This window comes from Ramlibacter sp. PS3R-8, assembly GCF_037572435.1.
In the GTDB taxonomy this organism is placed as follows: Bacteria; Pseudomonadota; Gammaproteobacteria; order Burkholderiales; family Burkholderiaceae_C; genus Ramlibacter.
Genome location: NZ_JBBHGT010000006.1, coordinates 220,936 through 274,691 on the forward strand (window position 1 = coordinate 220,936; position 53,756 = coordinate 274,691).

The 53,756-nt window shown below is 66.3% G+C and carries 61 protein-coding genes (2 of these 61 only partly in view); 41 read left to right on the top strand and 20 right to left on the bottom strand.

The features are described 5' to 3' along the window. The 4 genes from WG902_RS19425 to WG902_RS19440 form a co-directional block, all read right to left on the bottom strand. Positions 1–531 carry the 5' portion of an ABC transporter ATP-binding protein gene (locus tag WG902_RS19425; protein WP_340061851.1) on the bottom strand. 252 nt of this gene lie to the left of the window's left edge, so only the first 531 of its 783 coding nucleotides appear in the window; its start codon is at positions 529–531; its stop codon lies off the left edge, out of view. Further along, entirely contained in the window at positions 521–1,540 is a 1,020-nt protein-coding gene (locus WG902_RS19430; RefSeq protein ID WP_340061852.1) for a branched-chain amino acid ABC transporter permease, read from the bottom strand. Before WG902_RS19430 ends, WG902_RS19425 begins: the two co-directional genes overlap by 11 nt. Beyond that, positions 1,537–2,427, bottom strand: coding sequence for a branched-chain amino acid ABC transporter permease (locus WG902_RS19435; RefSeq protein ID WP_340061853.1), 891 nt, complete (start codon positions 2,425–2,427; stop codon positions 1,537–1,539). Before WG902_RS19435 ends, WG902_RS19430 begins: the two co-directional genes overlap by 4 nt. Positions 2,428–2,526: 99 nt before the next feature. Continuing rightward, on the bottom strand, positions 2,527–3,732 hold the full coding sequence (locus WG902_RS19440; protein ID WP_340061854.1) for an amino acid ABC transporter substrate-binding protein: 1,206 nt from the start codon (positions 3,730–3,732) through the stop codon (positions 2,527–2,529). Between the two features lie 171 nt (positions 3,733–3,903). On the opposite strand from WG902_RS19440, the gene WG902_RS19445 reads away from it, so the two are divergent. Continuing rightward, positions 3,904–4,845, top strand: a complete 942-nt coding sequence (locus WG902_RS19445) for a helix-turn-helix domain-containing protein (protein WP_340061855.1) — start codon at positions 3,904–3,906, stop codon at positions 4,843–4,845. A gap of 153 nt (positions 4,846–4,998) precedes the next feature. Here the strand turns inward: WG902_RS19445 and WG902_RS19450 are convergent, their stop codons facing one another. After that, the gene (locus WG902_RS19450; RefSeq protein WP_340061856.1) at positions 4,999–5,664 is read right to left on the bottom strand and encodes a Crp/Fnr family transcriptional regulator; all 666 of its coding nucleotides are present in this window, start codon (positions 5,662–5,664) and stop codon (positions 4,999–5,001) included. Between the two features lie 135 nt (positions 5,665–5,799). Here WG902_RS19450 and WG902_RS19455 point away from each other — a divergent pair, with 135 nt between their 5' ends. Together WG902_RS19455 and WG902_RS19460 are read left to right on the top strand one after the other, a co-directional pair. After that, positions 5,800–6,378: an HD domain-containing protein gene (locus WG902_RS19455; protein ID WP_340061857.1), complete on the top strand. Its 579-nt coding sequence runs from the start codon at positions 5,800–5,802 to the stop codon at positions 6,376–6,378. Then, positions 6,375–7,139 carry a class II aldolase/adducin family protein gene (locus WG902_RS19460; RefSeq protein ID WP_340061858.1) on the top strand — a complete coding sequence of 255 codons (765 nt, stop codon included), beginning with the start codon at positions 6,375–6,377 and terminating at the stop codon, positions 7,137–7,139. The genes WG902_RS19455 and WG902_RS19460 overlap by 4 nt, the downstream gene beginning before the upstream one ends. Before the next feature lie 167 nt (positions 7,140–7,306). Here WG902_RS19460 and WG902_RS19465 read toward each other — a convergent pair whose 3' ends face one another. Together WG902_RS19465 and WG902_RS19470 are read right to left on the bottom strand one after the other, a co-directional pair. Beyond that, positions 7,307–8,158, bottom strand: coding sequence for a transglutaminase-like domain-containing protein (locus WG902_RS19465; RefSeq protein WP_340061859.1), 852 nt, complete (start codon positions 8,156–8,158; stop codon positions 7,307–7,309). Positions 8,159–8,266: 108 nt separating this feature from the next. After that, a complete protein-coding gene (locus WG902_RS19470; protein ID WP_340061860.1) occupies positions 8,267–9,559 on the bottom strand; it encodes a hypothetical protein in 1,293 nt (430 codons plus the stop codon). 114 nt (positions 9,560–9,673) lie between these two features. On the opposite strand from WG902_RS19470, the gene gstA reads away from it, so the two are divergent. Then, on the top strand, positions 9,674–10,279 hold the full coding sequence (gene gstA / locus WG902_RS19475; protein WP_340061861.1) for a glutathione transferase GstA: 606 nt from the start codon (positions 9,674–9,676) through the stop codon (positions 10,277–10,279). Positions 10,280–10,310: 31 nt separating this feature from the next. Here gstA and WG902_RS19480 read toward each other — a convergent pair whose 3' ends face one another. Together WG902_RS19480 and WG902_RS19485 are read right to left on the bottom strand one after the other, a co-directional pair. Then, on the bottom strand, positions 10,311–10,889 hold the full coding sequence (locus tag WG902_RS19480) for a hemerythrin domain-containing protein (protein WP_340061862.1): 579 nt from the start codon (positions 10,887–10,889) through the stop codon (positions 10,311–10,313). A 96-nt stretch (positions 10,890–10,985) separates the two neighbouring features. Then, the gene (locus WG902_RS19485; protein ID WP_340061863.1) at positions 10,986–13,178 is read right to left on the bottom strand and encodes a heavy metal translocating P-type ATPase; all 2,193 of its coding nucleotides are present in this window, start codon (positions 13,176–13,178) and stop codon (positions 10,986–10,988) included. 145 nt (positions 13,179–13,323) lie between these two features. Between WG902_RS19485 and WG902_RS19490 the strand changes: the two genes are divergently transcribed. Both WG902_RS19490 and cueR read left to right on the top strand, forming a co-directional pair. After that, positions 13,324–13,518, top strand: coding sequence for a heavy-metal-associated domain-containing protein (locus WG902_RS19490; protein WP_340061864.1), 195 nt, complete (start codon positions 13,324–13,326; stop codon positions 13,516–13,518). Beyond that, a complete protein-coding gene (gene cueR, locus WG902_RS19495) occupies positions 13,515–13,922 on the top strand; it encodes a Cu(I)-responsive transcriptional regulator (RefSeq protein WP_340061865.1) in 408 nt (135 codons plus the stop codon). Before WG902_RS19490 ends, cueR begins: the two co-directional genes overlap by 4 nt. A 97-nt stretch (positions 13,923–14,019) precedes the next feature. Here cueR and WG902_RS19500 read toward each other — a convergent pair whose 3' ends face one another. After that, the gene (locus WG902_RS19500) at positions 14,020–14,298 is read right to left on the bottom strand and encodes a hypothetical protein (RefSeq protein WP_340061866.1); all 279 of its coding nucleotides are present in this window, start codon (positions 14,296–14,298) and stop codon (positions 14,020–14,022) included. A 276-nt stretch (positions 14,299–14,574) separates the two neighbouring features. On the opposite strand from WG902_RS19500, the gene WG902_RS19505 reads away from it, so the two are divergent. Continuing rightward, positions 14,575–15,072 (top strand): Spy/CpxP family protein refolding chaperone, encoded by a 498-nt coding sequence (locus WG902_RS19505; RefSeq protein WP_340061867.1) that lies wholly within the window; start codon positions 14,575–14,577, stop codon positions 15,070–15,072. 64 nt (positions 15,073–15,136) lie between these two features. On the opposite strand, the gene WG902_RS19510 is transcribed toward WG902_RS19505, so the two are convergent. Continuing rightward, complete coding sequence (locus WG902_RS19510; RefSeq protein WP_340061868.1) at positions 15,137–15,487, bottom strand: hypothetical protein; 351 nt, start codon at positions 15,485–15,487, stop codon at positions 15,137–15,139. A gap of 225 nt (positions 15,488–15,712) precedes the next feature. On the opposite strand from WG902_RS19510, the gene WG902_RS19515 reads away from it, so the two are divergent. From WG902_RS19515 to WG902_RS19530, 4 genes are read left to right on the top strand one after another with little or no spacing between them, the layout of a single operon-like run. Continuing rightward, positions 15,713–16,510: an endonuclease/exonuclease/phosphatase family protein gene (locus WG902_RS19515; protein WP_340061869.1), complete on the top strand. Its 798-nt coding sequence runs from the start codon at positions 15,713–15,715 to the stop codon at positions 16,508–16,510. A gap of 7 nt (positions 16,511–16,517) precedes the next feature. Then, complete coding sequence (clsB, locus tag WG902_RS19520; protein ID WP_340061870.1) at positions 16,518–17,777, top strand: cardiolipin synthase ClsB; 1,260 nt, start codon at positions 16,518–16,520, stop codon at positions 17,775–17,777. After that, positions 17,777–18,715 carry a lysylphosphatidylglycerol synthase domain-containing protein gene (locus WG902_RS19525; protein WP_340061871.1) on the top strand — a complete coding sequence of 313 codons (939 nt, stop codon included), beginning with the start codon at positions 17,777–17,779 and terminating at the stop codon, positions 18,713–18,715. Before clsB ends, WG902_RS19525 begins: the two co-directional genes overlap by 1 nt. 54 nt (positions 18,716–18,769) lie before the next feature. Next, positions 18,770–19,447: a DUF4130 domain-containing protein gene (locus WG902_RS19530; RefSeq protein ID WP_340061872.1), complete on the top strand. Its 678-nt coding sequence runs from the start codon at positions 18,770–18,772 to the stop codon at positions 19,445–19,447. Between the two features lie 36 nt (positions 19,448–19,483). On the opposite strand, the gene WG902_RS19535 is transcribed toward WG902_RS19530, so the two are convergent. Then, positions 19,484–19,882, bottom strand: coding sequence for a hypothetical protein (locus WG902_RS19535; RefSeq protein ID WP_340061873.1), 399 nt, complete (start codon positions 19,880–19,882; stop codon positions 19,484–19,486). A 146-nt stretch (positions 19,883–20,028) separates the two neighbouring features. Here WG902_RS19535 and minC point away from each other — a divergent pair, with 146 nt between their 5' ends. The 5 genes from minC (at position 20,029) to WG902_RS19560 (ending at position 22,805) form a co-directional block, all read left to right on the top strand. After that, positions 20,029–20,781: a septum site-determining protein MinC gene (minC, locus tag WG902_RS19540; protein WP_340061874.1), complete on the top strand. Its 753-nt coding sequence runs from the start codon at positions 20,029–20,031 to the stop codon at positions 20,779–20,781. A 14-nt stretch (positions 20,782–20,795) separates the two neighbouring features. Further along, complete coding sequence (gene minD / locus WG902_RS19545; protein WP_340061875.1) at positions 20,796–21,611, top strand: septum site-determining protein MinD; 816 nt, start codon at positions 20,796–20,798, stop codon at positions 21,609–21,611. 1 nt (position 21,612) lies between these two features. Beyond that, positions 21,613–21,879, top strand: a complete 267-nt coding sequence (gene minE / locus WG902_RS19550; RefSeq protein WP_340061876.1) for a cell division topological specificity factor MinE — start codon at positions 21,613–21,615, stop codon at positions 21,877–21,879. Positions 21,880–22,055: 176 nt separating this feature from the next. Beyond that, entirely contained in the window at positions 22,056–22,547 is a 492-nt protein-coding gene (locus WG902_RS19555; protein WP_340061877.1) for an SRPBCC family protein, read from the top strand. 45 nt (positions 22,548–22,592) lie between these two features. Next, a complete protein-coding gene (locus tag WG902_RS19560; protein WP_340061878.1) occupies positions 22,593–22,805 on the top strand; it encodes a hypothetical protein in 213 nt (70 codons plus the stop codon). Here WG902_RS19560 and WG902_RS19565 read toward each other — a convergent pair whose 3' ends face one another. After that, the gene (locus tag WG902_RS19565; RefSeq protein ID WP_340061879.1) at positions 22,806–23,054 is read right to left on the bottom strand and encodes a hypothetical protein; all 249 of its coding nucleotides are present in this window, start codon (positions 23,052–23,054) and stop codon (positions 22,806–22,808) included. A 236-nt stretch (positions 23,055–23,290) separates the two neighbouring features. Here WG902_RS19565 and WG902_RS19570 point away from each other — a divergent pair, with 236 nt between their 5' ends. Continuing rightward, a complete protein-coding gene (locus WG902_RS19570) occupies positions 23,291–23,836 on the top strand; it encodes a DUF3455 domain-containing protein (RefSeq protein ID WP_340061880.1) in 546 nt (181 codons plus the stop codon). A 155-nt stretch (positions 23,837–23,991) separates the two neighbouring features. Here the strand turns inward: WG902_RS19570 and WG902_RS19575 are convergent, their stop codons facing one another. Together WG902_RS19575 and WG902_RS19580 are read right to left on the bottom strand one after the other, a co-directional pair. Then, positions 23,992–24,582, bottom strand: a complete 591-nt coding sequence (locus tag WG902_RS19575; protein WP_340061881.1) for an NnrU family protein — start codon at positions 24,580–24,582, stop codon at positions 23,992–23,994. Between the two features lie 394 nt (positions 24,583–24,976). After that, complete coding sequence (locus WG902_RS19580) at positions 24,977–26,176, bottom strand: arabinose transporter (protein ID WP_340061882.1); 1,200 nt, start codon at positions 26,174–26,176, stop codon at positions 24,977–24,979. 23 nt (positions 26,177–26,199) lie between these two features. Between WG902_RS19580 and WG902_RS19585 the strand changes: the two genes are divergently transcribed. Together WG902_RS19585 and WG902_RS19590 are read left to right on the top strand one after the other, a co-directional pair. Further along, complete coding sequence (locus WG902_RS19585) at positions 26,200–27,084, top strand: LysR family transcriptional regulator (RefSeq protein ID WP_340061883.1); 885 nt, start codon at positions 26,200–26,202, stop codon at positions 27,082–27,084. Between the two features lie 28 nt (positions 27,085–27,112). Continuing rightward, complete coding sequence (locus WG902_RS19590; protein ID WP_340061884.1) at positions 27,113–27,709, top strand: carboxymuconolactone decarboxylase family protein; 597 nt, start codon at positions 27,113–27,115, stop codon at positions 27,707–27,709. Positions 27,710–27,811: 102 nt separating this feature from the next. Here the strand turns inward: WG902_RS19590 and WG902_RS19595 are convergent, their stop codons facing one another. Continuing rightward, positions 27,812–28,786, bottom strand: coding sequence for a Tim44 domain-containing protein (locus WG902_RS19595; protein ID WP_340061885.1), 975 nt, complete (start codon positions 28,784–28,786; stop codon positions 27,812–27,814). A gap of 223 nt (positions 28,787–29,009) precedes the next feature. Between WG902_RS19595 and WG902_RS19600 the strand changes: the two genes are divergently transcribed. The 6 genes from WG902_RS19600 to WG902_RS19625 all read left to right on the top strand — a co-directional run bounded on the left by WG902_RS19600 (position 29,010) and on the right by WG902_RS19625 (position 31,827). Further along, a complete protein-coding gene (locus WG902_RS19600; protein WP_340061886.1) occupies positions 29,010–29,363 on the top strand; it encodes a DUF1428 domain-containing protein in 354 nt (117 codons plus the stop codon). A gap of 29 nt (positions 29,364–29,392) precedes the next feature. Beyond that, positions 29,393–29,752: a VOC family protein gene (locus tag WG902_RS19605; protein ID WP_340061887.1), complete on the top strand. Its 360-nt coding sequence runs from the start codon at positions 29,393–29,395 to the stop codon at positions 29,750–29,752. A gap of 99 nt (positions 29,753–29,851) precedes the next feature. After that, positions 29,852–30,142, top strand: a complete 291-nt coding sequence (locus WG902_RS19610; protein WP_340061888.1) for a FitA-like ribbon-helix-helix domain-containing protein — start codon at positions 29,852–29,854, stop codon at positions 30,140–30,142. Positions 30,143–30,216: 74 nt separating this feature from the next. Continuing rightward, on the top strand, positions 30,217–30,588 hold the full coding sequence (locus WG902_RS19615; RefSeq protein WP_340061937.1) for a type II toxin-antitoxin system VapC family toxin: 372 nt from the start codon (positions 30,217–30,219) through the stop codon (positions 30,586–30,588). Positions 30,589–30,777: 189 nt separating this feature from the next. After that, positions 30,778–31,173 carry a hypothetical protein gene (locus WG902_RS19620; protein WP_340061889.1) on the top strand — a complete coding sequence of 132 codons (396 nt, stop codon included), beginning with the start codon at positions 30,778–30,780 and terminating at the stop codon, positions 31,171–31,173. Positions 31,174–31,317: 144 nt separating this feature from the next. Beyond that, entirely contained in the window at positions 31,318–31,827 is a 510-nt protein-coding gene (locus WG902_RS19625) for a hypothetical protein (protein ID WP_340061890.1), read from the top strand. Positions 31,828–31,851: 24 nt separating this feature from the next. Here WG902_RS19625 and WG902_RS19630 read toward each other — a convergent pair whose 3' ends face one another. Continuing rightward, positions 31,852–32,847, bottom strand: coding sequence for a Bug family tripartite tricarboxylate transporter substrate binding protein (locus WG902_RS19630; RefSeq protein WP_340061891.1), 996 nt, complete (start codon positions 32,845–32,847; stop codon positions 31,852–31,854). A 67-nt stretch (positions 32,848–32,914) separates the two neighbouring features. Between WG902_RS19630 and WG902_RS19635 the strand changes: the two genes are divergently transcribed. After that, positions 32,915–33,817, top strand: coding sequence for a LysR family transcriptional regulator (locus WG902_RS19635; protein WP_340061892.1), 903 nt, complete (start codon positions 32,915–32,917; stop codon positions 33,815–33,817). A gap of 220 nt (positions 33,818–34,037) precedes the next feature. Here WG902_RS19635 and WG902_RS19640 read toward each other — a convergent pair whose 3' ends face one another. Beyond that, entirely contained in the window at positions 34,038–34,253 is a 216-nt protein-coding gene (locus tag WG902_RS19640) for a hypothetical protein (RefSeq protein ID WP_340061893.1), read from the bottom strand. A 157-nt stretch (positions 34,254–34,410) separates the two neighbouring features. Between WG902_RS19640 and WG902_RS19645 the strand changes: the two genes are divergently transcribed. From WG902_RS19645 to WG902_RS19685, 9 genes are all read left to right on the top strand, one after another. Further along, on the top strand, positions 34,411–35,565 hold the full coding sequence (locus WG902_RS19645; RefSeq protein ID WP_340061894.1) for a mandelate racemase/muconate lactonizing enzyme family protein: 1,155 nt from the start codon (positions 34,411–34,413) through the stop codon (positions 35,563–35,565). 101 nt (positions 35,566–35,666) lie between these two features. After that, positions 35,667–36,644 carry a Bug family tripartite tricarboxylate transporter substrate binding protein gene (locus tag WG902_RS19650; RefSeq protein WP_340061895.1) on the top strand — a complete coding sequence of 326 codons (978 nt, stop codon included), beginning with the start codon at positions 35,667–35,669 and terminating at the stop codon, positions 36,642–36,644. Continuing rightward, the gene (locus WG902_RS19655) at positions 36,641–37,360 is read left to right on the top strand and encodes an arylmalonate decarboxylase (RefSeq protein WP_340061896.1); all 720 of its coding nucleotides are present in this window, start codon (positions 36,641–36,643) and stop codon (positions 37,358–37,360) included. The genes WG902_RS19650 and WG902_RS19655 overlap by 4 nt, the downstream gene beginning before the upstream one ends. 285 nt (positions 37,361–37,645) lie before the next feature. Continuing rightward, positions 37,646–39,109: a DNA sulfur modification protein DndB gene (locus WG902_RS19660; RefSeq protein ID WP_340061897.1), complete on the top strand. Its 1,464-nt coding sequence runs from the start codon at positions 37,646–37,648 to the stop codon at positions 39,107–39,109. Between the two features lie 585 nt (positions 39,110–39,694). After that, positions 39,695–41,191 carry a DNA cytosine methyltransferase gene (locus WG902_RS19665; RefSeq protein ID WP_340061898.1) on the top strand — a complete coding sequence of 499 codons (1,497 nt, stop codon included), beginning with the start codon at positions 39,695–39,697 and terminating at the stop codon, positions 41,189–41,191. 40 nt (positions 41,192–41,231) lie between these two features. Continuing rightward, on the top strand, positions 41,232–43,238 hold the full coding sequence (locus WG902_RS19670) for an ATP-binding protein (RefSeq protein WP_340061899.1): 2,007 nt from the start codon (positions 41,232–41,234) through the stop codon (positions 43,236–43,238). Further along, positions 43,235–45,592 carry a Z1 domain-containing protein gene (locus WG902_RS19675; protein WP_340061900.1) on the top strand — a complete coding sequence of 786 codons (2,358 nt, stop codon included), beginning with the start codon at positions 43,235–43,237 and terminating at the stop codon, positions 45,590–45,592. The genes WG902_RS19670 and WG902_RS19675 overlap by 4 nt, the downstream gene beginning before the upstream one ends. Positions 45,593–45,602: 10 nt before the next feature. Next, positions 45,603–46,583 (top strand): PD-(D/E)XK motif protein, encoded by a 981-nt coding sequence (locus tag WG902_RS19680; RefSeq protein WP_340061901.1) that lies wholly within the window; start codon positions 45,603–45,605, stop codon positions 46,581–46,583. 11 nt (positions 46,584–46,594) lie between these two features. Beyond that, positions 46,595–47,005, top strand: a complete 411-nt coding sequence (locus tag WG902_RS19685; protein ID WP_340061902.1) for a very short patch repair endonuclease — start codon at positions 46,595–46,597, stop codon at positions 47,003–47,005. A gap of 430 nt (positions 47,006–47,435) precedes the next feature. Here WG902_RS19685 and WG902_RS19690 read toward each other — a convergent pair whose 3' ends face one another. Then, entirely contained in the window at positions 47,436–48,191 is a 756-nt protein-coding gene (locus WG902_RS19690; protein WP_340061903.1) for an SDR family NAD(P)-dependent oxidoreductase, read from the bottom strand. Positions 48,192–48,248: 57 nt separating this feature from the next. Between WG902_RS19690 and WG902_RS19695 the strand changes: the two genes are divergently transcribed. The 6 genes from WG902_RS19695 to WG902_RS19720 all read left to right on the top strand — a co-directional run bounded on the left by WG902_RS19695 (position 48,249) and on the right by WG902_RS19720 (position 53,567). Further along, the gene (locus tag WG902_RS19695; protein ID WP_340061904.1) at positions 48,249–48,902 is read left to right on the top strand and encodes a GntR family transcriptional regulator; all 654 of its coding nucleotides are present in this window, start codon (positions 48,249–48,251) and stop codon (positions 48,900–48,902) included. Between the two features lie 43 nt (positions 48,903–48,945). Next, positions 48,946–49,938, top strand: coding sequence for a Bug family tripartite tricarboxylate transporter substrate binding protein (locus WG902_RS19700; RefSeq protein ID WP_340061905.1), 993 nt, complete (start codon positions 48,946–48,948; stop codon positions 49,936–49,938). 44 nt (positions 49,939–49,982) lie between these two features. After that, positions 49,983–50,894, top strand: coding sequence for a dihydrodipicolinate synthase family protein (locus tag WG902_RS19705; protein WP_340061906.1), 912 nt, complete (start codon positions 49,983–49,985; stop codon positions 50,892–50,894). Further along, positions 50,891–51,619, top strand: coding sequence for a sulfite exporter TauE/SafE family protein (locus WG902_RS19710; RefSeq protein ID WP_340061907.1), 729 nt, complete (start codon positions 50,891–50,893; stop codon positions 51,617–51,619). The genes WG902_RS19705 and WG902_RS19710 overlap by 4 nt, the downstream gene beginning before the upstream one ends. Beyond that, complete coding sequence (locus WG902_RS19715; RefSeq protein WP_340061908.1) at positions 51,616–52,818, top strand: enolase C-terminal domain-like protein; 1,203 nt, start codon at positions 51,616–51,618, stop codon at positions 52,816–52,818. Before WG902_RS19710 ends, WG902_RS19715 begins: the two co-directional genes overlap by 4 nt. 158 nt (positions 52,819–52,976) lie before the next feature. Further along, the gene (locus WG902_RS19720) at positions 52,977–53,567 is read left to right on the top strand and encodes a hypothetical protein (RefSeq protein WP_340061909.1); all 591 of its coding nucleotides are present in this window, start codon (positions 52,977–52,979) and stop codon (positions 53,565–53,567) included. Between the two features lie 46 nt (positions 53,568–53,613). On the opposite strand, the gene WG902_RS19725 is transcribed toward WG902_RS19720, so the two are convergent. Next, a protein-coding gene (locus WG902_RS19725; RefSeq protein WP_340061910.1) for a DUF3597 domain-containing protein crosses the window boundary here: on the bottom strand, positions 53,614–53,756 show its end. The gene runs 277 nt beyond the window's last position; only the last 143 of its 420 coding nucleotides appear in the window; its start codon lies off the right edge, out of view — the gene reads right to left on this strand; its stop codon occupies positions 53,614–53,616.

Sequence of the window (53,756 nt, forward strand, 5' to 3'; positions counted from 1 at the left end):
CTCGTCCAGCAGCAGCATGCGCGGCCGCGTCGCCAGGGCCATGCCGATCTCCAGCAGCCGCTGTTGCGACGGGGTGATCGCACCGGCCGGCAACGCCGCCTGCTGCGACAGGCCGATCAGTTGCAGGATGCGCCCGGCATCGCGCAGCGTCCACGGCACGCTTGCCTCGTCGCCCCAGAGCCAGTACTTGCGTGGCCGGCGTCCGGCGAACTTCAAGCCGAACTCCACGTTCTGCAGCACCGGCAGGTCGGCAAAGACGCGCGGCGTCTGGAACGTGCGCGCCAGCCCGTGCGCGGCGAAGCGGTGCGGCGCCTTGCCCGTCAGGTCTTGCCCCGCCACCAGCAGCTGGCCCGAGGTCGGCGCCTGCACGCCCGAGATGGCGTTGAAGAAGGTGGTCTTGCCGGCGCCGTTGGGGCCGATGATGCCGACCAGTTCGGCACGCTGCAGCACGACGCTGACGTTGTCGACGGCCACCAGGCCGCCGAATCGCACGGTGATGTCGCGCGCCTGGAGCAACGGGCTAGAAGACATGGCGTTGCCTCCGGGCCCGCGCCTTGTCGCGCGCCTTGTCACCGCTCCATTCGTAGCGGCGCTCCTTCCCCCAGCCGCGGGTCGCGTCCCACCAGGCGCGGAAGGTGTCCCAGCGCAGCGAGGCCAGTCCGCCCGGCAGGTACAGCACGCACAGGATCAGCACCAGGCCCAGCGTCATCATGTACACCTGCGGCGCCTGCAGCCGCAGCGTCTCGGCCAGCAGGCTGAACACGATGGCGGCGAGCAGCGGTCCCCACAGCGTGAGCGCACCGCCGATCAGCGCGATCAGCACGGTCTGGAAGCCGATGAAGGGGTTGAAGACCGTGTGCGGGTCGATGTACGTCCAGCGCACCGACATCGCCGCGCCGATCGCGCCGGCGAAGGCGGCGGTCATCGCGAAGCCGGCCAGCTTGACGAGTTTCGTGTTCACGCCCAGCGTCTGCGCCCGCTGTTCGTCCGCGCCGATGCCCGCCAGCGCCAGCCCAAAGCGGGTGCGCCGCACGACGATGGAAACGGCGACCGACAGCAATGCCAGGGCCAGGACGGTGAGGTAGATCGTGTCGCGGTCCGGCACCACGGTGAGCACGCGGCCGACCGTGCCGGTCACCGATTTCTCGAAGTAGGTGACGGCATGCCGGATCAACTCGGTCATGCCGAAGGTCAGCACCGCGAAGTAGGTGCCGCGCAGGTGCAGCACGGCGGCGCCCATCACCAGCGCCACCGCCGCGGCGATGCCGGCGCCCAGCAGGATGGCCTGGATCCAGGGCAGCTTGTCCAGCGAGAGGGCGCAGGCATAGGCGCCGATCCCGAAGAACGCGGAGGTCGCCAGCGAGAGGTAGCGCGTGAAGCCGCAGAACAGCGACCAGCTGGACGACAGCGCCACGTACATCAGGCAGGTGAGCGCCAGCGACACGATGAATTCGCTGCCCCAGTAAGGCAGGGCGAGCGCCCAGCCGGCAAAGGCGATCAGCACGAGCACGTCGCGCACCAGGAGTTGCTTGGAGTTCATGCCTTGCGCGACCTGCGCGTGAACAGGCCTTCGGGCCGCAGCAGCAGCACGGCGATGAACACGCCGTACGACATCAGCGCCTTGAGCGAGGGGTTGGTGTAGTGCATGCCGATCGCTTCCACCACGCCGAGCAGCAGGCCACCGGCGAGCGCGCCGCCCATGCTGCCGAAGCCGCCGAGCGTGATGACGATCAGCGCCGTCACCGTGTAGGGCTCGCCCATCGAGGGCGAGATCGTGTAGGCCATGGAGAGCAGCGCGCCCGCCACGCCCGACAGGCCCAGGCCGATGCCGAACATCAGCGGGTGCAGCACGCGGGTGTTGATGCCGACCAATTGCGCGCCGACGGGTGACTGCATCAGCGCCCGCACGCCCTTGCCGAGCAAGGTGGCGCGCAGCAGGACGATCATGGCGGCGGCAAAGGCCAGCGCCAGCGCGAACACCAGCAGCTTGTTGCCGGCGAACTGGGCGCCGCCGAATTTCACCGGCTCGGTGAAGTAGTCGTAGCCGCGCAGGTCGCCGCCCCACAGCCAGGACGCCAGGTTCTGCACCAGGAACATCAGGCCGAAGGCGACCATCAGGCCGCGCGCCTCGAAGATGTCGAGGTTGGGAGACGTGGCGGTGAGGCGGCGGAAACAGAGCCAGTGGATGGCCAGGCCCGCGGCCATCAGCACCGCGAACGAGACCGGGACCATCAGAAGCGGCGAGACGCCCAGCGAGGTCTGCGCCATCCAGGTCAGGTACGCCCCCACCATCAGGAACTCGCCATGCGCGATGTTCAGGATGCGCATCAACCCGTACTGCAGGTTCAGCCCGAGCGCCACGAGCGCGTAGATGCCCCCGGTGATGAGACCGGAGGTGAGGAGTTCGAGCCAGGCGCCGAGGGACATGGTTTGATTCGTAGGCCGGGTTCGGCAACGCCGACCCCGGCGTTTGCACCGTGATGCCGGGGTTCGCGTGCGCGAAACCCGGCCTACGGGCGGACGGTCCTACTTCCAGGCCGCCTTCGCCGGATTCAGCTTCGCCGTCGCCAGCTTCTGCGGCCACACCACCTCGAACTCGCCGTTCTGCCACTGGCTCACGGTGCCCGGCGTCGCGGTGTTCTCGCTGCCGGTGAACTTGACGTCGCCGATGATCGTCTTGTGCGTCGTGTTGGCGACGTAGTCACGCATCGCCTTGCGGTCCAGGCCCACCTGCTTGGCCGCATGGGTCATGATCTCCAGCCCCGCCCAGCAATGGCCGCTGGCCCAGCGGTCCGGCTCCTTGCCGCCGAACTTCTTGGTGTGCGCGTCGAAGTAGGCCTTGGCCGCGGGGCTGGTCTTGGCGTTCCACGACCCCATGCCCAGCACGCCCTCGGCGCCGGCCGGCGTCATCACGTTCTTGTACAACTGGAACGCCGTGCCGACCGAGGCGTAGAAGAACTTAGGATTGAAGCCGACTTCCTTGGCCTGCTTGCTGGCCAGGATGGTGTCGGGCGGATAGGTGAAGCCGATGAAGGCGTCCGGGTTCTTGTCCTTGATGGAACGCAGCACCGGCGACAGGTCCTTCACGCCGCCCGGATAGCTGGTCTCCTGCACCAGCTGCATGCCGCTGCCGGCCAGCGCCACCTTCAGCGCCGCGTAGTTCTCCAGGCCGAACAGGTCGTCCACATACACCACCGCCACCGTCTTGGCGCCATTGGCCTTGAGCATGTCGACCAGCGCGTCGCACATCGGCTTGGGCTGCTGCAGCAGCAGGAAGAAGTACGGCAGCTTCATCTCGGCGAGGCGACGCGACAGCGCGGTCGGCGCCAGGAACGGATAGCCGAATCGATTGGCCAGCGGCGCGACGGCGAAGTTGGCGTTGCTGCCCCAGGGCGGCAGCACCAGGTCCACCTTGTCGCTGCCCATCAGCTTTTCGTAGGTGCGCACGCAGGTCTCGACGTCGCTGCGGTCGTCGGAGCTGATCAGCTCGATCTGGCGGCGGGCGCCCTTCACGTCCAGGCCGCCGGCGGCGTTCTGCTGCTCCGCCCACAGCAGGTAGTTGGGCTCCTGGCTCACCTGCGCGCCGCCGGTCCACGGGCCGGTGCGGGCCATGGCATAGCCCACGCGCACGGGGGCGGCCTGGGCGATCAGGTGCGGGGCGACGGCCATCGCACCGACGGCAGCGGCGGCGCCGCGCACGAAGTCACGACGGTTCTTGTTCCGAATGGGCATGAAGGTCTCCTTCCGCACTGGATGGCGGTGAGCCGATGGTAGGAAGGCAGGACCCCCTGCGCTTTGCTGGGGGTGCACAAACGCTTGCGTGCGCGTGCACGAGGCTGCGGGTTTTCCCTCAATTCCCACCGGGAGACGCCGCGGCGGGGCCCCATCCATAATGGCCCGTCCATGACCGCGTCCACCACGATGAGCACCGACGAGGTCGCCGAGCGCGACCGGGCGCCGCAGTGGTGCGAGTGGATCTACCGGCACTTCGGCGGCCTGCAGTCGGACCTGTATGGCGACACCACGTTCGACGGCCACATCGCCGCATCGCATGCGGGCGACGTGATCCTGACCCGGCTGGAAGCCAATCGGCATCGCGTGCTGCGCACCGCCTCGCTGGCGCGCCGCAGCGACACCGCTTACCTGAAGATCGTCGCGCCGTGGCAGGGCAGCGCGTCGGTGCAGCAGCAAGGCCGCGAAGCGCGTGCGCGCGACGGCGCCTGGGTGATCTACGACACCACGGCGGGGTACGAGATCGAGAACCCGGAGCGTTGCGACCACCTGATCGTGATGGTGCCCAAGGACGACATCGGTGACCGGCAACTGCGCTTCGACGGCGTCATGGCCCGCCAGTTGGGGGGCAGCGGCATCTCACGGGTGGCGCTGGAGACCATGCGCAACACGTACCAGGAGCTGCCGAACATGAGCGAGGCGGCAGCCCACGGCGCCGGCGAGCTGATCAAGCAGCTGGTGCGGCTGTCGCTGCAGGAGCTGTCCGGGGCGGACACCGCCGTCACGCAACGCGAGGCCTTGCGCGATCGCATCCGCACCCACGTGCAGCAGCACCTGCGCGACCCGGCGCTTTCGGTGGACGCCGTGGCGCGGTCCTTGAACTGCAGCCGGCGCCACCTGTACAACGCGTTCGCCGGCGAGGGCGAGTCGATCGCGGCGTACATCCAGCGCATGCGCCTGCAGGCTTGCATCCGCGACCTGCAGCAGGCCGGCCCGCACGCGCGGCCGATCACGGAGATCGCGTTGTCGTGGGGGTTCGGCAACCTCTCGCATTTCAGCCGCGTGTTTCGCGATCACACGGGGAAGAGTCCGACGGAGTTTCGGGGGAGCTGAGGCGCGACGGAACCCCCAACAGCCGGACGCAGAAGACGCAGAAGTTACGCAGAGGACGCAGAAAAATCCAGAAAGGGTTTTGGATGTCCTTTTGCGTCTTCTGCGGAACCTCTGCGTCTTCTGCGTCCTGTCTTCGTATTCCATCGCGTGCCGCTACGCCAGAGATTGCAGCTTCGCCACCGACGCAATCTCGATCCTCCCGTATCCCAGCGCGATCGCGCCCGCCCGCGCCATCGCCTGCAGCTCCTTGCTCAAGGTCTGGCGCGACACGCCCAGCATCATCGCCAGGGCTTCCTGCGAAACCGGCACCACCGGCCGCGGGTCGCGCGCCTGCGTCGCATCGCCGCGCGCGAGCAGCAGCAAGCGGCGCGCCACGCGCGCGCGCGTCGAGCGCAACGTCGCATCCTCCACCATGCCGTACAGCGAGCGCACGCGCGCGGCCAGCATGCGGCAGATCGCCAGCGCGAACGCGTGCCGCTTCATCATCCGCTCGAAGCCGGCGTGCGGCAGCGCCAGCACCTCGGCGTCGCGCGCGGCGGTGGCGTCGTGCGTGCGCGGCAGGCCATCGAGCAGCGAGATCTCGCCGAACCAGTTGCCCGGCTCCAGCACCGCCAGGATCGCCTCCTTGCCGTCCTCGCGCAGGCTCGACGCCTTGATGCCGCCACTGACGACGCCGTAGAAAGCACCGCCGCCCGCCGGCACCGGATCTCCCTGCCGGAACAGCATCTCGCCGGGCGCCAGCCGCTGCCGCTCGCACGCGGCCAGCAGCGCACGCCGGTCCGCCAGCGGCAAGGCCGCGAACCAGGGGTTGGCGTTCATGTGCCGCAGAAGCTCGGCGGTGGTGGACGGTGACACGCAGGTGACGGAGGGAGCGGGACTTCCCTCGATTGTCCAAATCTTGACAGTGGCTGGCAAGCTCCGGGCCAAGAATGGCCTGCCCTCAGGAGACCCGCAGTGACCGTCCGCGCCCAATTCGTCCGCATGCAGGACAGCACCGCCGCCGACTGGCAGGTGATTGCCGGGGAATTCATGCCCTTCGCGCAGGCGCTGCCGCAACGGGTGGTGAAGCACCTGCAGATCCTGCAGGGGGACTACGGCGGCTTCCCGGTCGACCGCTACACGCACTCGCTGCAGACCGCCACGCGCGCGCTGCACGAAGGGCGGGACGAGGAGTATGTCGTCTGCGCGCTGCTGCACGACATCGGTGACACGCTCGGCTCCTTCAACCATCCGGACATCGCCGCGGCCATCCTCAAGCCCTTCGTCAGCGAGGAGAACCTCTGGATGGTGCAGCACCACGGCATCTTCCAGGGCCACTACTTCTTCCACCACCTCGGCCTGGACCGCAACATGCGCGACCGCTTCAAGTCGCACCCGCACTACGACCGCACCGAGGAGTTCTGCGCGCTGTACGACAACCCGGCGTTCGATGCGACGGCGGAGACGCTGCCCATCGAGGAGTTCATGCCGATGCTCCAGCGCGTGATGGCGCAACCCCGCTATTCGATCTACCTGAAAGAGGACGCATCATGAACATGCAAGTCGCCTCCCTGCGCGAAGTGGTCAGCGCCGAGGAATGGCAGCTGCGCGTCGACCTCGCCGCCTGCTACCGCCTGGTCGCCGTGTATGGATGGAGCGACCTCGTCTTCACGCACGTCAGCGCGCGCATCCCCGGCCCCGAGCATCACTTCCTGATCAATCCCTACGGCCAGATGTTCGACGAGATCACCGCCTCGTCACTGGTGAAGGTGGACCAGGCCTGCAACAAGCTGATCGACTCGCCCTTCCCGGTCAACCCGGCCGGCTTCACCATCCACAGCTGCATCCACCAGGTGCGCGAAGACGCCGGCTGCGTGCTGCACACGCACAGCCGCGCGGGCGTGGCAGTCAGCGCGCAGAAGGCGGGCGTGCTGCCGATCAGCCAGCAAAGCACCTTCGTTCTGGCCTCGCTGGCGTACCACGCATACGAAGGCGTGGCGCTGCGCGACGACGAGAAGCCGCGGCTGCAGCAAGCGCTGGGTACGAAGAACTTCCTGATGCTGCGCAATCACGGCTTGCTGACGATCGGCCGCACCGTGCCGGATGCGTTCCTGTCGATGTACACCTTCGAGAACACCTGCCGCATCCAGATCGATGCGCTGGCCGGCGGCGGCGAGCTGGTCTACGTCGATCCGAAGATCATGGACGGCATGGCGACGGTGTTGAAGACCGTGACGGCCGGACAGGGCGCGAACATCGCGTGGCCGGCGTTGCTGCGCAAGCTGGACAGGATCGATCCGTCGTATCGGGAATAAGAATCCATGGCGGGGTCGCTTCGCGAACCCGCCCTACGAAGCGGAGCGTTGTCATTCCCCGCGAAGGCGACGCCCGCGGGAAGGACGGCGCAGGTAGGGCGGGTTCGCGCCAGCGACCCCGCCAGGCCTCAAGCCCCTTCCATCCGCGCCAGCGACCCCGCCAGCCCTCAAGCCTCTTCCATCCGCGCCAACTGCGGCGCCGGCGTCGGCGCCACCACGTTGCGCGGACGCGGATCGTGCTCCAGCACCGTCACTTCCTTGCGCGTCATGTCGAGGGAGCCGAACATCGTCGCGAAGGCCACGTCCTTGGCGTCGCGGCCGGTGCCGATGCGCACCAGCCGGTCCACCGGCGCCATGCCGGTCGGATCGAACAGCACCCACTGCCCGCCCAGCCAGGCCTCGAACACGGCATGGAAGTCCTGCGGCGGCTCGTCGAACCACACATAGCCCACCACCAGCCGCGCCGGGATGTTCAGCGCGCGGCAGAACGTGATGCCCAGGTGCGCAAAGTCGCGGCAGACGCCGGCGCGTTGCTCGAGCACCTCGCCGGCGGTGCTGTTGGAGTCGGTGCTGCCCGGCTTGTACGTGATGTTCTGGTAGATCCAGTCCTGGATCGCCTTGACGCGGTCATAGCCCGGCGCAATCCCGCAGAACATCCTGGCGATCTCGCTGCACAGGACATCCGACTCGCAGTAGCGCGTGGCCATCAGGTAGGGAAAGACGTCGTCGGGCACCGCGCCCACCGGCATTTCGAGCAGCGAAGTGTCCGGCTGCGGCGTGTGCACCTCGACCTCGGCCTTGTAGTTCACCAGCAGCGGTCCCGGCGCGGCGTCGAAACGCAGGAAGCGGTTGCCGGTGAGCGGGTCGGTGTAGCTGTGCGGCGTCACGCCGGAGGAGATGGCGAGCCGCTCGCTCAGGATCTTCTGGTTCGGCCAATGGGCCGCCTCGATGTTGAAGAGGACGTGTGAGGGCGTCTTGACGTCGTATTCGAGGACCGTCTCGACAGTGGAAAGATGCATGGGGCTTCGCGGAAAGTGGTTCACCGATGCTAAGGACCCCATCAGCCAAGGGCGATAGTCTGCTGTCGCGTCAGCAAGTAGGACGCCGCCAGACCGCCGAGCCACCGGCTACTTTCCGCCGAACAGCCCTCCGAGCGCGTCGCCGAGGCGGTTGCCGGCCGAGGCGCCGACCGCCGTGCCCGCACCCGGCGCGACCAGCGTGCCGAGCGCCGCCCCCAGCATCGCCCCGCGCGTCAGCATGACGCTGGGATCGTCGGTGGTGCCACCCACCGCCAGCGGCACGCCCATGGTGCCACCGGTCGCCGCCACGTCCACGTTCACGCGGCCACTGAGCGCCTTGTCGGCGGCGATCGACACGTTGCCGGTCGCTGACAGCATGCCGGAGGTCGCCACCAGGTTCGTCAGCTGCACGGCCTTGCCCTGGGTGGTGACCGTGCCCGCCAGCACATCCAGCTGCGTGGTGCCGCCACGGCTCAGGCCGATCGTCTGCACCGCCTTCAGCAAGTCGAGCTTCTGCAGCACCGCATCGCGAACGGTGAAGCGGGTCTCGGTCTTCAGCGCGTCGCGCAGCTGGCCCACGTCCTTGAACTCGGCCCGCAAGGTGGTCTGGGCCTGCAGCTTGCCGGTGAGCGGCTTGTCCGGCGCCGTCAGTGCAGCGATCTCCACCTTGTCGGTGCTGATCAGGCCGACCAGTTGCAGCACGCCGGCCGTCTTGCCCGGCTGCAGCTGCAGGTTGCCGGTGATCTCGCCGCCGCCGATGGCGACGCGTAGCGGCCACTGTGAGCCCTTGCGCCGGATCGAGCCCTTGGCGCCGGCGAAGCGTCCCTGCACGACGTCGACGGAGGCCTCGTCCAGCAGGCCGTCCCCGCCCAGGTTCATTTCCGCGTTGACCGTGGCGCGCACGCCTTTCGCGTCGATCCAGGTGACCTGGTCCAGCACCACGCGGCGCAGCGTCAGGGAGGCGGTGCCGGGCTCGGCCTTCTCGCTGGGCTTGCCGCCCGTCCGCCCGGCCGGCCCCTTGTTCTTCTTCATCTGCATCGCGCTGCCGACGAAGTCGATGGCGGTCTCGGGCAACACAGCCTTGCGCGCGATCAGCGTGGCGACTTCGAGGCGGCCGCCCAGCAGCGCCATCCAGCTCGGCCGCGCCTCGATGCGGCCGATGGTGAGCGGCGGCCTCGTCAGCAGCCGCACGTCGTCGGCGGCGACGGCTGGCAGCGGCCACAAGTCGACCGACAGGCGACCGAGTTTCAGCGGCGCGCCCAGCGCGGCCGAGGCGTCACGCTCCACCCGGCTGCGAAAGTCATCGGTGCGCAGCCAGAATTGCAACGCCATGGCCACGCCGGCCAGCAGCAACACGCCGAGCGCCAGGGCAGCGGCCAGCCATTTCACGATGCGCACCATGACTGCATTGTGGCCAAGCGGGCGAGCAGCCCCAAGCGAGCAAGGCTTGCCGGCATTCGCTAGCATCGATTTTTCACCTGCCAACAACACCCACACAACCCGAAGGACAACGCGATGAAGCTTTATTACTCCCCCGGCGCCTGCTCCCTGTCACCACATATCGTGCTGCGCGAAGCGGGCCTGGCCTTCGAGCCGGTGATGGCGCCGACCAAGACGCACAAGCTGCCCGACGGCACCGACTACTACACGGTCAACCCGCTGGGTTACGTGCCGCTGCTGGAACTGGATGACGGTACGCGCCTGCGCGAAGGCCCGGCCATCGTGCAGTACATCGCCGACCAGGTGCCGGCGCGCAACCTGGCCCCCGCCAACGGAACCTTGCAGCGCTACCGCCTGCAGGAGTGGCTGACGTTCATCGGCACCGAGATCCACAAGTCCTTCTCGCCGCTGTTCAACCCCGCGATGCCGGAGGAGGGAAAGAAGGTCTATCGCGAGCGCCTGGCCAACCGCTTCCAGTTCGTCGACAAGGAGCTGCAGGGCAAGGACTACCTGATGGGCGACGCGTTCTCCGTGGCCGACGCCTACCTGTACACGGTGACGCGCTGGTCCAAGCCGATGTCGATCGACCTCTCCGCCTACCCGAACCTGCTGGCGCACCACGCCCGCGTGGAGGCGCGGCCGGCGGTGCAGGAGGCCTTGAAGGTGGAGAAGCTGGCCTGAGTCGTCATTTCCGCGGGGGTGACGAAGCCCGTCACTCCGCCCCAACGCCGATCGGCGCCGGCGTCCGCATCACGATGCGTGTGAACAGGCGGTCGTATGCGGGGTCGTGGGTGCCGGTCACCAACGGATCCACGTGCTGCGCAAAGGCGGTGTTCAGCTCGTCCCAGTCCTGCGGGGAAAGCCGCTCCGCGAACGGCAGCAGCTGCGTCTCCTCGGTTCGCATGTGCGCGAGGTAGAAGGCGACGTACGTGCGTGCCGCGTCCTCGAAGGCTGCGCGGCGGCTGTCGCCGAGCAGCTCCCACGCCAGCAGCTGGTGCTGCAACGCGCGCACGCGATGCTCGCCGCGCACGTGGTCGTCCTCCAGCTGCGCGATCACCGTCATCAGCTCCGGCGCCACGCGCACGAGCTTGGGAAACAGCAGGTCGGATTCCTTGGGGTGGTGCCGGCGTTCGGGGAACTCGTCGATATAGAACAGCATGGCCCGCAGCACGTCGAAGAAGCGGATGGGCTCGTCGTCCGGTCCCCGTTCCAGCATCTGCAGCATGGAGCGCAGGACGGCGGAAACAGCGGCGTGCTCGTCGCGGATGATCTGCAGGGCGGGGCGGGGCATGGTGGTCTCCTGATGCAGCGCCAGAATCGCACGCCGCGGCGACAACGCGCTTGATGTACGTCAACGCAAGCTGGGGTTCCTGGCGTCACCCCGGCGTCAAAGCCGCCACCGCTTCAACAACAACGCATTCGTCAACACGCTCACGCTCGACAGCGCCATCGCCGCGCCCGCCACCACCGGGTTCAGGTAGCCCAGCGCGGCCAGCGGGATGCCGGCCACGTTGTACGCGAACGCCCAGAACAGGTTCTGGCGGATCTTCACCACCGTGCGGTGCGAGATGTCGAGCGCGCCCGCCACCAGCCCGACGTCACCGCGCATCAGCGTGATGCCCGCCGCGTGCATGGCCACGTCGGTGCCGGTGCCCATTGCAATGCCGACATCCGCCGCCGCCAGCGCGGGCGCGTCGTTCACGCCGTCGCCGACCATCGCCACCACGTGTCCGCCTTCGCGCAGCGCCGCCACCCGCGTCGCCTTCTCGCCCGGCAGCACCTCGGCCTGCACCTCGTCCGGCGTCAGCCCCAGGCGACGCGCCATCGCGTGCGCCGCGGCCCGGTTGTCACCGGAGATCATCAGCAGCCGCAAGCCCCGCGCACGCAGCAGCCCGATGGCTGGCGCGGCGCCCGGCTTGGGCTCGTCGGCAAAGGCCATCAGCGCGCGCAGCGCCAGGCCGCCGGTGACGCGCTCCACCAGCGCCGACAAGGTCGCGCCTTCGCCTTGCAGGCGATCCACTTGCGCCTGCACCGGCGCCAGCGGCACCTGCAGTTCCTGCATCCAGCGCAGGCTGCCGATCAGGAAGCTGCGGTGGCCGACTTCGCCTTCGGTGCCGCGGCCGGCCACCGCGCGCACGCTGTCCGGCGCCACGAAGGCGATGCCGCGGTCCCTGGCCGCGCCCACCACCGCGCGCGCCAACGGGTGCTCGCTGCCGCTTTGCAAACTGGCGGCCACCGCCAGCTGGTCGTTCTCGTCGGCGCCAGGCACGGGGACGAAGGCCACCAGCCGCGGCTGCCCCACCGTCAACGTGCCGGTCTTGTCGAAGGCCACGGTGTCGACGCGGTGCGCGCGCTCCAGCGCCTCGGCGTCCTTGATCAGGATGCCCTGCCGCGCGGCGACACCGGTGCCGGCCATGATGGCCGCCGGCGTGGCCAGCCCGAGCGCACACGGACAGGCGATCACCAGCACGGCGACGGCGTGGATCAGCGCCTCTTCCGCGTCCGCGCCGACCCACAGCCAGCCGGCCAGCGTCGCGACCGCCAGCCCCAGCACCACCGGCACGAACACCGCCGACACCTGGTCGACCATCCGCTGGATCGGCGCCTTGGCCGCCTGCGCGTCTTCCACCAGCCGGATGATGCGGGCCAGCACGCTTTCCTTGCCGACGGCCGTGGCACGCATGACGAAGCGGCCTTCGGCGTTGATGCTGCCGCCGGTGACGCGCGCGCCCACGCCCTTGCTCACCGGCAGCGGCTCACCGGTGAGCATGGACTCGTCGACGTGCGTGTCGCCCTGCTCCACCACGCCGTCGGCGGGCACGCGCTCCCCGGGCCGCACCACCAGCTGGTCGCCGGACAGCACTTCGGCCAGCGGCAGGTCCGCCTCGCCGCCCGAACGCAGCAGCACGTGCGCCACTTCCGGCCGCAGCGACTGCAGCGCGCGGATGGCCGTCGTGGTCTGCCGCTTGGCACGCGTCTCCAGCCACTTGCCCAGCAGCACGAGCGTGACGACGACGGCGGAGGCTTCGAAATACAGATGGTCCTGTCCTTGTGCCAGCCACAGCCACACGGACAAGCCCCAGCCGGCGCTGGTGCCGATGGCCACCAGCAGGTCCATGTTGCCGGTGCCTGCCTTCAGCGCATGCCAGCCCGCCCGGTAGAAGCGCGCTCCCAGCACGAACTGCACCGGCGTGGCCAGCAGGAACTGTTGCCAAGCAGGCAGCATCCAGTGCCGCCCCAACAGGTCGCCCACCATCGGCACCATCAGGGGCAGCGACAGCAGCAGTCCCAGCGCGACCGGCAGGAAGCCGTGCCAGGGCGACGGGTCCGCCTCCATCGGCGCATCGGCGGCCCGCGGCTCGTAGCCGGCGTTGCGCACGGCCCGGCGCAGCTGCGCCTCCATCTCGTCCGACGGAGCGTAGGTCACACGGGCGGATTCGGTGGCCAGGTTGACGGTGGCATCGCGCACGCCGGGCACCTTCTTCAGCGCGCGCTCCACGCGGTTGACGCAGGATGCGCAGGTCATGCCGCCCACGCCGAGATCGAGCGAGGCGGGAACGGCGGCAGTGGAAGTGTTCATGGCGTCAGCATCGACCTTGCCATCATGGGAAGGTCAAGCCTTGATCCAGATCAACCTTGCGTGCCGAAGGGTTGGTACGCGAGCCATTGACCTTACCATGATGGGAGGATTCAAGCTGCGGCTGTTTCCAGAAAGGACGAGAACCATGAACCAGGCATTCCAGGTCCAAGGCATGAGCTGCGGCCATTGCGTCAGGAGCGTGACCGAAGCGGTGCGATCGCTGGACCCGCAGGCAGAGGTGCAGGTGGACCTGCCCAGCGGCAAGGTCCAGGTGCAGTCGCAGCAGGATCGCGCGGCGATCGCCCGGGCGATCGAGGAAGAAGGCTACAAGGTCACATGACGAACGCGGCCTGGCCGGTGAACATCGGCGATGCGGCACGCCTGTCCGGCGTGTCCGCCAAGATGGTCCGGCATTACGAAAGCCTGGGCCTGCTGCCGCGGGTGGGGCGCACGGACAGCGGCTACCGGCAATACGCCGAGGCGGACGTGCACACGCTGCGTTTCATCAAGCGGTCGCGCGACCTGGGCTTCTCGATGGAGGAGATCGGGGAGTTGGTCAGCCTGTGGCAGAACCGGCGACGCGCCAGTGCGAACGTCAGGCGCGTGGCGCAGAAGCACGCCGACGACCTGGCCAGGCGGATAGCGGCGATGCAGGAAATGCAGCGCACGCTGGGTCACCTGATCCACTGCTGTCACGGGGACGAGCGCCCGGAGTGCCCGATCCTGGAGGAACTGGCGAAATAGGCCCACGCGTCATTCCCGCGGAGGCGGGAACCCAGGGCTCCCGAATTCAAATGCCTGAAAGCCCTGGTCCCCGCCTTCGCGGGGATGACACAGCCCGTTATTTCTTCGGCTCCTTGACCTTCCCCTGCTCCACTTGCACGTCGCGCAGCACGCGCGCCGGGCCGGCGCCCATCGAGCGGGTGTCGACGGCGGAACGCTCCTTCACGGCCAGCATCGCTTCGCGTTGCGCCAGCACCGGCTGGTCCATCAGGATCACCGCACCCATGCTCGAACGTTCGCTGGCGGGCGCCGGGGCCGTATCGGTCATGGTCAGGGGTTGCGGCTGCAACGGCGCTTGCGTTTGCGCGACAGCCGCGCCGCTCCAGGCCGCGGCCACCAAGGCTCCAGCCGCTGCTGCTCGCACAAAAGCCTTGTTCGTCATGATGGGTCCTTCACATCGGCGTAAGTTGGGCTTCACTGTGGCGGTACCCGGCCGTGGCGTCCGTCCCCCACAGCGGACGCTTGCCGTAGGAGCGGTTCGACCCATCCTGTAGACCCACGGGCCGTGACGTCTTTACCTCAGCGTCACCGGTCGCATATGGATGGGATACAGCCGCGGCAGAAACTGCCACGCGACGGGACACCCGAGCCCGCCTCCAGAAAGGACCCAACGATGAACTCCCTGCAGCGCCACTTAGTCGTCGCCGGCCTCGTCGGCAGCCTGGGCCTTGCCGCGGTCGCCCAGTCGCAAACGCCGTCTGCCGACACCCAGGCTCAGCCGCCAGCGGCCGAGCGCGCCGCCGACAACCCTGACCAGCGCCGCGACTTCATGCAAAAGAAGGTCGAGCGCAAGCTCGGCAAGCTCAAGCAGCAATTGCAGATCACCCCCGCGCAGGAGTCCGCCTGGAATGCCTGGGCCGGCGCCGTCCAGCCCGGAACGAAGATGCAACGCTCCAGCCGCGCCGAGCTCGCGGCGCTGACGACGCCGGAGCGCATCGACCGGATGCGGGCTGCGCGCACGCTGCGCAACGCAGAGATCGACCGCCGGCTGGACGCCACCAAGAGCTTCTACGCCGCGCTCACTGCGGAACAGCAGAAGGCGTTCGACGAGGCGAGCCTTCGCTTCGCCATGCACCACCACGGCAAGCGAGGCTTCTCGCACCGCGGCTGACAGCCCATCGCGCAAAAGAAAAAGCCTGGCAATGCCAGGCTTTTTTTCATCGGCGCTCGCGCGCTCAGTCACCGTAGTAGGAGCCGGGGGCGGAATAGCCGCGGTGGCCCTGCCATTGCACGCTGGGGTGCTCCATCACCGGGGCCGGGGCGGTGTAGATGTAGGTGGTGCCCGGTTGGACGGTCGTGCCCTGGGGAACCAGGATCACGGGACCGGCGCCCAGCACGCGCGTGTCGACGATGACCGTGTTGTCGCTGTACGGCGAGTTGGTGGTCCGCGCATTGGGCGCGCCGCCGGTCATGGTGCTGGCTTCGCCGGCCTGCATGGGCGAGTCGTAGGTTTCGGCCTGGGCGACGCCGGCCGCGGCGATGGCGCCGGCAATGAACAAGGCGCGGGTGAGGGAAGAATGTTTCATGGGAAAGCTCCGAACTGATCTGTTTATCGGCCCGGCAGGCGCCGGGTTGGTGTGAAGACAGTCTGGATCGATCGCGGCCCAAGCCTATCGGACGTGCACGGCCATGGCCGTAGGAGAGATCGGTCCGGAGGTGATGCGAGACAAAAGCTTGGCTAGGCGTCCTACGGTCGGCCGGCCGCCCCCCATTTACAACTGTGACCCCACCAGAACGAAGTTCAACAGAGCATGAGCGACCTCAGCCAGCCCTTGGCGGCGGTACCCGAGCAGCAGTCGACCGGAATGCGGTTGACCGTCATGACGGTCAACATCCACAAGGGCTTCACCACCTTCAACCGCCGCTTCATCCTGCCGGAGCTGCGCGACGCCGTCCGCAAGGTGGGCGCGGACATCGTGTTCATGCAGGAGGTGCTGGGCATGCACGACGTGCACGGCAAGCGGCTGGAGGACTCGCCCGAGGCCGGCCAGTACGAATTCCTCGCCGACAGCATCTGGCCGCAGTTCGCCTATGGCCGCAACATGGTGTATCCCAAGGGCCACCACGGCAACGCCGTGATGTCCAAGTTCCCGATCTCCCAGCACCAGAACCACGACATCTCCATCGCGGGTCCCGAAAAGCGCGGGCTGCTGCATTGCCAGATCAACGTGCCGGGGTGCGACAAGGAGATCCACGTCATCTGCGTCCACCTGGGCCTGGCCGAGTCGCATCGGCAGCAGCAGCTGGAACTGCTGTGCGAGATCACGCACACCGAGATCCCGGCCGACGCACCGCTGATCGTGGCCGGCGACTTCAACGACTGGCGGCGCCGCGCCAACGACCTGCTGTGGAACGGCGCCGGGCTGCGCGAGATCTTCGTCACGGCGTATGGCGAATCCGCCAAGACCTTCCCTGCCATCTTCCCGGTGCTGTCGCTGGACCGCATCTACGTGCGCAACTGCTCCGTGCACCTGCCGGTGGTGTTGCCCCGCAAGCCCTGGTCGCACCTGTCCGACCACGCACCGCTGGTGGCCGAAATCCACCTGTGAGCCCGCCATGGAAAGACGCTGGATCTCGGGCAACGATTTCACCTTGCTGGAAAACGGCGAGGAGTTCTTCCCGCGCGTGTTCGACTGCATCGCAAAGGCCAGGCGCGAAGTGGTCGTCGAAACCTTCATCCTGTTCGAGGACAAGGTCGGCCTGCAACTGAAGGCGGCGTTGATCGCCGCCGCCAAGGGCGGCGCGCAGGTGGACATCACCATCGACGACTGGGGCTCGCCGGACCTGTCCGAGGACTTCCTCGGCGCCTTGCGTGCGGCAGGCGTGCGCGTCCATTCTTTCAACCCGGGACCGCGCCCGTTCGGTTTGCGGCCGCACCTGCTGCGCCGCATGCACCGCAAGATCGCGGTGATCGACCGCGAGGTGGCTTTCGTCGGCGGCATCAACTACTCGGCCGACCACCTGGGCGACTACGGCCCCGAGGCCAAGCAGGACTACGCCGTGGAAATCCACGGTCCGCTGGTGGCCGAGATCCACCGCTTCTGCCATGCGGCGCTGGCGGAGGGCCAGCGCTACCAGCGTGAAAAGCGGCAGTGGTGGCGCTCGCGCAAGCACATCCGCGCCGCACCCGACTCGGTGCCCCCGCAAGGCAGCGCCGACGCGATGTTCGTCACGCGCGACAACCGCCAGCACACCAACGACATCGAGCGGCACTATCTCATCGCCATCCGCTCGGCCAGGAAGCGCATCGTCATTGCCAACGCGTACTTCTTCCCCGGCTACCGCTTCATCAAGGAGCTCAAGCGGGCCGCGCGCCGCGGCGTCGACGTGCGCCTCATCCTGCAGGGACAGCCCGACATGGCGTTCGTCAAGACGGCGGCGGGCATGCTGTACCACCACCTGCTGCACGCCGGTGTGCGCATCTACGAGTACTGCGAGCGGCCGCTGCACGGCAAGGTGGCCGTCATGGACGACGACTGGTGCACGGTGGGCTCGAGCAACCTCGACCCCATGAGCCTGTCGTTCAACCTCGAGGCGAACGTCATCATCCGCGACCGCGCGTTCACGCAGACGCTGGCGTCCAACCTGGACAAGTTGATGTGCAGCGCCTGCAACGAGATCACCGAGCAGTCCCTCGGCGAGCTGAAAGGCTGGCCGCTGGTGCAAAGTTTCCTGGCCTACCACTTCACGCGCCGCTATCCGCGCTGGGCGCAATGGCTGCCGCGGCACGTGCCGCGCCTGCTGCCCGCCGCGCCGAGCGCGAGCAAGCCCGTGCTGTCCACCGCGTTCGGCGACACGGCCAGGGAGAAGGGTTGATGCGCAAGCATCCCTGGTGGTCGTGGGCCCAGCGGCTGCTCGGCCTGGCCTTCCTGCTGGTGGTCGCGACGCTGCTGGTGCGCTACGCCCGCACGGTGGATTGGGGGCAGGTGAAGCAAAGCGTGCTGGAGTTGCCGCGCGAGGTGCTGCTGACCGCCTTCGCGCTCGCCGCCGGCGCGCATCTCATGTACAGCCTGATCGACCTGGTGGGGCGCCGCTACACAGGCCACCGCCTGCCCAAACGCAAGGTGATGCAGGTCAGCTTCATCAGCTTCGCCTTCAACCTGAACCTGGGCTCGCTGGTGGGCGGCATCGGCTTTCGCTACCGGCTTTATTCCAGGCTCGGCATTCGGTACGGGATCATCACCCGCATCGTCACGATGTCGATGCTCACCAACTGGCTGGGGTACATCCTGCTGGCCGGGCTGGTGTTCACCATCGCCCCGATGCAGCTGCCGCCGCACTGGGAACTGGACAACGCCGAGCTGCAGTTGCTGGGCGTCGGCCTGCTCTCATGCTGCGCCGTCTACCTGGGCATGTGCGCGTTCTCCCCGCGGCGAAGCTGGACGGTGCGGGGCCAGGAGATCGAGCTGCCCAGCATCCGCATGGCGATGTGCCAGGTCGGCATCTCCTCGGCGCACTGGCTCACGCTGGCCGCGGTGCCCTGGGTCCTGCTGCAAGGCCAGGTCGACTACGCGACGGCGCTGCAAGTGCTGCTGATGGCTGCCATCGCAGGCGTGATCACGCACATCCCCGGCGGGCTCGGCGTCGTCGAGGCCGTGTTCGTTGCGCTGCTGTCGCATCGCATCCCCGAGCCCCAACTGCTCGGCGCACTGCTGGCCTACCGTGCGCTGTTCTACCTCATCCCGCTGGCAGTTGGCGCCTTGCTGTACCTCAAGGTTGAGGTAAGGACACGCAAGCACGTGCCCGCCACTTGAAGCAATTGCATACTTCGATGCCCCGCCGATTCCAATCCAACCCACAATTCCGACATGGAGACGCATAGCTGTACCGAAGCGACGCTGGTGGGACAGACCGACCTCGCCGGGTTCCGGTCGGAGGCTCGCCAGCTGCTCGCACATCAAGTGCCGCCGGAGGAAGTGCAGTGGCAACTGCAGCCCCCGGCTGAATACACGGACCCGCAATCGCCGTTGGCGAGCCGGCCCCGCAACGTCGCGCGCGCGGCCACCGCCATCGTCCCGGCGTCCTTCACCCGCCTGTGCGAATTCGTGGTGCTGCATCGCGACCCCGAGCGCTTCGCGCTTCTCTATCGCTTGCTGTGGCGGCTGGTGCACGAGCCGGGACTGCGCAACGCGCCGTTGGATGCCGACATGCAGCAGGCGCAGCACATGGCGCACGCCGTGCGGCGCGACGTCCACAAGATGAAGGCGAACCTGCGCATGCGGCTGGTGCGCGACGGCGCGGGCAACGAGGTGCAGCTCGGGAGCTACGAGCCCGCGCACCACGTGATGGAGGCGGTGGCGCCCTGGTTTTCCAAGCGCATCCCGCAGGCGCACTGGGCGATCTTCACGCCGGACCGCAGCGTGCGCTGCGAAGGTGGTGCGCTGCTGTATGGGCCTGGCGTGCCGCGCGCCCAGCTGCCTGGCCACGCCGCCAGCGACGACGCCTGGCTAGGCTGCTACGAGCGCGTGTTCGCTCCGCATGCCTGACCCGAAGGGATGCAGGTGCTGGTGACCGTGCATCCCTCAGCGCTTCTCCGGCTCGAGCCCGAGGCCCGTGCGGCGGCGATCGAGGCGTTCGTCGCGGACATCCGGCAGGCACAGCGGCTGTTCGCCGGTTGACGTGCGCGGCGCGTCGGGGCATGCGGTGGCCGGCAGCGGGCCCGCCTGGTCCTGGACGTCGCTGGGGCCGCGCAGCTTGCGTGCGGCGCCGTCCGAACCCTGCAGGCCGATGCCGCCTTGCGCAGGCCCGGCCTGCGCCCCCTGGCCGCCTTGCGCACCTGACATCAACGGCCGGCCCTGGAAGACCGCGCCGGCGTTGGGGCTGGGTTGGCTGGCAGACTGGCCCGCGGCTTCCATCGCGAGCAGCGCGAGGCCCAGCACGGCGGCGACGCCGAGCCAGTAGGTGGGGTGGTGGTGGGACATGGTCAGGCTCCTTCGAGCGGTTGCAGGAAGTCTCGTCCTGCGCTGTTCGGTGCGGCGCACGCGCGGGGCACATGCTGTCGTAGGAGTGTGCCGTACATCTGCGTTACATGCCACTGCTAAACTTCCCGCGTTCCCATGCAGTACCGATGACCGTCACCGTCGCAGGACGCGCACCTGCCAGCTTCGAGATCAAGAGCGCCAACCTGCCGCTGGTTGCCCTGCTGCTGAAGTCGAACGACCTGGACCTGCTCGCGCAGGAACTTCGGGGCCGCTTCGGCGACATCCCCGATTTCTTCGACCACGATCCCCTGGTGATCGACCTTGCGCCGGTGGGCAATGCGCCGGTGGATTTCGCGCGACTGGTCGAGATGCTGCGGGGGTATCGGGTGATGCCGGTGGCGGTGAAGGGGGGGAGTGCTCAACAGATGGAAGCCGCCCGAAGTGCCGGGTTGGCTGACGGCGGTGACGCGCTCGCCCTCAGCGCCCCCACCCCAACCCTCCCCCAGAGGGGGAGGGAGGAAGAGGAACAACCGAAGGCCCCTCCTGCAGTTGCTTCCATACCCGCCTCCGCGCTCATCATCGACAAGCCGCTGCGCTCCGGCCAGCAGGTCTACGCGCGCGGCCGCGACGTCGTCGTGCTGGCGATGGTGAACGCGGGTGCGGAAGTCATCGCCGACGGGCACATCCACGTCTATGCACCACTGCGCGGCAAGGCCATCGCCGGCGCGCGCGGCGATGCCGACGCCCGCATTCTCACGCTGTGCCTGGAGCCCGAACTGGTCTCCATCGCCGGCGTCTACCGCACCAGCGAAGTCGCGTTGCCCAGGAGCGTGCGCGGCAAGCCCGCGCAGGTCCGCCTGGTCGACGACAAGCTGGTGATGGAAGCACTGAACACCTGAAGGAACACTCACCCATGGCCAAGATCATCGTCGTCACCTCCGGCAAGGGCGGTGTCGGCAAGACCACCACCAGCGCCAGCTTCGCCAGCGGCCTGGCCCTGCGCGGACACAAGACCGCGGTCATCGACTTCGACGTCGGCCTGCGCAACCTGGACCTGATCATGGGCTGCGAGCGCCGCGTGGTCTACGACTTCGTCAACGTGATCCACGGCGAGGCCACGTTGAACCAGGCGCTGATCAAGGACAAGCACAACGAGCAACTGTCGGTGCTGGCCGCCAGCCAGACCCGCGACAAGGAAGCCCTCAGCAAGGAAGGCGTCGAGAAGGTGCTGAACGACCTGGCAGCGATGGGCTTCGAGTACATCGTCTGCGACTCGCCTGCCGGCATCGAAACCGGTGCGCTGATGGCCATGCATTTCGCCGACGAGGCGCTGGTGGTGACCAACCCCGAGGTCTCCTCGGTGCGCGACTCCGACCGCATCCTCGGCATGCTGGCCAGCAAGACCAAGCGCGCCATCGACGGCAAGGAGCCCATCAAGGAACACCTTCTCATTACCCGCTACAACCCGAGCCGCGTCGACCAGGGCCACATGTTGTCGCTGGAAGACATCCAGGACATCCTGCGCATCCCCTTGATCGGCGTGGTGCCGGAAAGCGAATCGGTGCTCCAGGCCAGCAACCAGGGCACGCCTGCCGTGCACCTGAAGGGCACCGACGTCAGCGAGGCTTACCAGGACATCGTCGCCCGCTTCCTGGGCGAGGACCGGCCGCTGCGCTTCGTCGACGCCGAGAAGGCCGGCTTCCTGAAGCGCCTGTTCGGGAGGAGATGAGATGTCCTTCCTGCGTTTCCTGCTCGGGGAAAAGAAGAAGACGGCCAGCGTCGCCAAGGAGCGGCTGCAGATCATCCTGGCGCACGAGCGCAGCGGCCGCAACCCCGGCTTCTCGCCGGACTACCTGCCTGCCCTGCAGCGCGACCTGGTGGCGGTGATCAGCAAGTACGTGAAGATCGATCCGAGCCACCTGAAGGTGAACGTGGAGCGCCAGGACAACCTGGAGGTGCTGGAGGTGAAGATCGAGTTGCCGGACGCGCCGCGTTGATGTGTGTCGGGGTGCCTTCGGCAACCCGACCTACGCGTCCGAACGTGTGACTCGCTGCCAATTGCGCGTGCGAACGTGTGACTTTCTGGTAGGTCGGGTCGGCGAAGCCACCTCGACGAACGTTTTACGCACCTGACCAGTTGACAGGTGGTGCTTGACAGGCGCCCAATACACGGATGAGCTCCCCGGCCGTCGTCGTCCGTGTCACCCATCGTTATGCCGCCCCTGCCGAGCGCCTGTTCGATGCATGGATCACTCCCGCCCAGGCCTCGCGCTTCCTGTTTCGCACCCGCACCGGCAACGTCATGCAGTGCGAGATCCAGCCGGAAGTCGGCGGCGGCTTCACGGTCACCGACCGCCGTCCCGCTGCCGAAGGGGACGAGAGCGTCTTCGACGTCGTCCACATGGGCAAGTACCTGGTCATCGAGCGACCGCGCAAGCTGGTGTTCGAATTCAGCGTGCTGACGTTCGGCAACGAGTCCCCCACGCGCGTCACGGTCGAGGTGAGCCCGCTCGGCCCGCAGGCCAGCGAACTGGTGCTCACCCATGAGATGGGCGCCTCGGAACAGGCCCGCATGCTCGAGGAGACCACCCGCAAAGGATGGGTCAACATGCTGGCCAGCATCGAGCGGGAGTTGTTTCCACGCCGCATAGGTGTGCAACTCTAGGAAGTTGCTGGATTGGCGGCTTGGTGCGGCGCACAATATCGCCACATGACATCCGACTCGTTCGCCACCGGCAGCACCGTCAAGGCCTGCTTGGCTCCGAATACCCTGGACTCCTTCGACCCCGTGCTGCGCCGCATGCTGTGCGGCGCGCAGGACTTCACCAAGCAGGCGGATGGCCGCTGGCGCCCCCAGGGCTGCCAGTTGGGCCTGGCGCGCTGCTTCGAGTTCACCGACCTGCTGCTGCCGGTCGCGCGCTGATCACGGCTTGTTGCCGGTGCGGCTCTTAGGGCCGCCCTTGTCCCCCTGACCGGCGCGCCCGGTGCGCAGCTGATTCTGGTTGGACTGCCCGCCGATGTGGTCTTCGCGATCGTTCCGGCTCTCCGGCGTCCTGCGGCCTTCGTTCTTCTGCGTCGGCGGCTCACTCCCCGTCTTGTTCTTGTCGTTGGCCACCTTGCCCGACTGCGGCGTCTGTGCGTCCTCGGGATGGTTCTTGTAGCGATGCGTCATTCCAATTCTCCTTGAGCTGGTTCGTCATTCCCGGTTGGTTCGTCTCGTGTTCGAACGATTCTGTGAACGTCGCCTCGGCATGGCTGTCAGACAGCGGCGTGTCTTCCTCCCCCTCCCCTGTCTTCCTCCCTCCCCTCCGGGGGAGGGCCGGGGTGGGGGCGCAGGCCCAGCGCGTCACATCCGTTTCCAAAGCCCGTGCGTACTCCTTGACTGAACCACTCCCTCAAGGACCCGTCATGCTCCGCCTCGCCCTCACCCTCACCGCCACGGCCCTGCTGGCCGCCTGCGCCATGCAACCCATGGCCACCATGCGCAGCTACGACCAGGCCATGCTGCCGGCCGCGGTGCAAGTGCCCGCCGGCAACCGGGTTGCGATGGAAACGGTCGGCGTCGGCTCGATCACGTACGAATGCCGCGTCAAGGCCAATGCGGCGAGCGAGTACGAGTGGTTCTTCGTCGGCCCCGATGCGCGCCTGATGGACCGCAGCGGCAAGCAGATCGGCCGCTACTACGGCCCGCCGGCGACCTGGGAGAACACGGACGGCTCCAAGCTGACCGCCACCCAGGTGGCCGTGTCCCCTGCGGCTGCCGGCAGCATCCCGCTGCAACTGGTGAAAGCCAACCCCGCGATGGGCAACGGCGCGATGACCGGCGTCACGTACATCCAGCGCGTGTCCACGCAAGGCGGCGTGGCGCCGGCGATGGCCTGCGGTGGCAACAACCTGGGCGCGCGCCAGGTCGTGCAGTACCAGGCCGATTACATCTTCTACAAGGCGATGTGAGTCGGTCGCGTGGATGCCGGGGTCGCTTCGCGAACCCGGCCTACGGGTCCGTGACGTCCTCCCCGCGAAGGGGGGGATCCAGGCTCCCTGCCTTCCTCCCTCTCCCCTCCGGGGAGAGGGCCGGGGTGAGGGGCACGCGCGTCCCCACCTCTCCCCTACGCACTCACCCCCATCGGCGCCACCCCGATCCACCGCGCGTGCGCCCAGAACGCAAACGCGACCCACGCCACGATACCGATCGCCACCGTGATGGCCGTGCCCATCGCCGTCCCCGCCGGAGGCACCGCCGCCAGCGCCCGATCGCGCTTGCGCGCGGCACGGAACGCCAGCACCGCCCACAGCAGGAAGCCGCCGAACAGCAGCAGGTCCGCCAGCGTATTGTTGGCGATCAGGTGGGCCAGCGCCCAGACCTTCACGCCGATCAATTGCGGGTGCCGCAGCCTGGCCTTGAAGTGGTTGCGCGGCACGTACGGCGCGAAGAACAGCACGAAGGCCAGCAGCGTCAGCAACGCCGCGATGTGCCGCGTGGCCACCGGCGGCTGCGGCCACAGCACCACCGGGTTCTGCCGCGCCAGGCCGAAGCCATAGACGATCAGCGCGAAGCCGACGATCGACGCCAGCGCGTACAGCCCCTTCCACGGTTTCTCGCCGATGCGCCGGATCGTCGACGTGCGCCAGCCGTCGGCGACGATGCGCGTGGAATGCACGCCCAAGAACAGCACCAGGCCCAGCACGAGCAGCAGCATGACGGTCTCCTCCAACCAGCGAAGGGCGGATTCTGCGCCATCGCCGAACCGACTTGAAGCGGCCTTCGGACCCCACGTCGGTTGTCCGCGGATGTCTTCTTAGATTTCTTTAATTCAAGATAGCAGTAGTAGCTAAGGGACGGCCCGCGCTGTGGACAAGGCGCTTTTTCCCTTGTCCCATCAGCCACTTGCGTGGCCTGCACCACTGTGTGTAGGACTGCGTCGGAACTGTCCTACAGAAATGAACAACTTCGCTGCTGGACCATTCGGTGTGGATAACCGTCGGGTTGTGCCGGAACCATCCACAGGCTTGTTAGACGCAAAATAAATTTCGGCGCCTCCGGCGGGGTTGCGTGCGAGCGACGTGCGCAATTTGGGGCTTGACACCAGTGCGTCAGCCCCGCGAAGGCGGGGACCCAGGGCTCCCATTCCCCATCAACCGCACGGCCACCCACATCCCCGCAGCCGCCGACACCGCTCCCACCAGGAACACACTGCCCAACCCCATCGCCTGCGCGAACACGCCGCCCACCGGCCCCGCCATCGCCATCGCGATGTCCTGGAACGCGACATAGGCGCCCATCGCCGCGCCGCGGCTTTGTGGCGGCGCGCGTCGCACCGCCTCCACGCCCAGCGCCTGGAAGGCGAGCGCATAGCCGCCACCTCCGAGCGCCGCACCGAGCCACGCCACCTCCGGCCCGGGTGCTGCCCAGATCATTGCCAGCCCCAGGGCCTCGACCAGCGCCGCATAGAGCGTCACGCGCGCGCCGCCGACCTGGTCCGGCAGGTGCCCGAACAGCAGCCGCGCGACGATGAAGCCCGCGCCCATCGCCGTCAACGCCAGGGCGCCGCCGCCCCAACCCCGCTGCACGAACAGCAGCACGGCAAACACGGTGATCATTGCGTAGGCGCTGGAGCACAGCATCAGCCCCAGGCCCGGCAGCTTCACGTCGCGCACCACGCTCAGGAACCGCGGACGCTCGTGCGTGCCGGGCTTTTCCACGTGCATCAGCATCACGCCCACCAGGGGCAGCAGCGGAATCAGCATCGCTGCAATGGCCAGCCCGGCGAGCCCGAACCGCTCGTGCAGCGCCACGCCCAGGGGCGCGGCGGCGCCGAACGAAGCAAAGATCGCAACCCCCACCCACCCCAGCACCTTGCCCGTGTGCGCCGGACCGAGCCGCGCCATCGACCAGGCCAGCAGCCCGGTGATGAGGAAACTCTCCGCCATGCCGGTGAGCAGCCGCGCCGCGATCACCAATGCCAAGGCAAGCTGCGGACGATCCGCGAACTGCAGCGACACCAGGTACACGATGCCCGTACTGGCCGCGGCCAGCATCCCCATCACCGCCACGCGCCGCGGCCCCTGCGCGTCCGCCACGTGGCCGGCCCACATGCGGCTGAAGAAAGCGGAGATGAACTGCACGCCCATCACCACGCCCACCATCGTCGTGCCCTGCCCCAGCGCGTCGTGCACGTGGCGCGGGATGACGGGCAGGGTCATGGCGGTGGCCAGGATGCCGAAGAACACCACCGCCATGAAGGGCAGCAGCGGGCCGAAGGCCGAGAACAGCGAGTTGGAATCGTTTTTCATGCGCTAGGCAGAATAGCGCCGACATGACCGCTGCCCTGAACTACCGCCACCTCTACTACTTCTGGGTGGTCGCCAAGGAAGGCGGCATCGCCCGCGCCGCCAACCGCCTGGGCATGGCGGTGCAGACGGTCAGCGCGCAGGTGCGCCTGCTGGAGCAGGAGCTGGGGCATTCGCTGTTCAAGCCGGCCGGACGCGGCATCAGCCTCACCGACGCCGGCGTCGCCGCAATGAACATGGCCGACCAGATCTTCCAGCTCGGCGAACAACTGCCCGACGCGGTGCGCGAAGCGGCGACCGGCCAGGGCCTGCGCCTGGCGGTCGGCATGTCCGATGGATTGCCCAAGCTCGTGGTGCGCCACCTGCTGCAACCCGCGGTGGACGATGGGCGCGTGCGCCTGCTCTGCCACGAGGACGAGTTCGACCGGCTGCTGGCAGACCTGGCGCTGCACCGGCTGGACGCCGTGCTGTCGGACCGCCCCGCACCGCCCAACCCCAACCTGCGCCTGTACGGCCACAAGCTGGGCGAGGCGCCGATGTCGTGGTTCGCGCCGGCGCAGCTGGCCAGGCAGTGCAAGCAGCCCTTTCCGGCCTGCCTGGCCGAGATCCCGCTCCTGCTGCCCACTGCCCATGCGGCCATCCGGCCGCGCCTGGACCAGTGGCTCGAGCGCCATGGCATCCGTCCGCGCATCGCGGGCGAGTTCGAAGACAGTGCGCTGCTGGCCGCCTTCGGCCGCAGCGGCATGGGCGCCTTTCCCTCCAGCGTGTGGTCGCGCGACGAACTGCTGCAGGACAAGAGCATGCGGCTGCTGGGCGACGCGCCCGAACTGGTGGAGCACTTCCACCTGATCGTCGCCGAGCGGAAAATCCAGCATCCCTTGCTGCAGCGACTGCTGCAAGGCGTGGCCTGACCCTTCATCCCGCACCTTCAAAGACACCATGCCCCGCCTGAAACCCCTGCCGCCCGAGACCAGCCCGCAACTCAAGGCGCACTTCGACTTCTTCCTGTCCACATTGGGCTTCACGCCGAACAGCGTGCTGACCATGCAGCGCAAGCCCAAGCTCGTGAAAGCGTTCGCCGAGCTGAATGCCGCCGTGATGGATCCCGGGGGCGAGGTGGATCTCGGCTTCCTTCGCTTGATCGGCCACGTGGCCAGCAAGGCCGCCGGCTGCCTGTACTGCCAGGCGCACACGCTGCTGGGTGCGCACAACTTCGGCGTCACCGACGAGAAGCTGACGGCCGTCTGGAACTACCAGACCAGCCCGCTGTACAGCGAGAAGGAGCGTGCGGCGCTCGCCTTTGCGCTGGCGGCCGCGTCGCAGCCCAATGCAGTCACCGACGACGTGTTCGCCCGCATGCGCCTGCACTGGAGCGAAAACCAGATCGTCGAGATCCTCGGCGTGGTGGCGATGTTCGGTTTCCTCAATCGCTGGAACGACAGCCTGGCCACGCCGCTCGAGGCCATCCCGCTGGCCGTGGCGCGCGCGGCCGCGCCGCAAGGCGACTGGTCGCCGGGCAAGCACGGCCACCGCTAGAACAAACAAAAAAGGACGCCGCAGCGTCCTCTTCTGTCTTCCTCCCTCCCCCACTGGGGGAGGGCCGGGGTGGGGGCGCTGGGGGCGCTCCTCAGCCAGCCCCTACTGCGCCTGCTGGATCCCCGCAATCATCCACCCGCCCATGCCCTGCTTCGGCTTGGTCAGGTGCCAGATCTCGTTCAGGTCTTCCGGCACCGCGCCCGGCTCATCGCGCACGCTGCCCTGGAACCGCACGCTCACGATGTACTGGTTGCCTTCTTCGACAACGTCCAGCACCTGCGCGTTCAGGCCGAACACCTGCGTCTGCTGCGGCGCATCGCCGCGCGCGTCGATGTCCGCCTTGACAGCCTCGAACATCTCCGGCGTGAGGTAGCCGCGCAGCCGCACCAGGTCGCCGGCGTCGTTGGCCGCTTGAAGGGCCATGAACTGGTCTTCCGCGTTCTTGGCAAAGCCGACCGCGTCGAAGTCGGCGGGAATGAAGCCCACACCCGCCGCTGCGGCCGGGGCGGCACCCGAGGCACCCACACCACCACCGATGCGCGACCCGATCAGCGACCCGCCACGCGGCTGCATGGCGGGCTCATTGGCGCGATACGCATTCGGCTGTTGCTGCTGGCCGAACGGCCCGCCGACGCTGCCGACATGACCCGCGCCCGCCATCGCTCCGCCCTGCGCAGCAGCCCGCTTGCGCATGAAGAACCCGACCACCATCAGCGCGGCCATCACCAGCAAGGCGATCATCAGCATGTTGCCGAAGGCCTCACCCAGGCCCAGGTGCGACATCAGCGCGGCGATGCCCAGGCCGGCTGCGAGACCGGCGATGGGGCCCATCCAGCTGCGCTTGGCCGCTGCCGCGGCGGGCGCACCAGCCGCAGCTGCCGTGCCGGCTGCGGGCGCGGCCTGGCTCGGCGAATTGGTGGCGCCGGCGGGCGTGTTGGCCGGCGGCGCGGTCGTGGTCTGGCGCTGCATGCCGGTGGACTTGCCGCCGCCCATCCGGCGAGCGGCCTCGGCGTCGAAAGACATGGCCGTCATGCCCAGGGTCAGGACGACGGCGAACAGGGCGAGGGTTTTTCTCATGAGAGTCTCCTTGGAGAACATTACCGGACGCTGGAAGATAGCGCCCGGCCGGCGATAGTAAAAGCAGACAGATCCGCAGCTTTGTTCAGTCAAAACCGCACTTTACCCGTAGGTCGGGTTGCCGGAGCACCCCGACACACACGCGGATGTCGATTCCTATCATGCTCCTTCGTCGTGTCACACGGGGCGGCAGCTTGCCGTCGCGCTACCCAAGGAGCAACCCATGAACTACGTAGATGGATTCGTCCTCGCCGTGCCCACGGCCAAGAAGGATGCCTACCGCGCCCTCGCGCAAAAAGCGTCCGGCATTTTCAAGAAGCACGGCGCCCTGACGGTGGTCGAATGCTGGGGCGACGACGTGCCCGAGGGCAAGCTGACGTCCTTCACCATGGCTGTGCAGCGCAAGGACGACGAGGCCGTCGTCTTCTCCTGGATCACCTGGCCGTCGAAGGCCGTGCGCGATGCGGGAATGAAGAAAGTCATGGAAGACCCGGAGATGGACCACGACATGGCCAGCATGCCCTTCGACGGCAAGCGGATGATCTTCGGCGGCTTCCAGATGATCGTCAGCGCCTAGCGCGGCCCGACATGCTGCAGCACTTTCCCATGTACGCGTACATCCCGGCCAGGGACCTGGCCCGGGCGCGGCAGTTCTACGAAGCGAAGATCGGACTGCGGCCGAAGGAAGTGCGCGAGGGCGGCGTGGTCTACGAGTTCGGCAAAGGCACGGCGTGCTTCCTGTACCTCTCGCCGAATGCCGGCACGTCGCAGGCCAGCCAGGCCTTTTGGTCGGTGGAGGATGTCGACGGCCTGATCGTCAAGCTCAAGGCCAAGGGCGTGGTGTTCGAGGACTACGACCTGCCGGGGCAGAAGAGCCCGCAGGGCGCGATCACGGCGGGCGGCGCCAAGGCGGCGTGGTTCAAGGACAGCGAGGGCAACATCATGGCCCTCATCGAGGAGGTTTAGCCCCCTCTCCCCTCCGGGGAGGGCTGGGGTGAGGGGCCCCCCGGGCTTGACCGCAGCTCCATTCCGGCTCCAAAATGGAGCCGGATACGCGGAGGCCCTATGCCCAACTTCTCGATCAAAGACGTCCCTGAGGACCTCGCCGAAGCGCTGCGAGCGCGCGCGGCCAGAAACCACCGGTCGCTCCAAGGCGAATTGATGGCGATCATCACCGAGGCCGCCCAGCCAGCCAGCTCTGACGGGCCAGTTCGCCATCCGCAGCTGCAAGGATGGCGACGGGGCTCACGGACCATCGAAGACGTCGCAGCGGAACTGCGCGCGAAGCATCCGCAGCCCATGCGGCGCGGGCCGCTGGGCGTGGACATCATCCGTGAAGACCGGGACAGCAGGTGATCGCAAAGGCACCGGAGCGAGCGATCTACGTTGCCGAACCTCCGCCGCCCTACCTTGGCCGCCCGCCCCTTGTGGTGGACTGCAGCGTCCTGGTTGCCGTGCTGTTCCAGGAACCCTTGCGGGATGAGGCCCTGCGCAGCATGGCGGGCAGGTCTCTGCATGCACCAGCGCTCCTGGACAGCGAGGTAGCCAACGTCGCTGTGAAGAAGAGTCGAGGCGGTTTGCCGCAAGCAATGATCGGTAATGCGTTGGACATGTACGTGCAACACACCATCGAGCTGCATCGGCCGGACGTGCCAGGGCAATATGCGCTGGCCATCCGCTATGGCTTGTCCGCTTGCGACGCGGCGTACCTTTGGCTGGCTGGTGCGCTGCAGGCGCCACTGGTCACGTTCGACGCGAAGTTGGGGGCAGCGGCGCGTGACTACCTAACAGGAGCAAGATAGACCATGGCCACCCAACCCCCGCCCGAACCCCTCCCCCCGCTGAACCCTCAGCCCCAGCCCCCCACCGGACCGATGCCCATGCCGGAGCCGATGCTCCACCAGTGAGTCGAGTCGCTGGCTGAGCAGCGCCGACCCGGCAAGCGGAGCCGAGTCGAGGTTACAGTCGCCTTCCAATACAGGAGAGCATCCATGCCCATTCGCACCGCATCATTCACCAAGAGGCTCTCGGACAACGGGAAAGCACTGCATCGCGCCATGGCGAGCCGCAAGGCATCTGCCGGCGCCGACAAGTCACTGACGGAAGCCGAGACCGCCCTGGCCGAAGAGCGCAAGCAGCTCAAGGAGCAGCGGGCCCAGCGCAGGGCGCAGGGGCTGCTGCCCGGGCCGAGCCCCCTCGACAAGCTGGTGCGGACGCATCGCGCAGTGGCCAAGGACAAGCCCAAGGTCGCTGGAGAAGCGCAGGGCGCCAAGGACGCCAAGGAAGCCAAGAAGCCCAAGGCCACCAAGTCGCGCGCCGAAAAGCAGGAGCAGAAGTCCGCCGCGCTGGACGCCGCGCGCAAGACGTCCAAGAAGCCGGCGAAGTGAGGACGGGCGGCGAAGGCCGCCCCTGACGGAAGGCTGGACGCGTTGCCTGCGTGGCACCCGCGCCACGCAAGTGTCGCCCTTTGCGCCGGCCTTCCCTAAGATGCCAGACGAGGCCGGACCTCACCCGGCCGAAGGCCGCCGCCCGTGAACCTACGATCCGTAGTCTTCCTCGCCCTCACCTTCCTCTTCCTCGGCTTCGCCGTCGCCACCTGGCTGGATCGCATTCCCATCAAGGCATTGCGCAATCCGCAGGATCCGGACCTTCCCTTCTACATGCGCCAACCATCCTGGTGGGCGATCGCCAGCGCCGCTCTCGGCGTGGCATGCCTGCATGCAGCGCTGTACAGCCGGTTCTCGATGCTGGTGATGCTGGCGCTCGCGGCTGGCGTGTGGCTGGGTCTCGTCGCGCGGATGATGCTTGCGAAGGCGGTGTCCGAAGGGCGCGAGGCCGCTCCCATGCCGTGGTGGCGCGGCGACCTGGGCATCGCATTGGCGGGCGGCGCGGGCATCGCTGTTGCCGTGGCCCTGATGGCCAAGTCAGGCGGGCATGAGGTCGCTGCGTTCGTGGCGGTGGTGCTGGCGATCTGCGGGCTGGTGGCGGTGGGGAGGTGGATGGGGGCGGTGGTGGGGATGGTGGTGGCGGGAGAGAGGTGAGCAGCGCAAGGCGCTGCCCATGACCTACTCCGCCTTCGCGCCCGAGATCTTCACCACCTGACCCCACTTGCGGATCTCCGCGGCGATGAACCGGTCGAACTCGGGGCCGGTGGTCGGCGCCGGCTCCGAGCCGCGCTCGCGGATGAAGCGCGCCATCTCGTCGCCGCGCAGGATGTCGTTCACGTCCTTCTGCAGCCGCGCGACGATGTCGGGCGGGGTGCCTTTGGGCGCCATCAAGCCGAGCCAGCCCACGGCCTCGAAGCCTTTGACGCCGGGCACGCCCGATTCCGCCACCGTCGGCACCGCAGGCAACTGCGCCGAGCGCGTCGCCGACGTCACCGCCAGGGGCACCGCGCGGCCGGACTGGATGTGCGGCAGCGCCGCGGTCACCGAGTCCACCATCAGCGGCACCTGGTTGCCCAGGAAGTCGGCTTGCGCCGGGCCGCTGCCGCGGTAGGGGATGTGCGTGACGTACAGGCCCGCCATCGACTTGAACAACTCGCCGGACAGGTGCTGCGTGCCGCCGATGCCGGCACTGGCGTAGTTCAGCGAGCCGGGCCGCGCCTTGGCTTGCGCGGCCAGGTCCTTCATCGACTTGATGCCCGAGGCCGGCGTCGCCAGGAACACCAGCGGCACCTTGGCGATGAGCGAGATGCCGACCAGGTCCTGGGCCGGATCGAAGTTCACCTTGGCATAGAGCGTCTGGTTCACCGCCATCGCGCTGCCCGCCACCAGCAGCGTGTAGCCGTCGGGCGCGGCGCGCACCACGTACTCGCTGCCGATGTTGCTGCCCGCGCCGGCCTTGTTGTCCACGATCACCGGCTGGCCCAGCTTCTTGCCGAGCTGCTCGGCGAGGGCGCGCGCAAAGATGTCGGTCGCTTGGCCGGTCGGGAACGGAACGACCAGTCGGATCGGCTTGTCGGGCCAGGCGGCGAGGGCCGGGGTGGCGAGGGTGAAGGCGAGGCTGCAGGCGACAGCGAGGCGCGTGAACGCGCGGCGGGGCACGGAGTGGAAATGCATGAAGGGATTTTCGCATCGGGCGTGCACGCGACGCAGGTCGCGCAGGGGCGGCCCGGATAATCCCCGCATGCCCCCTCGCCTCGACCTGCTCACCCTGAGGGTCGTCATCGCCGTCGCCGACTGCGGCTCCATCAGCGCCGGCAGCGACAGCCTGCAGCTCGCCGTGGCGGCGGCCAGCGCGCGCATCTCCGCGCTGGAGTCCGAGCTGGGCATCCGCATCTTCGAGCGCTCGCCGCGCGGCGTTGAGCTCACTTCGGTCGGCCGGCTGCTGGTGCAGCGCGGCCGTGAACTGGTGGACGACGCCGACCGGCTGGTCACCGACCTGCGCGACTGGAGCCTCGGCCTGGCGGGGCACGTGCGCATGCTGGCCAACGCCTCGGCGCTGCTGCAGGTGGTGCCGCAGCGGCTGGAGGCCTTCATGCGCAGCCACCCGCGCATCCACGTCGACATCGAGGAGCGCATGAGCCCGGAGATCCTGGGCGCGCTGCTGGAGGGCCGCGCCGACGTGGGGGTGGTCGACGTGGCGACGCCTTCGCGCGGGCTCACGTTCTTCCCCTTCTTCCAGGACCAGCTCGCGCTGATCGTCCCGAATGGGCACTCGCTCGCGCACGAAGCCAGCGTCCGCTTGCCGCGGATCCTGAAGGAAAACTTCATCGTGATCGCCGGCACCAACGCGGTGACCACCCGCCTGTTCAATGCGGCCGCTGCGATCGGCGAGCCGCTGCAGGTGCGCATGCAGATGCGCAGCTTCGACGCCGCCTGCCGCATGGTGGCCGGCGGGCTGGGCGTGGCGGTGCTGCCGTCGGAGGCCCTGGTGCCCCAGCTGCAGCAGCTGCCGCTGAAAGCCGTGCCGCTGGACGAGGACTGGGCACGGCGCACGCACTACCTCGCACTGCGCATCGGCGAGGACGCACCGGCGGCTGCACGCACGCTGGTGGAGGCCTTGCGCAGCGAAGCGCCGGCGAGCTGAGCGCCTGCAGAACTGGCGCCGGCTTACCCGTCCTGGAGCACCGCCCACAGGGGCACGGCCTCGATCCCATCGGCGAGGCGGAAGCGCTGAGGGCCCGGATATGTCGGGGTCGGCTTCGCCGAACCCGACCTACGGGGGCGCGACACGGGATGGATACGCGGGTCTCTCCGCGTAGGTCGGGTTGCGCGAAGCGCACCCCGACATCAAGTCTCGACCAGGTTCACCGGCCGATCGACCACCAACCGACACCGCCCGCGCCCCGTCTTTTCTGCACCCCCTTGATCAGGTAGGCGTCACCCAGGAAGATGCTGTCGTTCGCCGCGACATGCTTCACCACCAGCGGCGGCAGAACGGCAGGCGAAGCCTTCGCAGGTGCAGCAGGCGCCGCCGCTGGCACTTCACCATGAAATTCGAAAGCACCGGTTTGGAATTTCATGGTGCTGTGCCTGCCGCCGCATAGCACCGGCGCCTTGGGTGCCAACCGTCCCGTCCCGTCCCGCCACCTCGCGGGTAAACGCGGATTTCGCCAGCCGCGAAAGCGCCTTTCGCGCGCACCGCTTGCGGTAGGGTGGGCTGGCTCGCAGACTCCGCCCATGAAAATCGCATCCGTACGCGCCACGCCGCTGAACCTGCCCGTCACCATGGGCAGCGGCGCCCGCGCCAAATCGACGTCTCTCTCGCTGTGCCTGGTGGACGTCGAACTCGACGACGGCCGCATCGGCACCGGCATGACCGCCATCACCGAGGAAGAGGTGATCGCCTCCATCGTCAACGACATCGCCAGCCACGCGCTGGTGGGCATGGACCCGTTGCGCCACGAGCAGGTGTGGGACAAGCTCTACTGGCTGCTGACGCCGCGCGGCCAGTCCGGCTACGCCAGCCACGCCATCGCGGCGATCGACCTGGCGCTGTGGGACCTCAAGGGCCAGATCCTCGGCCAGCCCGTGTGGCGCCTGATGGGCGGCGCGCGCAGCCAGGTGCCGGTGTACGCCACCTTCGGCTTCGCCTTCTTCGACCGCGACGAGCTCGCAGCCGCCGCGAAGGCCTGGGTGGAGCGCGGCTTCAAGCGCCTGAAGATGACCGTGGGCCACCACGCCTTGCAGCGCCGCGACGAGCCGCGGCCGCTGGCCGACGTGATCGCCGAGGACGTCAAGCGCGTCGAGGCGGTGCGCAACGCGGTCGGGTCCGACGTGCAGATCTTCATCGACGCGAACTGCAGCCTCGACTACTTCCACGCCTCGGTGCTGGCGCAGCGCATCGAGGACTTCGGCATCGCCTTCTTCGAAGAGCCGGTGTCGCAGAACGACATCCCCAACCTGGTCAGGCTGCGCGGCAAGACCCGCATTCCGCTGGCGGCGGGCCAGAACGAAGGCCTGGCCAGCCGCTTCCGCGACATGTTGGTGGCGCAGGCGGTGGACGTGGTGCAGCCCAACGCCTGCATCAGCGGCGGCTACACGCAATGCCTGCGCATCGCGGGCATGGCTGCGGCCTTCAACACCCAGTTCGCCAACGGCGGCGCCTGGCCGCACCACAACATGCACCTGCACGCGGGCTTGGCCAACGGCTCGCTGGTGGAGTACCACTCGGTGGCCGTGGAAGTGTGCAAGCAGGTCTTCGACGACCTGCCGGAGCCGAGCCAGGGCATGCTGGCGCTTCCCGACGTGCCGGGCCTCGGCTTCCGCCCCAACCGCGAACGCATCGCCGAACTGGCCAAGCGGCCGGGATCGCGCGGCGTCGGCAAGGCCTGATGCTCTGCACCAGGACCCCCGTAGGGTGGCGCGCGCCAGCGGCGGAAGGTGAGCGAAAGCGGAACCCCACCGTTCAACGACGAAACACAGGAGACAAGAAGATGACAGCAGTTCTTTCCCGCCGCGCCGCCCTGGTGGCCGTCGCCTCGCTCGCCCTCGCGGCGCCCTTCGCGCACGCGCAGCAGGCCTATCCGAACAAGCCGATCCGCCTGATGGTGGGTTACTCCGCCGGCGGCGGCGTCGACGCACTGTCCCGCATGCTGGCGCAGCGCCTGTCGACGGTGCTGGGCCAGCAGGTGGTGGTGGAGAACCGTGCCGGCGCCACCGGCATGATTGCGGCGGACCTGGTCGCGCGCTCCGCGCCGGACGGCTACACGCTGCTGATGGGGGAAAGCGGCCTGCTGATCGCGCCCTTCCTGCAGGCCAAGAGCCCGATCGACCCGCTGAAGGCGCTGGTGCCGGTGGCCGGCACCTTCATCGCGCCGCTGATGATCGTGGCCAACAACGACGTGCCCGCGAAGACGCCCAAGGAGCTGCTCACGCTGCTCAAGGCGAACCCAGGCCGCTACTCGTACGCGACATCCGGCGTGGGCACCGTGCACCACCTTGGCTTCGAGCTGCTGAAATCGCAGAGCGGAAGCTTCGTCACGCACATCCCGTACCGCGGCGCCGCGCAGATCATGCCGGACGTGATCAGCGGCCAGGTGCCGATCGGCGTGGTCAGCGCCGCTGCCGGCCTGGCCCAGGCGAAGTCGGGCAAGCTGCGCGCGGTCGGCATGATGAACACCGCGCCGCTGGCAGGCGGCGAAAACGTGCCCGCCATGGCCGACGCCATGCCCGGCTTCAACGTGGCGCCGCGCCTGATGCTGCTGGCGCCGGTGGGCACGCCCGCTGCCATCATGGAAAAGTTGAACGAGGCGGCGCGCACCGTGCTGGCCAGCGCCGACTTGGCGCAGGCCGCTGCGCTGCAGGGCGGTATCCCCGCCTACATGGAGCCCGCGCAGCTGGGGCCGGAGATGCAGCGCGAGTCCGCGAGCTGGGCCGCCATCATCAAGGCGCAGAAGATCTCGGCGGAATGACGATGGCTGCGAGCAAGCCCTGCATCGGCCTGGTGGTGCCGCCGGCCCATGGCGAGGTGCCGCAGGACGCGGCCATGCTGTACGGCGACCGGTACCGCTTCATCGCGCGCGGGCTGGGCATCGGCGGCGTGTCACCCGAAGGCTTCGCGCCGGTGGTGGACACCATCGTCGACCGCGCCGTCGAACTGCGCCAGGCCGGCGCCGAGGCGATCTCGATGATGGGCACGTCGATCAGCTTCTACCGCGGCCCGGAGTTCACCGAGTCGCTGCGCCGCGCCATGCAGGAAGCGACGGGCGTGCCGTGCACGACGATGAGCCATGCGATCGTGCGAGCGCTGCGAGAGCTGGGCGTGCAGCGGGTGGCGGTGGCGACGTCGTACATCGACGAACTGAACGAGAAGTTGGTGGCGTATCTCACCCACAGCGGGTTCACTGTGACGGCGATCGAGGGGATGTCGATCACGGGAGTGAAGGAAGTGGGCGAGGTGAGCACGGAGGCGCTGGTGGCGCTGTCGAAGAAAGTCTATGCGCAGGACACTTCGGCGCAGGGTGTGTTCATCTCGTGCGGGGGGTTGTTGACGTTGGATGCGATTCGGCGGCTCGAAGACGAACTGGGGATCCCGGCGACGGCTAGTTCGCCGGCGGGGTTTTGGGATGTGGTGAGGGTGGGGGGTGGGGATGGCCGGGCGGAGGGGTTCGGGCGGCTGTTCGCGTAAGAGCGCAGGTTGCCGCGAAGTTCGGACCTGAGGCTGCGCGCCCGTGTGGCGGTGGCGTGGCTGAGCAGCCGCGTGGGCTCTTAGCCCAAGAGCACGCTGACCGCGAAGGCTGGAGTCGGGTATGACCGCAAGGCCCCGGCGGCAATGCAGACCATCCTGGGTAAACAAAACAACATTCCTGGATCATTTTTTCGATCTTTCTCGACAAATATGAATACCCCTGGGATATACTTTTCTAACCCCTGGATAGCTATTTCGCACGTCCTGGGAACCGAAGGAGCCTGCATGTATCCCGCCCAAGATTCGCTTCCCACCCCCATTGGAACGCTCGACAGCCTGCTCGAAGATGGAGATACGTCGGCGAAGCCACATAAAGTGTTCATCGCGCACAACCTGGGCAATCGCGCATTTCTGTTCTCTATCCCCATGCACGACTTCCATTCGATGTCTGCTGTGGCCAACGAGCGTGGCGCGAATGGCGAACCAGTCGCTCAACGAAAGTTGGACGAAGCGCACGCGGCAAAGCTGGCGCGTTTCATCCTCAAGGGGCTTGTTTCGGCGGCTATCGAGCGCCGCATCATCATGAAGAAGCCTGAGTTCCCCGCGCTCAACTCCGTTCTCGAGCGAATGGGAGGACAACCGTACCTGTCTCTTCAACCTATCGTCGCCAACATCCGCACGAGTGATCCACGCGGCGCCAACCTTCCCGGCTCGCGCATGATCACGAAGGAAGAGGAAACCGCCTGCTTCAAAGTGATGCTGTCCCAGCGCGATATCTTGTGGGTCGTGGATGGCCAACACCGTCGCAAGGCTATGGACCTCGTCTTTGAGTTCCTGAACGCAATTCAGTCGTCTCATCGCTATCCGAAGAAGGGCAACCTCTTCGTCACCGACACCCCCGACATCTCAAAAGAGGACCTCGCCGTCTGGGCTGAGTGCCTGGAAGTCGCACGCGGGTTTTGCACTGTAACGGTGGAGGCACACCTGGGGCTGGACGTCGATCAAGAGCGTCAGCTTTTCCATGACTTGAACAACCTTGGCAAGAAGGTCGAAAAGAGCCTTGCGCTGCAGTTCGACAGCTCGAACCCTATCAACCGTTTCATCAAGGAAGTGCTGATAGATGATGTGCTCGGAATGGAGCCGGTGGAGAAGGACATCGTGAACTGGCAGGAGGACACAGGGCAGCTGACATTCAAGGACATCGTGGCAATTAACGCCCATCTATTCCTAAACAAGACCAACATCAGCGGTGCTACGCCGGCGGAAGTTGACGCTCGCAAGGATGTTGCCACTGCCTTCTGGACAGCGGTGAACGCGATCCCCAACTTCGGTAAACCTGGAGCGAAGATGAAGACGGTCGCGGCCCAACCCGTTGTGCTCAAGGCACTCGCGAAACTGACTTTCGATTACGCATTCAGCAAGCGCAAGTCGGTCGATTCGGAGGAGCTCCTCGATCGCCTGCTCAAAGGAATTCCTACCCTTGACTACTCACACGCTAACCCGGCGTGGCGGTATTACCAGTTCTCTTCAGCCGAGCGGCAACAGGCTGGTGTGGAGGACCTCAAGGAGTATCTTCCGTCTGACGACGAAGGCTATAACCGCGACTTAGGTGCCTTCGACCCAGCCGCGAAAGTGATGCGCTTCGGCGCGAAGCACAACGACATTTATCCGATCATTGGTGACATGTTCCGTAAGGAATTGGGGCTCCCCGCTCGCCACGAGAAGCAAACGAGCGTCTCCGAATTGTGATTTCGCGTGATCGAGGCCCCGCAAAAGCGGGGCTTCTTTTTTGCTGGTCCGACGTTCTCAGTTTTCCAGGGTCCAAAGGCCAGGAGACCTTCAGCACCGCAGCAGCGGCGAGAGCGGCGCCAAGAAAGACAAACGGGCTTGTCGGATAAAAGTAATCGAGGACTGGAATTGCTTGGCCATGGACTCGCGAGAGCGGGGTGGCCAGCGCGCCTCGCGTTTCGCGTCGATAGCCGCCAGCACCTGAGGATGCGTTCCATCGGAAGACGTGCGGAGCGCTGATGCTGACGGTCGATTCATGCTTGATTGGCTCGGGGAGAGCGGTTTCGTCGCGATGGCGGGCGCGCATCGTCTGGTGCGGTCCGATTTCGCCCGAGGGCGACTTTCCTGGGCAGGAGTAATAGAGATAGAAGAAGAAAGTTTGATTTCCTGTCGGCGCGTCATTGGAGACTGGGAGCGTCGCGGCCATGCAGCTAGCTTCCGATCCTGAGCCCCGGGCCTGGTGATTTTTCACCCATTCGCTCACAATACGCAGGCTCCAACAGATGCCAGACCAATGTTCCTGGCGTCGGCCAACACTGGAATGGAATGAACGACAACGTTATTGAAAAGCTCGAACGACTCAGACAGGGGCACAAGGCTCGCGTCCTTGACCTGTTCGCAGGTTGCGGTGGGCTGTCGCTAGGATTTCATTTCGCAGGGTGCAACATCAGCGCCGCTGTGGAATTCGACAAGGACGCTGCACGGTCCCACGGACTTAACTTTCACGGCGGTGACGCGAAACATAGCGAGGCAATCGATATCACCGTCACCTCGCCACGAGCGCTCGCAACGAAGCTGAAACTTGGGCCGGTCAAGAAATGCATAGACATCATCGTTGGAGGTCCTCCATGTCAAGCCTTTGCGAGAGTTGGACGATCCAAACTAAGGCAAGTGGACGAGCATCCCGAAGCGTTCATTCATGATCCACGAGCGAAACTCTATCAAGAATATCTGCACTACGTCGACCAGTTCGAACCTGTTGCGGTCGTAATGGAAAATGTTCCCGACATGCTTAATCATGGCGGGCGAAACATTGCAGAAGAGACTTGCGAGGTGCTTGCCAAAAGGGGGTACACCTGCAAGTACACGCTCTTGAACGCGGCGTTTTATGGTGTCCCACAGATGCGGGAAAGAATGGTGCTAATTGCTTACCGCACAGAAGCTGGGGTAGCCGTGTCGTTTCCTCATCCTACTCACTGGCTGAAGCTGCCCCCAGGATACGAAGGCTCTCGAGCAGTCGCGCTTAAAACGGTGAGGGCATTGACGAGTGCCCACTCGTACCTTGAGCCGCCGGTAGCGTCGCCTGACCTGCCGCCTGCAATTACCGCCGAGGAAGCAATCGGGGATTTGCCAGGGATCAACGCCCAAGAGCTTCTAGCGAAGCGTCAACTGAGTCGGGGTGCGCGTCGGTTTGACATACGTATGCCGTATGACCTCGCACGACCCGCTTCCAGGTATGCAGAGCTCATGAAAAAGTGGGTGGGCTTTGAAGCGCCTGCAGAAGGACTCTTGGACCACGTCATTCGGTACTTGCCGCGCGATTACGCACTCTTTGCGCGGTTACAGCCTGGCGACCAGTATCCAGAAGCACACGCCCGGGCAGTGAAAATGTTCGAACAGCAACTTGAAAAGTTGCGGTCTACGGGTGAGTCAATCCGAGAAGGCACGAAGAAGTATGAGGAACTGAGGAAGTCGATCGTTCCCCCGTACGATCCCAGTAAGTTCCCGAATAAGTGGCGAAAGATGTGGCGAGATCAGCCCGCGCGTACCCTTATGGCGCATCTTGGCAAAGACGGCTACAGCCACATTCATTATGACAATCGTCAAGCGCGGACCATTTCGGTTCGCGAGGCGGCGCGGCTACAGTCCTTCCCGGACGGCTTTACGTTTTGCGGGACCATGAATCCAGCATACAAGCAGATCGGTAATGCAGTCCCCCCGCTGCTCGGACGGGCCATTGCCGAAAATGTCCTTCAGGCGCTTGGCGTCGTTCGGAAGCAAAAAGGCACCGACCCCGACGTGACTTGGCTCAAGGCTGCCTAGGCGCCACTGCCCACGCAGAGATCGACGGCAGTAAACGGGCATGCTCTTTGTCATTCTTCGCCTCCTTCGGCACAACGAGCTCGGCGTCTTTCACGCATATCGAAGACGGGGGAAGGAAAGGGCGAAGCAACGTGCGATCAACTTCGATGGCGAAGTGGTGGATCGCGTCTTTCCAGCTGCCAAGGATACAGACGACATTGCATTATTGCTTCGCTACCAAGTTGACGACGGCGTGGGGATCAAGGCGCAGCGCTTGAGACGGCAGCACAAAAACTGGCGTCTTGAAGGGAACTGCCCGGAAGATTACTGCTACGACTTTGTCGAACCCGGCTGCCTGTTTGCGATGGTCGTAGATGCGGGACAACGTCCGGCGCTCGGAGCCTGGGCGGTGTACGCAGTCGACAACCAAGCTACGAAGGCCATTCTGGCGGATGGTGAGAGTAACGGCTTGGCAGGCCGCTCTATGGTGGCACTCCATGGCGACGAGGGCCGACGCACCCTGGCCGTTTTACAGAAATCCAAACCTGATCTTTTCATGCCAGAGGAGTCCCCTGTGACCAAGCCAAAGCCCGCGATGACCATGGCTGCCGAGGATCGCAGCGTACGGTTGCCGCCCAATGCAAGACGTTTGGTACGGATTCTGGCGTCCGTCGGCCACACACTGCCGAGCGCGGTAGCGGATATCGTCGATAACGCGATCAGCGCGGACGCGACTGACATCCGCATTACGTTCGGAAGACCGGATTCCGGGCATGGGCGATGGATGACGATCGCGGACAACGGACGGGGGATGGACGCCGCACGGCTCGCGGAAGCCATGCGTATCGGAAGCGAGACCGATTATGAAAGTGATGACCTCGGAAAATACGGCTACGGCTTAAAGGGGGCCTCCTGGTCGCAGACCGACTGCTTCACCGTTGTCAGCAAGGTGATGGGCCAGCCAGCGGCGCACCTTACGTGGGACGTGGCACGGATGGATTCGTGGGATGCACAACGAAGCGACCTCGATCCCTGGATTGCAGCCCGTACAGAGATTCCCGAGCACGGCACGTGTGTGCTGTGGCGCAGCATGCGCCCCCCTCGCAGCACGCCTGCGCTTCGCGGTCTTGACCCCTACACCGCAGAGGTTCAGGAGCTCCACAGGCATCTGGGCTTGGTTTTTCACAGGTTCATCGAAGGCAAGGTTCCCGGTCGGAAGAGAGTCATCATCCGAGTCGAAGGGATCGTTGTGGAAGCTAACAATCCAGTAGGGCACTCTGCAACCAAGGCGTACGACATGAAATCGGTCAGAGTTCCAACACCCACCGAGAACGCAACCGTTCGCGTACAGGCATTTCTTCTGCCGTCGGAGCAAGAAGTGAAGGCGATCCATGGTACGGACGTGGACGCTGCCCGAATGGAACTGGACCGGTTGGGCATGTACGGTCGCCGCAATGAGTCGCAGGGTCTTTATGTGTACCGGAACGGCCGACTTATCCAGTGGGGTGGGTGGCACCAGATGTGGACGACTAGTGACGAGAAAACAAAATTGGCGCGTGTAGTCGTTGATTTCGACAGCACTCTGGACGACCAGTTCGATGTGAACATCAGCAAGCGGATGGTTACGCTTTCGCAACAGCTGCAAGCAGAGATAAAGCGGCTTGCGGTCGACGCTCGAAATGACAGCAAGAAGAAATACGTTTCGTCCAGCCGAGTCCTGAGTTCAGGCCGTGCTTCAGGATCTTCGGCGACTTCTGCACTCACGAAGTTGGCAACAACTGCGAAAACAAGCACCCCAGCTGCGAACGAACGAGCTACGACTACAAGCGCCACTTCGGACCTTCCGGTGGTGCGGTTGGTCAAAACTGACGCGTTCGCGTGGAAGCTGATGAAGGGAATGACGGGCAAGCAGGAAATTCAAGTCAGCGGCACCCAAGTTGAGTTGTGCAACCTGCTCGCTTCGATAGCGACGGATGCCGTCAGACTCAAGGCACTGGCCGAATTCCTAACTAGGCTAGATCAAGCTGGTGCGCAGAAGCTCCTTGTATCAACGACGGCGCCAAAGTGAGTCTCGTTCATGTTTTGAAGACTGAGCCGAGCGGAGGCTCCTGGACCGATCGGTTAAACGGCAGCGACTGGTATCACTGGGCACGCCACGAGCGGATGCTGCGGGCCAGCGGAAAGTGGCAAGAGCAGCAGGTCGACTCTGTGGCTGCGGCTTCGCTTCGGATTCTTGGCAGACTTCCCGATCCTGGTCCTTCCAGGAAATTCCAGGCCAGGGGCTTGGTTGTTGGGTATGTACAGAGCGGAAAAACCGCTAACTACACAGCCCTTGCTGCACGGGCGGCTGATGCCGGCTACAGAATCGTGATTGTTCTTTCCGGCATTCACGAATCACTTCGGACGCAGACACAGAACAGGCTGGAGCGGGAGCTCACGGGGCACCAGCCAGGTGGGGTAGGCCCAGCAGAGATCGGACACGACTGGATCGCCCTCACGCGTCCAGGGGAGGATTTCCGAAAGATCGATGAACGCAGTCTGCAGAGTCCGTCACCCTTCCTCATCGTGGCAAAGAAGCACACCACGATTTTGCGAAAACTGGATGAATGGCTGGATTCGGCTGCGCGCTTTCTCGTGAACAAGCCGATTCTGCTTATTGACGACGAGGCGGATCAGGCTTCCATCAACACAAGGGGCAATCGCGAGTTCGATCCTGATGAAGAGGAAGACCAGGATCCTGAATCGTCCCCCTCGATTACTAACGCGCTGATTCGTCAGATCCTTCGTCGCGCTCCCATGGCGGCCTACGTTGCATACACGGCAACGCCGTTCGCGAACATTCTCATAGACCCAACGGGATTTGATCGAATCGTGGGCGAAGATCTGTTTCCGAAGGACTTTGTGATTCAGCTTCCGCGTCCTGCGGGCTACACCGGCACTGAAGAGCTCTTCGGCGTCGGCGCACAGGGTAGGCAGGTTTTGCAGTTGGTGCCGGAAAGTGATGCCACCGCACTGCGAACCACGCGTCGCCGCAAGTCTGCGGAAATTTCGTTGTCACCTCAGCCCTGGGGACTACCTGCGTCGCTCACTGAAGCCATTCTGGCCTTCTGCGTAGCAGGCGGCGTCAGGACCCTTCGGGAAGTCACGCTCAAGGCCCATACGATGCTAGTGCACGTATCGGCGAGGAAGCAGGATCAGGCGCGCGTTGCGGAACAGGCGAACGAACAGCTCTCTTTCTGGAGAGCTGCGCAAGCGCAGAGTCAGGACCTGCGCCCCCTCCTTCTTGAGACGTGGAAGAAGTTGAAGAACGGTGTGGTTCCGCCCGCTGGGGATCAAGAGGTGGTAGAGGCTGCGCTAAAGGTAATGAACAGCGTCGAAATCCTCGTTCTGAACAGTGACACAGGTGAGGAACTCGAATATGAAGCAAAGGCCGGCCGCCACTTGATTGCAATCGGCGGAAACCGGCTTTCGCGCGGGTTGACGTTGGAAGGACTGACAGTCAGCTACTTCCTGCGGACCGCAGCCATGGCAGACACGCTACTTCAAATGGCGAGATGGTATGGATTTCGGCAAGGCTATGAAGACCTCATTCGAATTTGGACCACGGATACCGTGGCTCGGTGGTTCGGCGAGCTTGCGCTCGTCGAGCAGGCCATGCGGGATTCCATACAGGCGCTGGATCGCGCAGGTCGAAGCCCTACTGAAATGGCCATCCGTCTACGGGCGCATAGCGAGCTCATGCTCACTGCTCGCAACAAGTCTTCCATGGCCAAGCTGGAGCAGAATACTTGGTCAGGGGAGCACCCTCAGACCGTCCTGCTACCACTGAACGAGACAGAGAAACTTAAGAGCAACCGTGATCTTGCGGCTCGCTTGATGCGGGAGTTGACACCCGAGCGCCAAGCGCACGGCGGATATATCGCACATGACGTCCGCGCCAAGACTGTTGTGGACTTTCTCCGCGCATATGAAGTGCACGAGGACATCGTCGCCCTCCGACCGCGAGCCCTGGCAAGCTGGATTTCTGAAAGAAACGGAGCCGAGGAACTTACCGACTGGACAGTCTTTATTGCCAGTCCTGAGGGTCGCACATCGGTTCCACTTGGCGCCAAGCAGATAGGGCTGGTCGAACGGACAAGGACAAGCAGCGAATCCATCGGCACACTTCTTGACCCGCGCCATGAAGGGGTAGATCTGTCCGGTGGCCCTGGCGCGTACCGTCGTGAGGGAGGAGCATACGACGCGGAAGCCATGCGTGCGGCCCGGCCGGCAAGCCATGGCCTGCTGATTGTCTATCCACTGGATCCCGTGCACCTTGGCGTCACTGAAGTTGATTGCGTGATTGCGGTGGGTCTCAGCTTGCCATTCACCAGTGACGAGGATTCTGAGTGGATCGTCAACGAAGGGCTGATCAATGGTTGATGGGCCGACGATGGAGCTCTGGGCGAGGCTGCGCACCAGAAGACCGCTGAGCGACGACGGTTTGGAAACCGAGCCGGCTGAATCACATGCAGCTCTGCACGGCGTTATGTACGGCATGGACCATCGTGGTGATCTCCATCTTCTGGTTCCGGTAGACGGGCCGCCACCGCCTCAGCGACCACCGGATCTTCGTGGCCTGCGCGTTCGACATCGCATACTCACAGGCCTTGGAGACTATCTCGACCTGTTCACCGCGCCGTGTCATGCGAGCATCTTCTCCGCCCTATGCGTCGAGATATTGAACGGGATGCACGATCAAGGGCGTCGACCCTGGGAACTTGTCTTCGCCACGATTCGCGCTTGGCATAGCGCATGGAAGGCGTTGCAGCCTGGCATGGACAAATCCGTTCAAGTGGGGCTTTATGGGGAACTTCTCGCGCTGGAGCACATCATGATTCCCGCAATAGGAACGCGTGCCGTGTACAACTGGAGCGGTCCCCTCCAAGAACGACATGACTTCGTCGGAGAACACATTCACGTGGAATGCAAGACAACCCGCAAGCGCAGGCATGAGCATGAGATCTCTAGGGTTGATCAGCTACGGGTACCGGTGGGGCGAAAGCTGATCGTTATCTCGGTGCTCCTGGAGGAGTCCCTCGCGGGGCCTGCTACTGTTGCTACTCGGATTGATGCAATTTCAGACGCCTTACGAAGAGATCCAAGCGCTTCTGATGACTTCCAGGCGAAGCTTGTTCAGCTCGGGTGGTCTGATGAGATGCGTCGAACCGGGGAGCTGATCCGCTTTCAATCGGAGTTTGGCTCTCTAATCCTGGAAGTAGACCAAGCGTTCCCGCGTCTGCCTGACGATTTCACGCTGCCCCCAGGCGTCGTGGCGCTGAGGTACACAGTTGACTTCGCCAATCTTCCCGGCTTGGGACAGGACGAAATACTTGAGGCCGTGAAACAGGGGTTTCCTCAGGGAGCAACGTAAGGGCAAACCGAGTGGATATCGTAAGCCCACAAGCCCGTAGCCGCATGATGAGCGGCATCCGCGGCAAGGACACGCACCCCGAGAGGGCGGTGAGATCCCTCGCTCACGGACTCGGACTGCGTTTCAGACTCCACCGGAAAGACCTTCCAGGAAGACCTGATCTGGTGTTTCCGAAGTACAAGACAGTCGTCTTTGTCCACGGCTGCTTCTGGCATCGGCATGACTGCGGACTTGCCGCGACACCAAAAACCCGCCGGGAGTTCTGGGAAGCTAAGTTCTCTTCGAACGTTGCGCGTGACGCAAGAAATCGTGCGCTTCTTGAAGACCGCGGGTGGCGAGTGATCGAGGTATGGGAGTGCGAAACGGGCGACGAGTCCCGGCTGGAGAGAAGGCTTCGAGAATTGTTTTCATTGAGCCATTAAAGAGGCCGAAGCATGCCGTTAGCAGGCGGGTCGCGCATCTCACTACAGCAGTTCCAAAATGGAGGGCAGAAAGTGGCTGGACTTAACTGCCGACGATTCAGGATGGGGACGTCGTCGCGCCCCAGACTCGAGGCCGCCGGCCGCAGCAGCGTTGCCGCCACCATCGAGCACTCCGCCGAACAGGTCTCCCAGGCGGCCGACGTGCCTGCTGGGGATGTGCGCTTGGCCATCAGGCCGGTGACGACTCAGGCCAGCCCAGACAGCCTCTCCTTCAGCAGCCAGCGCGCTCCCGCAACCAGCTTCTGCGCCACAGTGCGGCTGACTCATTTGGAGCCGACGATCTCCCCGAGCACGTCGTTCCTGCACACCTAGTTCGACGCCGCGGCCGGCGCGCGTAGGTGATGTCGTGGCTGATGCGCTATCCGTCGGCTCAGTAGCTAGCCCGCCCCCCCGACAAATCAAACACCGCACCGGTGCTGAACGCACAATCCTCCGACGCCAACCACCCAATCAACGAAGCTGCCTCGTCGACCTGCAGGAACCGGCCCATCGGAATCTTGGACAGCATGAAGTCGATGTGGGCCTGGGTCATCGAGTCGAAGATCGCCGTCTTCGCCGCGGCCGGGGTGACGGCATTCACCATCACGCCCTTGGTGGCCAGCTCCTTGCCCAGCGACTTGGTCAACCCGATCAGTCCCGCTTTCGACGCGCTGTAGTGGGATGCGTTGGGATTGCCCTCCTTGCCGGCGATCGAGGCGATGTTGACGATGCGCCCGTAGCCCTGGCGCAGCATGTGCGGCACGATGGCGCGGCAGGTCAGGAAGGGCGCAACCAGGTTGACCTCGATCACGCGCCGCCACGTCTGCGGATCCAGCTCCCAAGTCGTGCCGTTGCCGCCGGTGATGCCGGCGTTGTTGACCAGGATGTCGATGCGGCCGCCGTGCCGCGCCAGGGTGTCATCCACGGCTTGCTGTACCGCGCCTTCTTCGGTGAGCTCCACGGAGTGGGTGCTCACCGGGCCCAGCTTCGACAAGGCCTCGCCGGCCTGCGCCAGCGCCTGTGCGTCCAGGTCCCAGATCGCCACGCCCGCGCCCGAGCGCAGCATGCGTTCCGCCACCGCATAGCCGATACCGCGGGCACCGCCCGTGATGACCGCGATGCGGCCTGCCAGATCGAGTTGATTCATGCCTCTTTTTCCATGTTGGAGGTTGCTGTGCGCACAGTGTGATGCTAGCATGCGCACATGAGCGAACCCGAGCGGTCTCCGCGTGAACGCGCTTACGTCGACATCAAGGCCGCCCTGCTGCGTGGGGATTTCGCGGCCAGCCGGATGCTGTCGCTGCGGGAGCTGTCGGATCGCTTCGACTGCCCTATCGCCGCCGTGCGCGATGCCGTGATCCGGCTGGAATGCGACCGCCTGTTGCGCGTGCATCCGCAGCGCGGCATCCAGGTGATGGAAGTCGACCTGGACTTCGTGCGCGAGGCCTACCAGCTGCGCCTGATGATCGAGCTGGAGGGCATGCGGCGCTTCATCGAGGACCCGGACCTCGCGGCGCTCGAAGGGCTGGAGCGTGAGACGCGGGCCTGCCTGGACGCGCTCGCCACCAACCCGGACGCCGAGGCGATCGAACGCGCGGCCCAGGCTGACTGGGCGCTGCACCAGCTGATCGTGGGCGCCCTGCGCAGCAAGCTCATGAGCGACATCTACCGGCAGAACCGCGAGCGCCAGCGCCTCATCGGCCGGGCTTACGACTTCCGCCCCGCACAGTACGCGAGCGCCGCGCTGTCCGAGCACATGGAGTTCCTCGCTGCGTTGAAAGCGCGGGACCGCGAACGCTCGGCACGGCTGCTCGAGGACCACATCACGTCGGCGATGCGCCGGCAGATCGGCGTCTGAACACGGGCGCCGCAGCAGAACTTTCACACAAACAGGAGACGACATGAACCGTGGGATTGCGCGGCGCCGCGGCGCCGCAGTGGTGGGATTCATCGGGGCCGCACTCTGGTGCTGGTGCGCAGCCGCGGGAGCGCAGGCGTATCCGTCCAAGCCGATTCGCGTGATCGTCCCCTTTGCCGCCGGCGGGACCGCCGATCTGGCCGCTCGCGTGGTGGCCGAGCCCATGGGGCAGGCGCTGGCGCAGCCGCTGGTGATCGACAACAAGCCGGGCGCCGGCGGAACGCTGGGCACGGCGGTTGCGGCCAAGGAGCCGGCCGACGGCTACACCATCGGGCTGGGCAGCGTCAGCACCCACGCCACCAGCGTCAGCCTGTACAAGGACCTGCGTTACGACCCGCGCCGCGACTTCACGCCGATCGGCATGATCGCGGAGGTGCCCAACGTGCTGGTCGTCAGTTCCAAGCTGGGCGTCAACAGCGTCGCCGAACTCGTGGCGAAGGCCAAGGCAGAGCCCGGCGCGCTGAACTTCGGTTCCATCGGCAACGGCACCAGCCAGCACCTGGGCGGCGAGCTGTTCAAGCTGGTCACCGGCACGCGCCTCACGCACGTGCCCTACAAGCAGAACGCCCAGCTCACCGGCGACCTGCTGGTCGGCCAGATCCACATGATCATCGACAACCTGCCCAACGTGCAGCAGCACATCGCATCCGGCGCGCTCAAGGCGCTGGCGGTGACCACCGAGGTGCGCTCGCCCGCGCTGCCCAATGTGCCGACGATGGTGGAGCTGGGCTATCCCGACTTCTCCATCTCCAGCTGGGTGGCGCTCTACGCGCCGGCCGGCACGCCGCCGGACCACGTGGCGCGCCTGTCGCGCGAGCTGCAGGCCACGCTGCAGCTGCCGCGCGTGCGCGAGCGCCTCACCGGTGCCGGCATGAACGTGCGCCCGCTCGGCGCCGACCAGTTGCGCGCCTTCATGGACACCGAGATCGCCCGCTGGGCCCGCGTGGTGCAGGCCTCCGGCGCCCGCATCGATTGAACCTTCGCCACCCGGCGACCCCGAACCCTGACAGGAGAGTTTCATTGCGCACCGATTTCCATGGCATCTACCCGATGCTCTATACCTTCTATGACGAGCGCGGAGCGCTCGACCGCACGGCCTTCGTGCGCCAGGTGGAGGCCTGCATCGCCGGCGGCGTGCACGGCATCGCGCTGCTCGGCATCGTGGGCGAATACAACAAGCTCGACATCCGCGAGAAGATGCAGATCGTCGAGTGGACGATGGAGACGGTGGCCGGCCGCGTGCCTGTGGCCGTGACGGTGAGCGAGCCCAGCGAGCACGGCCAGGTGGAGTTCGCCCGCGCGGCAGCCGCGCTGCGTCCCGACTGGTTGATCCTGCAGCCACCGGCCATCCGCAACGTGCCCGAACGCGAATTCGTGCGCCTGTTCGGCGCCGTCGCCGACCGCGTGGACCTGCCCATCGCGATCCAGAACAACCCGGTCAACCTCGACATCGTGCTGTCCGCGTCGGCCCTGCTGGAGCTGCACCGCGCGCACCCCAACGTCTGCCTGCTCAAGGGCGAAGGGCCCATCCTGTACGTGCGCCGCCTGATCGAGGACACGCAGGGCGTCTTCAAGGTATTCAACGGCCGCGGCGGCCTGGAGCTGCCGGCCAGCGTGGCGGCCGGTTGCGTGGGCCTCATCCCCGCACCGGAGCTGACCGACGTGCTGGCGCGCTGCTGGGACCTGGAGATTGCCGGCGATGCGGCGTCGGTGAGCGAGGGCGACCGCCTGCACGCGGACATCCTGCCGCTGCTGACGTTCCTGATGGCGAACCCCGAACACATGCTCTGCTACGGCCGCCGCTTGTTCGCGCGCCGTGCCGGCATCGCCGAAGTGCATCCGCGCCATCCCTGCGTGTCGCCGCACGAGTTCGGCACGCAGATGGTCGAGCGCCTGTCGGCTGGCCTCGCAGCGCTGCCGCAGTCGAAGTGAGCCTCGCCACCATCGTCCTGGTCGCCGCGGTGGGCGCGCTGATCGGCGCCGTCGGCCTCGGCGGCTTCCTGATGGTGCCCATCCTCATGCTGCTGGAGGGCGCGTCGGTGCGCCAGGGCGTGGTGGTCGCCGCGGTGGCCTTCCTCGCTTCGGGGGTCGTCTCACTGGCGCTGTGGCGACGCCAACCCGGCTCGGCACGCGGACGCGGCGGCTTCCTGCTGGCCGCGGCGCCGGGCGCGGTGCTGGGCGCGCTCGCGGTGCAGGCGACGGTGGAGGGCGTGCTCACGGTCCTGATCGCGCTCGGTTTCACGGCGGCGGGCATCGCCGAATGGCTGGAGTGGCCGCGGCAGGGCCGAGAGCGCGAAGTCGCCGGCCCCGCAGCGGCCGGTGGCGGCCTGGTAACCGGTTTCGCTTCGGCGCTCACCGGCACGTCCGGCCCCATGGTGGCGATGCCGATGCTGGCGTGGGCGGGAATGTCGCTGCGGGACCGGGTCGCGTTGGCGCAGGTCGCGCAGATCCCCATCGCACTCGGCGCCACGCTGGCGTTCGCCAGCCTCGGCGACGTGCCCTGGCTGCTGGCGGCCGGCAGCAGTGCTGCCCTCTGCGTCGGCCTCCTCGGCGGCGCCTTGCTGGCGCGTCGCGTGCAGGTGCGCGGCCTTCGCCGGCTGGCCGCCGTCCTGATGTGGTGCGCCGCGATCTTCATGCTGCTGAAGGCGTCCTGGTGAACAACTCTTCCCTCCTGCACGACCCGGCGTTCCGCATCCTTGACTTGCGCAGCGTGCATGTGCGCGTGCCGGGCCCGGACTACTGGCGCGGCTTCCTGAAGAACGATGCCGCAGCGGCCCCGGCCGGCCGCTTCCAGTTTTCACCGCCCTGGCGCACGGTGTACGCGCGCGAGGTCGAAACCGCGCTGGTGCGCGTGCAACTCGCCGACGGCACCGTCGGCTGGGGCGAAGCCACCTGCCCCATCGCGCCCGAAGTGATCTGCACGCTGGCCAACGGCTTCGTGGCGGAGCTGGTGCGGGACCGGGACTTCGCCTCGCCGGAGGCGATGGTCGACATGCTGTACGACGCGCAGCGCTGCCGGGGCTACCTGGCCGGCCACTACCAGGACGCCGTCGCGGCGCTGGACATCGCGCTGCATGACGCCCTGGCGCGGCGCGCCGGCTGCCCGGTGAGCGGGCTTTTCGCGGCCGAGGTGCCGGCCGTGCTGCCCTGCTATCTGTCGGGTGCGCGGGCGCCGACCCGCGAGGAACGCATTGCGCTCCTGCACGAATGGGCCGGACAGGCGACCGGCGCCGTCAAGATCTTCCTGCGCGGCGATCTCGACGCGGACCTGGATGAATTCGCGGCGTTGCGGGACGCCGTGCCCGCACTCACGTGGTGGGCCGCGGACGCCCTCTGGACTTTCGACACGCCCGCGCTCGCCACGCGTGCGCGCCGGGCCTTCGGGGACCTGTCGGCGCAATGGCTCGAGTGCCCCATGCTGCCCGAGGACCTGGCTGGCCACGTCGCACTGCGCGACGCGCCGGGCGCGCCGATCGCGCTGGGCGAGCACTTTCGCACCGCGCTGCAGGTCGAACCCTGGCTGGAAGCCGGCGTCGTGCAGGTGCTGCAACCCGACATCGGGCGCACCGGTTTCGTGATGGGCCGGCGCATGCTGCATCAGGCTCGCGCGCGCGGCGTCGCGGTGACGCCCCACATGGGCGGAGCACTCGACGTCATGCAGGCGGCCACGCTGCACTTTGCGGCTTCGGCCGGCTTCGACTTGCCCTGCGAGTTCCAGGCGGGCCTGGCCGGCCGCATCCCCGCCGCGCTGCGGTCGGAATGGAAGCTGGTGCGGGGCGGATTCGAGGTGACAGGGATCCCTGGGCTGGGAGTCGCGGTGGACGAGGAGAAGCTGGAGGAGTTCGTCGTCGCCTAGCATTCGTGTTGGCGTTGCATTCAGTTGCGCCTTGCCGCCGCCTGTCCCCCGCAAGCAACTGCCCGTCACCGCGCCGGCGCCAACGTCTTGTTTGCACGACCAATTCGTTGACGCCGGTAGGTGCTGCGCCGATCCTCCCGACTCGAGGAGATCGAATCATGAACTTCAAGCCACTGGCGATCGCCGCCGCCCTGCTCGCAGCCGGCACGGCCCAGGCCACCTGCTACAGCGTCTACAAGGCCGACGGGACCATCATCCAGGAGACCTCCGTCACGCCGGTGGACCTGTCGCTTCCCATCGGTGACACCGTCGTGGCCAAGTTCGGGCCTGGCACCTCGATGACCATCTCGGAGACCGGGTTCTATTGCAAGGACCGCGGGGTGCCCGTGGTGGGCAGGCCGCAGTCGTTGGCCGAGGTGGTGCAGGCGGAAGAAGAGAAGATGGTGATCAAGGCGCCGGCGGCGACGGTGGCGGTGGCCCTTGCGAAAGCGCAAAGCCCCAGGAAGACGGCGGCGAAGCAGGCCGCACCCGACGCCGAGGCGGCGAAGGAAGATGCTTCGAAGGCTGCGACGCTGAAGGAGGACTCTCCCAAGGCCGCGACGCTGAGGGAGGACGGTGCCAAGACCGTCGCCGTGAAAGAGGACAGCAGCAAGACCGTCATGGTGAAGGACGACGGGACGCAGACCGTGGTGGAGACCCGGCAAGGCACGGTGTTGAAGGTCAAGCCGAAAAAGAAGGAGGCGCAGTAGCGCCTCTGTTTGAATGCCCTGGGTTCCCGCCTTCGCGGGAATGACATCAGTCCAGCAGTTCCGCCGGCACCTTGCCGCCGTTCGCAGCCAGCTTCTGCATGACGGCCTTGTGCAGCCACATGTTCATCTTGGCCGAGTCGTTCATCAGGTCCGGCGGGCACTTGAGTTCGGTGGCCAGTTCCTTGCGGG

What these genes read in the sequence shown, in the direction of transcription:
- WG902_RS19430 (WP_340061852.1), bottom strand. Translation starts at nt 1,540, where the DNA reads ATGAACTCCAAGCAACTCCTGGTGCGCGACGTGCTCGTGCTGATCGCC.
- WG902_RS19435 (WP_340061853.1), bottom strand. Translation starts at nt 2,427, where the DNA reads ATGTCCCTCGGCGCCTGGCTCGAACTCCTCACCTCCGGTCTCATCACC.
- WG902_RS19440 (WP_340061854.1), bottom strand. Translation starts at nt 3,732, where the DNA reads ATGCCCATTCGGAACAAGAACCGTCGTGACTTCGTGCGCGGCGCCGCC.
- WG902_RS19445 (WP_340061855.1), top strand. Translation starts at nt 3,904, where the DNA reads ATGACCGCGTCCACCACGATGAGCACCGACGAGGTCGCCGAGCGCGAC.
- WG902_RS19450 (WP_340061856.1), bottom strand. Translation starts at nt 5,664, where the DNA reads ATGAACGCCAACCCCTGGTTCGCGGCCTTGCCGCTGGCGGACCGGCGT.
- WG902_RS19460 (WP_340061858.1), top strand. Translation starts at nt 6,375, where the DNA reads ATGAACATGCAAGTCGCCTCCCTGCGCGAAGTGGTCAGCGCCGAGGAA.
- WG902_RS19465 (WP_340061859.1), bottom strand. Translation starts at nt 8,158, where the DNA reads ATGCATCTTTCCACTGTCGAGACGGTCCTCGAATACGACGTCAAGACG.
- WG902_RS19470 (WP_340061860.1), bottom strand. Translation starts at nt 9,559, where the DNA reads ATGGTGCGCATCGTGAAATGGCTGGCCGCTGCCCTGGCGCTCGGCGTG.
- gstA (WP_340061861.1), top strand. Translation starts at nt 9,674, where the DNA reads ATGAAGCTTTATTACTCCCCCGGCGCCTGCTCCCTGTCACCACATATC.
- WG902_RS19480 (WP_340061862.1), bottom strand. Translation starts at nt 10,889, where the DNA reads ATGCCCCGCCCCGCCCTGCAGATCATCCGCGACGAGCACGCCGCTGTT.
- WG902_RS19485 (WP_340061863.1), bottom strand. Translation starts at nt 13,178, where the DNA reads ATGAACACTTCCACTGCCGCCGTTCCCGCCTCGCTCGATCTCGGCGTG.
- WG902_RS19490 (WP_340061864.1), top strand. Translation starts at nt 13,324, where the DNA reads ATGAACCAGGCATTCCAGGTCCAAGGCATGAGCTGCGGCCATTGCGTC.
- cueR (WP_340061865.1), top strand. Translation starts at nt 13,515, where the DNA reads ATGACGAACGCGGCCTGGCCGGTGAACATCGGCGATGCGGCACGCCTG.
- WG902_RS19505 (WP_340061867.1), top strand. Translation starts at nt 14,575, where the DNA reads ATGAACTCCCTGCAGCGCCACTTAGTCGTCGCCGGCCTCGTCGGCAGC.
- WG902_RS19510 (WP_340061868.1), bottom strand. Translation starts at nt 15,487, where the DNA reads ATGAAACATTCTTCCCTCACCCGCGCCTTGTTCATTGCCGGCGCCATC.
- WG902_RS19515 (WP_340061869.1), top strand. Translation starts at nt 15,713, where the DNA reads ATGAGCGACCTCAGCCAGCCCTTGGCGGCGGTACCCGAGCAGCAGTCG.
- clsB (WP_340061870.1), top strand. Translation starts at nt 16,518, where the DNA reads ATGGAAAGACGCTGGATCTCGGGCAACGATTTCACCTTGCTGGAAAAC.
- WG902_RS19525 (WP_340061871.1), top strand. Translation starts at nt 17,777, where the DNA reads ATGCGCAAGCATCCCTGGTGGTCGTGGGCCCAGCGGCTGCTCGGCCTG.
- WG902_RS19530 (WP_340061872.1), top strand. Translation starts at nt 18,770, where the DNA reads ATGGAGACGCATAGCTGTACCGAAGCGACGCTGGTGGGACAGACCGAC.
- WG902_RS19535 (WP_340061873.1), bottom strand. Translation starts at nt 19,882, where the DNA reads ATGTCCCACCACCACCCCACCTACTGGCTCGGCGTCGCCGCCGTGCTG.
- minC (WP_340061874.1), top strand. Translation starts at nt 20,029, where the DNA reads ATGACCGTCACCGTCGCAGGACGCGCACCTGCCAGCTTCGAGATCAAG.
- minD (WP_340061875.1), top strand. Translation starts at nt 20,796, where the DNA reads ATGGCCAAGATCATCGTCGTCACCTCCGGCAAGGGCGGTGTCGGCAAG.
- minE (WP_340061876.1), top strand. Translation starts at nt 21,613, where the DNA reads ATGTCCTTCCTGCGTTTCCTGCTCGGGGAAAAGAAGAAGACGGCCAGC.
- WG902_RS19555 (WP_340061877.1), top strand. Translation starts at nt 22,056, where the DNA reads ATGAGCTCCCCGGCCGTCGTCGTCCGTGTCACCCATCGTTATGCCGCC.
- WG902_RS19560 (WP_340061878.1), top strand. Translation starts at nt 22,593, where the DNA reads ATGACATCCGACTCGTTCGCCACCGGCAGCACCGTCAAGGCCTGCTTG.
- WG902_RS19565 (WP_340061879.1), bottom strand. Translation starts at nt 23,054, where the DNA reads ATGACGCATCGCTACAAGAACCATCCCGAGGACGCACAGACGCCGCAG.
- WG902_RS19570 (WP_340061880.1), top strand. Translation starts at nt 23,291, where the DNA reads ATGCTCCGCCTCGCCCTCACCCTCACCGCCACGGCCCTGCTGGCCGCC.
- WG902_RS19575 (WP_340061881.1), bottom strand. Translation starts at nt 24,582, where the DNA reads ATGCTGCTGCTCGTGCTGGGCCTGGTGCTGTTCTTGGGCGTGCATTCC.
- WG902_RS19580 (WP_340061882.1), bottom strand. Translation starts at nt 26,176, where the DNA reads ATGAAAAACGATTCCAACTCGCTGTTCTCGGCCTTCGGCCCGCTGCTG.
- WG902_RS19585 (WP_340061883.1), top strand. Translation starts at nt 26,200, where the DNA reads ATGACCGCTGCCCTGAACTACCGCCACCTCTACTACTTCTGGGTGGTC.
- WG902_RS19590 (WP_340061884.1), top strand. Translation starts at nt 27,113, where the DNA reads ATGCCCCGCCTGAAACCCCTGCCGCCCGAGACCAGCCCGCAACTCAAG.
- WG902_RS19595 (WP_340061885.1), bottom strand. Translation starts at nt 28,786, where the DNA reads ATGAGAAAAACCCTCGCCCTGTTCGCCGTCGTCCTGACCCTGGGCATG.
- WG902_RS19600 (WP_340061886.1), top strand. Translation starts at nt 29,010, where the DNA reads ATGAACTACGTAGATGGATTCGTCCTCGCCGTGCCCACGGCCAAGAAG.
- WG902_RS19605 (WP_340061887.1), top strand. Translation starts at nt 29,393, where the DNA reads ATGTACGCGTACATCCCGGCCAGGGACCTGGCCCGGGCGCGGCAGTTC.
- WG902_RS19610 (WP_340061888.1), top strand. Translation starts at nt 29,852, where the DNA reads ATGCCCAACTTCTCGATCAAAGACGTCCCTGAGGACCTCGCCGAAGCG.
- WG902_RS19620 (WP_340061889.1), top strand. Translation starts at nt 30,778, where the DNA reads ATGCCCATTCGCACCGCATCATTCACCAAGAGGCTCTCGGACAACGGG.
- WG902_RS19630 (WP_340061891.1), bottom strand. Translation starts at nt 32,847, where the DNA reads ATGCATTTCCACTCCGTGCCCCGCCGCGCGTTCACGCGCCTCGCTGTC.
- WG902_RS19635 (WP_340061892.1), top strand. Translation starts at nt 32,915, where the DNA reads ATGCCCCCTCGCCTCGACCTGCTCACCCTGAGGGTCGTCATCGCCGTC.
- WG902_RS19640 (WP_340061893.1), bottom strand. Translation starts at nt 34,253, where the DNA reads ATGAAATTCCAAACCGGTGCTTTCGAATTTCATGGTGAAGTGCCAGCG.
- WG902_RS19645 (WP_340061894.1), top strand. Translation starts at nt 34,411, where the DNA reads ATGAAAATCGCATCCGTACGCGCCACGCCGCTGAACCTGCCCGTCACC.
- WG902_RS19650 (WP_340061895.1), top strand. Translation starts at nt 35,667, where the DNA reads ATGACAGCAGTTCTTTCCCGCCGCGCCGCCCTGGTGGCCGTCGCCTCG.
- WG902_RS19655 (WP_340061896.1), top strand. Translation starts at nt 36,641, where the DNA reads ATGACGATGGCTGCGAGCAAGCCCTGCATCGGCCTGGTGGTGCCGCCG.
- WG902_RS19660 (WP_340061897.1), top strand. Translation starts at nt 37,646, where the DNA reads ATGTATCCCGCCCAAGATTCGCTTCCCACCCCCATTGGAACGCTCGAC.
- WG902_RS19665 (WP_340061898.1), top strand. Translation starts at nt 39,695, where the DNA reads ATGAACGACAACGTTATTGAAAAGCTCGAACGACTCAGACAGGGGCAC.
- WG902_RS19670 (WP_340061899.1), top strand. Translation starts at nt 41,232, where the DNA reads ATGCTCTTTGTCATTCTTCGCCTCCTTCGGCACAACGAGCTCGGCGTC.
- WG902_RS19680 (WP_340061901.1), top strand. Translation starts at nt 45,603, where the DNA reads ATGGAGCTCTGGGCGAGGCTGCGCACCAGAAGACCGCTGAGCGACGAC.
- WG902_RS19690 (WP_340061903.1), bottom strand. Translation starts at nt 48,191, where the DNA reads ATGAATCAACTCGATCTGGCAGGCCGCATCGCGGTCATCACGGGCGGT.
- WG902_RS19695 (WP_340061904.1), top strand. Translation starts at nt 48,249, where the DNA reads ATGAGCGAACCCGAGCGGTCTCCGCGTGAACGCGCTTACGTCGACATC.
- WG902_RS19700 (WP_340061905.1), top strand. Translation starts at nt 48,946, where the DNA reads ATGAACCGTGGGATTGCGCGGCGCCGCGGCGCCGCAGTGGTGGGATTC.
- WG902_RS19720 (WP_340061909.1), top strand. Translation starts at nt 52,977, where the DNA reads ATGAACTTCAAGCCACTGGCGATCGCCGCCGCCCTGCTCGCAGCCGGC.